The following is a 57,671-nucleotide window of genomic DNA, read 5'->3' as shown; positions in this document are numbered from 1 at the left end:
AGAGCTACTGCTGATCCACATCACGAGATTCGGTATGTGTTTCATCTTTCTTGCAATCAAATAAAGGATGCAGAAGATGAAGAAGGTGTACAGCACAATATCAAACCTCTTGGAAGAAACGACTGAATAAATACGATTAAGGCGCATTAATAGGGGAATAGCCCCAGTGATGAGTGCTCCTGCAATCAGGTAGTATTTGTATTTGTTCAAAAAGTTGATGAACGTATCAATGTGTTTCCCTGCATAATAAGCGACCGTAAAGTAAAAGATCCAGCCAGTGAACGGAAGTTTATAGTAATCTCTCAAGCCATAAACGAAGGCATTTTCATAAAACCATCCAAAGTTGTAGATGCCCAGGTAAAAGAGATTGACAAACAGGGAAAGGCTAATCATCAGCCAGGCTGGATAACGGTCGAAGAACTTTTTCAGTAAGAAATGCAGCGCATAGAACTGGAAAATGATCAGCACGAAGTACCCGTGCCAGAGCCCTAAGAACGTCCGGTCAAAAAAACGCTCCAGGAAGTATTCCCAAGTCAAGCCTCCTCCTGTCCACAGAGGTACAGCAGAATAGAGACCTGCGATCAATACATAAGGAACAAGGATATAGAGAATTCTCTTTTTCCAAAAGCCTCTCGGGAGCTTGTCCGGATAGGAGTAGGAAAGTAGAAATTCAGAAATCATAATGAACAAAGGTGTTGCAAACATAAGCGTCAATTTAAATAGATATAGCAGATCGTCGGTAGATTCTGCCAGCGTGTAATTATGCTGGGTCATCGTCATCGCATGGATGAAGACGACACATAAACAGGCGATAGTACGAATAAGGAAAATTTCTTGGATCATCGTTCTTTTCATGGAAGGATCCCCTTTCTATTACCTTCTAAAGTTTAATAGGAGAAGGATGATATGGAAAGGAGAAAATTCACCCAGTTTTCCTTTTCATTACAGAACTTTGTCAGCTGTGGTAAAATCAGGCTAGTTGTTTTATAGTTGGAATCATTGAAATGGAATGAAAGAGGTATAGACATTGAAATCCAAGTTAGGTTTAGCAAGTATTTTATTCATCGGGGCGACGCTGCTGCTGAAAGTGTCTGGATTGATCCGCGATATGGTCATCGCCTATTACTTCGGCGACAGCTATGTAGCGGATGCGTATCTTGCTGCATTCATCATTCCGAACATGTTGATTTTGTTCATGACGAACGGAATGAAAAATGCCCTCGTGCCGAGTTATATTGAATCTGTAGAAGAGAATAAAGGGAAGAGATACTTAGGACAGGTGTTCAAAGGAACGCTCGTACTTGCATTCATTTTATCCGTGATCGGTATGTTGATTGCTCCTGTGCTCATGCCGCTGCTTTACCCGAACTTTAGTGAAGAAGCGACACAGATTGCGACATGGGTGACGATCATCTTCTTTGCCTGCATCTCATTTGTGGGGATGAACAGTGTGTTAGAAGCGTTTTTTGATGCAGAGAGCAAGTTCTCATTGTCGATCGTTTCCCAAATCATCGTCATCTTAAGCTCGATCGGAGCGGCCTTTTTATTCGCCAATCAAATCGGTGCCTATTCGCTTGCACTCGGGTACTTGGCAGGTACGATCTTATCATTGATCTTCAAGTTGTTCCTCGTCGTCCCGAGAAAAGTGATGGATGTGAAACAAAAAATCGACTGGCCGGAGGTTAAACAGTTCTATTGGATCTTCTTACCTGTAGGACTCACCGTTGCCGTCGGACAAGTGAACTTGATGGTCGGGACGATTTTTGCCGGATATCAAGGCGAAGGTGCTGTCACGTACATCAACTACGCGAAAAACCTTGTGCATATGCCACAGGCGATTTTTGGTGTGACGATTGCAACGATTATTTTCCCGTTGTTATCGAAAGCGGTCACGGCGAATGACAACGATCAATTCAAAAAAGGGATTGAAAAGGGACTGACGACAATGTATCTCGTCCTGCTCCCGTCGGTCATCGGAATGATGCTGTTGATGCCGAACTTGATCGAGCTTTTCTACGAACGCGGAGCATTTTCTAATGAAGCAACGACCTCTACGACGCAGGTGGCGTACTTTTACTTCGGATCGGTCGTTTTCTTCAGTTTAAATAACGTCATCAACAAAGGCTTCTATACGATGAAAAAAGGCCACCTGATCTTAATGATCAGCATCGGATCGATTGCACTTAACGTATTGTTCAACTTCTTGTTCGCTGAATGGCTCGGGTATTTAGGAATTCCACTCGCAGCATCAGTTATGGCTTTGTTTTACACAGGGGCCTGTTTGATTGTTTTTGTTAAATTGGTAGGCGGACTGGATTTCAAGTATTTGACGATCGATTACTTGAAAATCACACTTTCGGTTGCTGCGATGAGTGGAGCCGTGATCGGTATACAACAGCTGATTACGGATTGGCCGAATATCGTGCAGATCATAACCGTCGCTGTCATCGGTGGCGTCGTGTTTGCCTCCGCTGCATTTATTTTGAAAACACATGCCTTCTTGTTTTTGTTAAGAAATGTCACGAAACGTAAGGGGTAAGGATCATGAGTAAAAAAGAAATGTTAATGAACCTGGCGAGGCCGGTCAATCGACCAGTGACACGCCGGATATTGAAAAGACATTACAGTGCAGACTTGGACCTGACGTCTGTCGAAGAGGAGAAGAAGGTGCTTGTCCTTGCACCACATATGGACGATGAAACGATCGGTCCTGGAGCGACACTCCGTAAACATGCGGAACATGGTGCAGAGGTCCATTGCCTTTTCATCACAGATGGAGGCGGAAGTGTCAGTGATTTGAGTGAAGAGGAACTGAAACGAAGTCGGAAAGAGGAAATACATCAAGTGATGGACATTCTGAAACTATCAGAAGTCTCTTATATGGATCTTCCGGATGGGGGCGTGTCGAGCAGTCAGGAGAATATTCAATTCTTAAAACAGAAAATTGAGGAAGTTTCACCTGATGTCATTTATACGACACCTTATGTCGATGCCCACACCGACCACACAGCAACGGCTCAGCTTCTTACTGACACTCTGAAACAAATGGACGACTTCAATGGAATTGTCCGCATGTATGAAATCAACTGTGCGTTTCCACCAGATTTCATTAACTGTTTGATCGACACATCCGATCAGTACGGGAAAAAGGTGCAGGCGACGGAAGTGTTTGCCTCCCAGGCGATTGCTTTCGATGGTTTCCTGGAATTGAACCAGTTGAAAGGAAATCTCGCCAAATCACCCGTCCAATCGGCAGAAGGGTTCATCCAACTGGATAAGGATGCGTTCATCAAGCATTGCGAAACCCTAAAGGAGAAGGGAATCAACTTTCCGAAAACCTTCAAACAAGTGAACCGCACGGATACACTGCTGTGGGCGATTTTCAAAAACTATGATCAGAAAAAAGATTTCTATCGTCACACGATCCAGTAGTGGACGGGGAGGATTCATCTATGAGTAAACGTGTACTAGTCATCAGCAACATGTATCCAAGTCGGAAGACCCCGACCTACGGTATATTTGTAAGAAACCAAGTCGAAGCTTTGAAGCAGAAGGGGCTGAACATCGACATCGCCGTCAACCGCGACAACCGTGGCGGGAAGGTCAACCTTTTGAAAAAGTACGGGCTTTGGTTCCTGAAAACCATCAGTAAGCTTCCATCCGGTAAAAACTTTGATGTCGTCCATGCCCACTACATCTTCCCGAGCGGGCTCCTTGCTCTTTTGTTCAAGAAGCTGTTCGGAACCAAACTGGTCGTGACCTCCCACGGTGGAGACCTCGATCAAATGGCGAAAAAGAACAAGTGGATCCGGAAGATGACGGGGTACATTTTGAAAGAAGCGGATTATGTCATTGTTGTCGGAGAAGCACTGAAAGAAGAAGTTATTCAAGGTTTCGGTATTGCAGCGTCGAAGGTTTCGGTCATCAACATGGGGGTGAATCGGAACGTGTTTGCTCCAAGGTCAAAAGAGGAGACGAAGCAGGAACTGGGCCTTTCCACGAATGACTGTCACATTCTTTTTGTCGGAAACTTGATTGAAGCGAAGGGGTTACGTGAATTATTGGAGGCTTTCCAGTCCTTGAATGAGAAGCAGGGGAATCTCCATCTCCATGTTGTAGGAAGCAAGAAGAGTGAGAGCTTCTTACAAGAATTAAAGTCTTCGGTTCAATCGGATCGAAAGGACCGTATCCATTTCCACGGTACAAAAGATCAGGCGACCGTCGGGAAGTGGATGGCAGCGGCTGACCTTTTTGTTCTGCCTTCCCACATCGAAGGGTTCGGACTTGTGGCTCTTGAAGCAATGTCGGCTCATACACCTGTCGTTGCGTCTGACGTCGGAGGTTTATCGTATCTTTTGAAAGACGGAGCGGGGGAGCTTGTGCAGCCGAAAGACGCGGTGGCGCTTGAAGAAGGCATGGCGAAAGTGCTGAATGATTCTTCCGTAAGAGAGTCTAGAATCGAAAAAGGGGAAGGGCTTGCTCAGGAGAATGATGAAGAAGTCATGCTGGAGCGGATCATAAATATATACAATAAATGAAGATAGAAAAAGCCTTGGAATCACTTGTATCCCAAGGCTTTTGTTTATTCTTCTTCCTCTGAAGAAGTTTCCTCATTTACTTGTTCAAACACAGCTGTCACATATTTATTTCGATTCATTTGGATGGACGTACTCGCCGATCCACCTGATCCATCTCCTTCCCAGCGGACGAACGTCCAACCCTCGGACGGAACCGCTTGAAGGGAAATACTTTCTCCAGCTTCCACTGTCTGATTAGAGACTTGAATGGAACCTTGACCTTTGGTTGATGTCGTTAAGGTGTACATTTCAGGTTCCAGTTCTGGTTCAGGATCGGGCTCAGGCTCCGGTTCCTGGGTGATCTCTTCAAACAAGGCTTTCAAGTTATAATCACTATTCACTTTAATCGTTACCGTTCGGGAAGAGTGGGTGACATCCCCTCTCCAACCGGCGAATGTATAACCGTCTGAAGGGGTAGCCGTCAATGTCACAAACGTTCCATCTGGAAAGCTTGTGCCGGATTGACTCTTACTGATTGTCCCTTTTCCGGTTTTGCTTACATTCAGTTCGTATTCCGGTGTTTCCGTTTTTTCTTCTTCATTTTCACCTTCATCTTCTTCACTTTCTTCATCTGCTTGTTCTTTTTCCGTGAAAACCGCGCGAATCTGTTTATCATCATCAAATGTTAAACGAGCGTTGGTTGTCGCTCCCGTCAAATCGCCTTCCCAGCCTTCAAATGTCCACCCGGGCGCCGGTTTTGCTCGCAGGGAAATGGTCTCACCATGACTGTATGTGTTGGAGAGCGAGTCACGGAAGACCTCACCTTCACCTTCAATGGAAAGGTTCAATTGATGAGCGTTGGATTCAAAGATTGCTGTCACATTCAGATGACCATCTACCGTATGCTCGATCGTGTCTTCAATTCCTTGGAGATCACCAGCCCAACGGACAAATGTCCACCCGGGTTCTCCGACTGCTTGAAGTTGGATCACATCTCCTTGTTCATAACTCTCTTGAGCTGGTGTTATAACAACACGTCCTTGGCCATCTACATTGGTTTGAACGTAGCTTTCGCTTTCTCCCTCTACCATCAATGGAATTGCTTTTTGGAAGTCTTTATAGGTAAGGGTCAACACATCCAACCCTGACTCCTCAGCTGAAAGAGTAAGGGCTTTCTCTTCTGAATCGAGATTGAATTTTTCTTCCTTTAATGTCCATTCAGGGTCAAAAATCATCTCTTCATCGGCAGCATCGGTTCCTGATACTTCATATGTACGGGACTCTCCAATCGTGAAAACTTCCATTTCCTCAGGGGTCAGGTTGACTTCTTCCAACACATGCTCCTCGACAACCATTTCGATGGTCTGAGTAAAATCATTCCAAGTGATCAGAAGTTCGGTAGATCCAGTTTTCACCCCTTTGAACTTAACGGAAGGCTCTTCTTCCACAGGTTCTATTTCTCCGACGACAGGGTTTTCTACCTTCCACTCAGCTTCTAGTGGATACAGGCTCCCATCTTCCGCGGTCCAAACAAGCCTGTACTCCCTTTCATAACCTTGTTGGACCAATCTTCTATCACCATCGATTTTTATATGAGAAAGCAGTTGATCGTATGACTCTTTGACAGAGGGATCTTTACTATAACGGGTTCCTTTTTTTAATGTCCGGTACGCCTTCTCAATCTCACCTTCTGTTATATACACTTCAGATAAGAGTGTGTATAAAGGCCCGTATTCCGGATTTTCATAAATTCCTTCACTCAGAGTTGTAGCAGCTTCCTCCATTTGATTTAGATGTATGTATGATTGCGCAAGTTTTACCCTTGCATCTCTATGGGAAGCCTCCATTTCAAGAACTTCGGAGTATAGATCCACACTCTTTTCATAATTTTCAGCTTTGAAGGCTTCGTCTGCAAGTTCGTACCGTTCTTCAAGCGTATTGGCTTGGACGGAATTTACTGTGAAAATCGTTGCTGCAGCAGCCAGACCCAGCAAAGCGATGGAAAATAGCACACGTTTGACGTTCATCACATCACATTCCTTTCTCAATAAATAGATATCATTTATATTATTGTACACACAAAATATCAAAATCGGAATACTAGGATATTTGTCGTGTTTTCCCCTTTTATATCGGTTTTCCCTACAATATGTCGAAGGGATAACCGATAATTAACCTTAGAAAGTTTAGTATTCTATGTAAAAAAATAGTTAAATATTCTAGATTTTGAGGTCGATAGATAGATATCTTATGCTATAATGCTGATATCTGTTTATTCGACAAACAACAGGAGGTTTATTAATGGAAGAGACAATTTCCTTGAAAGAAATTTTCGAGGTCCTTAAGAAAAGAATCATCATGATCCTCAGCTTAGCTCTTGGTGCGGCTGCAATCAGTGCCGCTATTACTTTTTTTGTGATTACTCCGACCTATGAAGCGTCTTCCCAGTTCATTGTCAGTCAATCACAAACGCAGCAACAGGACACACCCTACGACATTAATGATATTCGTACGAACGTTGAACTTATAAATACATATAATGTCATCATTCAAAGTCCTAGAATCTTGGACGAAGTCATCAATGAATTAGGATTGGACATGTCTGCTTCTCAGCTTTCCAGCAAATTGCAGGTCTCGAATGCGGAACAGTCCCAGGTCGTTAATGTCACGGCTCAAGATGAAAATGCCATGCTGGCAGCAGATTTAGCTAATACAACGGTAACGGTATTTAAAGAAGAAGTTCCGCAGTTGATGAGCGTTGATAACGTCAATGTATTATCAAGTGCAACTGTAGGACCGAATGTGTCTCCTGTGAGCCCGAATCCGATGCTTAACATAGCGATTGCGCTTGTCGTCGGTTTGATGATCGGGGTAGGGATTGCGTTCTTGCTTGAATACTTGGATAACACCGTCAAGTCTGAAGATGATATTGAAGAAACGCTAGGATTACCCGTACTTGGAGTGGTTTCCACAATTACAGCAGACGATCTACCGAGTCCTGCTGACCGCGCCAGAAGAAGAACGAATAACATCTCAGAAATAAGAGGTGAGTCTGTTGGTACGTAAAAAGAATAAGAACGTTTCAAACCTGAGAGGGAGACAGCTGATCGCCCATGAAAACCCAAAATCACCTATCGCGGAGCAGTTTCGAACGATCCGTACAAATCTACAGTTTACATCTGTTGATACGGACTTGGAAACGATGCTTGTCACATCGGCTTCTCCATCCGAAGGAAAATCAATTACAACAGCGAATACTGCCGTCGTGTTTGCGCAGCAGGGAAAGAAAACTCTCCTTGTAGATGCCGATATGCGTAAGCCGACGATTCATTACACGTTCCGAGTGGATAATACAAAAGGGTTGAGTAATTACCTTGTCAAAAGTCATTTGGTTACGGAGTTGGCTAGTAAGACGGATGTTGAGCACTTGGATGTCATTCCTTGTGGTCCGATTCCACCTAACCCTTCCGAATTGTTAGGTTCGGATAAGATGAAGAGTTTTATTAAGGAAGCGAAAAAGACGTATGATGTAGTCATCTTTGATATGCCTCCCGTCCTTGCTGTAGCTGATGCGCAGGTATTATCAAATGCTGTGGATGGAGTGCTTCTTGTTGTTAGAAGTAAACAGACAGAGAAAGAAGCGATTCAGAAGGCCAAAGAGCAGCTGGATCAGACAAAAGCGAATATTCTTGGTGTCGTGTTGAACGATCAGGACATTAAATCCAGTAACTATTACTACTATTATGGCCAATAATTCAAGGAGAAGAGTTGATGAGACTCTTCTCTTTTTTATTTTCCTTTAAACTATGAAACCCCCACTATAAATGATATTATCAATAAGTAATAACATCTAATAGAATGTACGTTTATTATTACGATAAATATAAAATTCACAAAAAATGAGAGGGGTTTATCTAATGATAGATCTTCACAGTCATATTTTACCCGGCGTCGATGATGGAGCTCAGACCGTGGAAGAAAGTATCCAAATGGCTGAAGCAGCAGTAAAAGATGGGATCACAAAGATCGTGGCGACCCCACACCATAGAAATGGAGCCTTTGATAATTTTAAGAACGACATTCTTATCCAGGTCACTGAACTTAATCGCACCTTCCGGGAGCGGGGAATAGAGCTTGAGGTATTGCCGGGCCAAGAAAGTCGTATTCATGGCGAAATGATCGACGGTCTTGATGCAGATGAGATTCTTCCTGTTAACCACGAAACGACTTACGTGTTCGTTGAGTTTCCGTCAAGTTCCGTACCTAAATATGCGAATCAGCTGCTCTTTGATTTGCAAGTCGCTGGTTACAAACCCATCATCGTACATCCGGAGAGAAACAAACAAATCATGGAAAACCCGGATCTTCTTTATTCTTTCGTGAAGAAAGGTGCCTTCGTGCAGGTGACAGCTGCGAGTGTTTGCGGGAAGTTCGGGAAGAAGATAAAGAAGTTCTCTCATCAGTTGATTAAAGCGAACCTTGCTCATTTGATTGCTTCCGATGCCCATAATACGACAAGTCGTGGCTTTTGTATGAAAGATGCGTATAGTGAGGTAAGAGAGAGTTTCGGTTTGGATATGGTTTATTTGATGTCTGAGAATGCAGAGAATGTTATCGCGGGAAATATCCTTCAGGCTGAGCCTCCGGAACATATTAAGAAGAAGGGACTTTTCTCTCTATTCAAATAAGATATTCATGGGTATACAGAAAGGGGCAGCGACGTTGTAAAACGTCACTGCCCCCTTCTATTTAATTTAGATATTATAGAGGCACATTATTAGTAAAAATAGGAGTATAGTAAGGTTGTTCGAAACTCCGGTTTCAATGACTGCGGAAAATTGTTAAAATGTGAATATTGAAACTTTTGTAAATCTATAAAGAGTTTTTAGCTGAAGTGAGTGTTTTTGCCGAAATATGCTGATATCACATTTCTATTAAAAAGGGACAATCAGTGAAAACGCTTTATAAAAATCTGTTTACAAAATATATAAAATATATGTAAAAATCCACAAAATTCCCCTTTAAAGGTTACTAGGTTATTGATACAATACATTATGTTACAAAATAGTTACAAAAATTCTTAGTACATCCAAAGGTCGTAGGTATAAGGTTGTTATAGATTGAAACCTAGTAGACATCCTAAACTATCGCTACCAATGACACAATGTTTCTTTCTCTAAGCTAGGTGCCTTACGGTGTTTACGTAAGAATTACTTTTAACAACGTTTAGGTATTACGTATACTGCACATCGTTGGAGTGTGCTTCGCCTGAAAGTTTTTAAACTAAATACTACGTTGAAAAGTTATGTTACAGAGTGCTGGGCTGCCTTAGAATGCAAGAAACCAGAAACTTAACTGAAAACCACCATATTAACCATATCGTCATTGTCTTGACGTCTGTTAAGTATAAAGCAATAAAAGATTTATAAAAAATAGCAATTTAAGCTATTAAATCTTGCTTATGATGGAGGATAACATGTTAGGTAGTAAATTCACCCATCAAATATCAAATTGGTGATATACATATTTAAGGTTTTTTAGAGTGAACCTGTAAAATTCAACAATAATTTTATTGCTACCTAGGTTCCCTCATGTTGCTAGGTTATGGAGAGAGGCCCATATTAGAATACGAGATTGGTTTAGAAATTGTGACTATCATTCTGATGTTCATTCTCGGGACCTTAACCACTCAGAAGCTTGATGCACATGCGGTTGATGTAAGCTAACCCTGGTGAAGGGACTTTAACATATTAAGTAAACAAAAAACATATATACTAATTTTTCACAATATTAAAAGAGGTGTTATTTATGGGGAAAGTAAAAAAAGCTATTATTCCAGCTGCTGGATTAGGAACACGTTTCCTACCAGCCACGAAAGCAATGCCTAAAGAAATGTTGCCGATTGTTGATAAACCGACAATTCAATACATAGTAGAAGAAGCAATCGCGTCAGGTATAGAAGACATCATTATTGTAACTGGTAAAGGGAAACGTGCAATAGAAGATCATTTTGATAATAACTTTGAGCTCGAAGATAACTTATTAAAAAAAGAGAAATACGAACTACTTGATAAAGTAAAAGAAACATCCAACGTGGATATCCATTACATAAGACAAAAAGAACCAAAAGGACTTGGGCATGCCGTTTGGTCCGCAAGAAACTTTATTGGAAACGATCCTTTTGCGGTTCTTTTAGGGGATGACATTGTAGAAGGCCACACGCCTTGTTTGAAACAATTGATAGACCAATATGAGGAAACTGGTTCATCTGTAATTGGAGTTCAACAAGTAGGAGAAGATCAGACACACCGTTATGGAATTGTAGATCCAAGTGGGAATGAAGGTCGTCGATACCAAGTTAGTGATTTTGTGGAAAAACCAAAACAGGGAACAGCTCCTTCAAACTTAGCTATTATGGGTCGTTATGTGCTAAATCCAGAAATTTTCGGTTTTCTTGATCAACAGAAAACAGGGGCTGGCGGAGAAATCCAATTAACAGATGCCATTCAAGAGTTGAATGAATTACAAAAAGTGTTTGCTTATGACTTTGATGGTAAGAGATATGATGTAGGCGAAAAATTCGGTTTCATTAAAACTACAATCGAATTTGCATTGAAAAATGAAGAAATAGGTCCAGATGTAGAAGAGCTGATCCAAACATTAATGCGCCAAAAAGTTAAGAACTGAGTAAGAGGAGGTAATCAATTGAAGATAGCTGTAGTTGGAACAGGATACGTCGGTTTAGTTACCGGCGTGAGTCTTTCTGAGATAGGTCATACCGTTACTTGTATAGATATTGATATGAAGAAAATAGAGATGATGCAAAAAGGAATATCTCCAATTTATGAGCCTGGTCTTAGTGATATGATGGCAAAAAATATAGATGAGGAACGCCTATATTTCACAGCAAGTCATACAGAAGGTTTTAATAATGCGGATGTTATTTACATAGCTGTTGGGACTCCTGAGAATGAAGATGGTTCAGCTGATTTGAATTCTGTGTACAAGGTTGCCTTGGATATTGCAACAAATATAAAGAAGGATACTATTTTAGTTACTAAAAGTACAGTCCCTGTAGGAACAAATAACAAAATAAAAGAAATTCTACAGAAAAACTTAGAAAAAGGTCTCACGGTTAGTGTGGTTTCCAATCCTGAGTTTTTAAAAGAAGGATCTGCAATTTATGACTCTTTCAATGGAGATCGTATTGTTATAGGAACGGAAAGTGAAGATGCTGGAGATATCCTCGAAGAGATTAATAAACCATTTGGTGTACCTGTATTCAGAACTGATGTAAAGAGTGCTGAGATGATCAAGTATGCATCTAATGCCTTTCTTGCAACGAAAATAAGCTTTATAAACGAAATTTCAAACATATGTGATCGATTGAATGCAAATGTAGAAGATGTTGCTAAGGGTATGGGTATGGATAAAAGAATTGGTTCCCAATTCTTAAATGCTGGTATTGGATATGGAGGATCTTGCTTTCCTAAGGACACAAAAGCACTTATTCAGATTGCGGGTAACGTACATTATGACTTTGAACTCCTCAAAGGAGTTGTAAATGTAAATCGTAAGCAACAAAACGTACTTATAGAAAAACTTTTAGAAAGATTGTCAGATTTAAAAGGGAGAAGAATCGCAGTATTAGGGCTGGCTTTTAAACCAAACACAGATGACATGCGTGAAGCAGCTTCAATTGTTGTGACGAATCGTTTAGTAGAAAAAGGTGCAGAGGTAATTGCTTTTGATCCTATAGCTACTGAAAATGCAAAAAATATTCTCAGGCCGGAAGTGAATTATTCAGAAAGTATAAATGAAGCTTTACTTGGAAGTGATGCTGCTCTGATTTTAACAGAATGGGACGATATAAAGAATGTTGATTTAAGTTTATTTTCAACTATGAAATATCCATTGGTGTTAGATGGTAGAAACTGCTTCGATTTAGAAGAAATGCGTAATTATAGGGTGGAATATCATTCTGTCGGCCGTCCATCTGTTTCAGGAATCCTGAGTGAGGTTTTAAGCTAATTTCAATAAAGGTAGGTGATTCGGATGACGCAATTAAATACAAAGCAAAGCACCAGCATGGCATATAATGAGGTCGAAAGTAATGACAGTGTTAAGTACCTAGTAATAAAGAGGTTATTGGACATAATTGGCGCTACACTAGGTATAATTATGTTATCTCCCTTATTCTTATTAGTTAGTGTGTTTATAAAAGTTGAAGATGTTAAAGGTCCAATACTATTTGATCAGATTCGAATAGGTAAGGATGGCAAAAAATTTAGAATGTATAAATTTCGTTCTATGGTATCAAACGCAGAAGAATTGAAAGCAGCACTTATGGCAAAAAATGAAGCAAAGGGTCCAGTTTTTAAGATAAGAGAAGATCCTAGAATCACTAAAGTAGGAAAATTCATAAGGAGAACCAGTATAGATGAATTACCTCAACTAATTAATGTATTAAAAGGGGACATGAGCTTGGTAGGCCCAAGACCACCTCTACCTAATGAAGTTGTCCAATATAGCAAGCGTCAAAGGCAAAGATTAAGTGTAACACCTGGCCTAACATGTTACTGGCAAGTTAGTGGCAGAAGTAATATTGGATTTGATGAGTGGGTAGAGATGGACTTAGAATACATTAAAAATAGATCTCTTACCATAGATATAAAATTAATACTTAAAACATGTATAGTAATTATCGGAGCTAAAGATGCTTATTAAAAAATACTAAACATTTTTACATCAAGGGAATTTATTTTAGAAGGAAAGATAAACTTGCATAATGATTTAGTAAGAATAGCAAAATCATCATCAATAGTATTTGTGGGAAGAATCGTAGGTTTGTTCCTAGGATTAGTACTAAACTTATTTGCTGCTCGTTACTTAGGAGCAGAAGCTTATGGTAGGTTCATGCTTGTCTATACTATTGTAAGTTTTATATCAATATTTATGAAACTTGGTTTAGATCAAGGGATAATTGCTTTTATTCCTAAAGAAAAAGATCAAAAGAAATCCAATAGTATTATTATTTTTGCTTTTGGGGCTTCCTTATTAATTAGCACAATAATGACTTTGCTGCTTTTAGGTTTTAGTAAAATTATTGCAGTTGAACTACTAAATGATGCAGAAATATTCTCAATATTAATATATATGAGCCCATTTATTATTTTATTATCTTTGATAGATCTTTTTAGAGGCGTGTATCGTAGTAAAAGCGACATTACAAATTTCGTACTAATGCAGAATTACTTCATACCTAGTTTTAAAATATTGATATTTATTTGTCTATACTTCCTTGGCTATACAATTAATGGCTTAATTGTTGCATTCTATATTAGTACTTTGCTAGCAATAGGTTATTTTATAAATTCTATACTTAAAAATATCAAAATTCGATACATATTCACTAAGGAAAATGTATCGAACTTTAAAGAAGTATTGAAATTCTCTGCACCTTTAATCTTAATTGGAGGCATGAATTTTGTAATTACTAAGTCTGATGTTCTAATGATTGGTTATTACTTAAATAGCCAAGATGTTGGAGTGTATAGTATTGCTGTGAAAATTGGCACTTTAAGTAGCTTTATATTAGTAGCTTTTAATACAATGTTTGCACCAGTTATAACACGTTTATATTCGAACAAAGAAATAAAGGAAATAAAAGGACTTTACACTACTATAACTAAATGGTCTTTATTAGGTAATTTAATTATATTTTCAATTATAATTTCGTTTAGTCAAGAAATTATGATTTTATTTGGTGATGAATTCCTTATAGGTTCAACAGCATTAATATTAGTAGCCATTGGACAATTGGTTAACTCCGCAGTAGGTCCCGCAAGCTATATTAATACCATGACGGGAAAGCCCTTGTTTGAACTTTATATTAGTATTGTTACAGCTTGTTTAAACATTCTTTTAAATGTTACTTTAATACCGATATATGGTATAGAAGGAGCTGCTATAGCATCATTGTTAGCTATAGCTTTAAGTAACTTAATTAAGTTAATTCTCGTTTATGGTAGACTTAAAATCCACCCATATAACGTAGAATATATTAAAGTTATTTTAGCTTTTGTAATATCGACGTGTCTAGTGATCGCTCTAAAAAATAGTTTCCATGAAGTTGCTATACTACAATTAATAATGCTACTTTCCATATATTTTGTTTCATTCATTTTAATTTATGGGATAAATGGAATTTCCTCAGAAGATAAAATGATTTTAAGTTCATTATTAAAAAAAATAAAAAGGAAATAATAATTCCATTTTCATTACTAACGAGGTGAAATTCAACATGAATGAAGAGCCAATTTTTTTACTAGGAGCTCATAAGTCTGGGACTAGTTTAGTAAGAAGTTTGTTAGAGGGTCATACAGATTTATTTGTAGTACCTATTGAAGCACACTTCTTTGAACATCTAGGAATGTGGATAGATTATAAAATAAGAAGGAAGTATCCGGAAAGCTTTAGTCAAAAGCAGATTATTGATAATTTCTCATTTTGGATAAAGAGTTCAAATAGTGAATATACAGAATTTTCAGATAGTGACACGAGAGGTTATTGGAATTTAGATATTTTTACTAACACACTAAAAAATTCATTAAATAGTAAAACTGTACTAAATGAGAAGTCTTATATTGATTCCTATGTACATGCTATGTATAAGTCACTTTATATGGAAGATTTACCACACGATAAAAGAGTTGTTGAAAAATCTGTGGAGAATGCAGAGTTTGCCATTTACTTAAAAAAATTATACCCTAAAGCGAAATTTATACATATTATTCGTAATCCTTATTCAAATATAGTCTCTATAAGAAAATTTAAAGAACAACAAAGAGGAGAATATCCCGTATTAAAACACATTGTTGGAAGTCTATATAATTCATATTATTATTTAATGAAAAACCAAAGAATAATTGATCAAAGAGACTACCTAACAATAACTTATGAAGAGTTGGTAAGTAATCCTAACATTGAAATTAAAAAAATATCGAAGTTCTTGAACATTGAAAATCAAGATATCTTATACAAGCCATCAACTATTAATGGTTCGGATTGGAAAGGGAATAGCACTTCGTCAGAGAAATTTGATGGAATTACTAACGATAGAATTAATAAGTGGAAAGGTGAGATTAATCCTTTAGAAGTTAACGTAATAAATAAACTATTTCCTTTTATACTAAAAGAATTCAATTATGAATCATTCTATAAGGATATTGGTTTAAGGCCTGTAAAGGGTGAAACTCTAAAAACATTTTTCGGCAATAGAATATATTTCCATGGCTTCTTGTGAATTTAATGGATAAAAAAAGGTGGACTATTTATTAATATATACATGTGCGTTGCACAATTCCCTAAACTATCAGAAACTTTCATACTTTCTCAAATTAAGTATTTATTGGAAAATAATCACGACGTAAAAATCGTTGCAAAGAAATCTGCTAATGAAGGTAAAGTTCAACCTATTGTAAAAGAATTAAATATGCTCGAAAAAACTATTTATATTAATGGTAAAATTAACCTTGTAAACATATTGAAAGAACTGCCTCTAAAAGGCCTTATAAAAGTATTATTTGATCTGGAAATTATATCTTTTAAAAGTAAATTGAAAACTATTCATAGATTAGTGAAATTAAAAAACAAACTTGAAGAAATCGATGTAATGCACTGTCACTTTGGTGATATAGCAAATGATTTTATTCAATTGAAAAAAATTTATAAATTCCCACTTATAGTATCATTTCATGGAAATGATGTATTACAAGCTCTAAAAAAGAATAAAAGCATCTATAGAAATGTATTCAAGTACGCTACAGTAATTACAGCTAATAGTAATTATACAGCTAGTGTGTTAAAGAAATATGGATGTCCTGAAAATAAAATTGAAATTTTACCTATGGGCATAGAAACTAAAAATTTCGAATTTAAACCGAGAAAATTAAAAGGTACTCAAATAAATATTACTAGTGTTGGAAGAATGGTTGAGAAAAAAGGCTATGAATACGGTATTAAAGCAATGAAGCAAGTTGTAAAACAATTTCCTGAAGTACACTATACTATTGCTGGTGATGGACCATTAAGAGCTGAGTTAGAAGAATTAATTACTGAAAATAATTTAGATGAAAATATAACTCTTCTAGGGAATGTCACTCACGAAAATATAAAAGCTATTTTGAATGATACTCATATTTTTCTTTTCCCTAGTGTTACTGCTGGTAACGGAGATGAAGAAGGACAAGGGGTAGTTTTATTAGAAGCTCAAGCTTCAGGTATACCAATAATTTCAACATTTCATGATGGAATTCCTGAAAGTGTGATAGAAGGTGAAAGTGCTTTTCTCGCTCCAGAAAGAGATGAATTTTATTTAGCAAATAAAATAGAAAAATGTATAGATTTAAATGAAAGTTGGATTCGAATGGGGGAAGCCGGAAGAAAGCACGTTGAAAATAAATTCGAGATGAATAAATTAGGGAGTGAGCTGTCGGAGGTTTATAAGAAATCAATTATGCTTAATGATAATGAGGTGTAAAACATCTATTACACAAATGAAAAAGTTTTCCTAATAATTTTACAGATATCTCTATTTATTTTCTCAATTTATGGAACTATAGCAATTTTTATAGATGATATATTTATTAGATCGATAAAGGATTTTTTATTACTTGGTTTAGTTTTATTCTCTTTAAAAAGGTTAATATTAATTAAAAAAATAGATAGAACAGTTTTCATTGTTTTTTTATTAATTATTTTCTTTATTTTTATAGGTTTATTCAGTAGTTTTACAAAGGGTGATTTTACAAGCTTATTATATGGGATAAAAATAACTGTCATACCGATGATGGGGATTTTCATAGGTATTGTTGCAATGTACAAAAGGTTTTCCTTTTTTAAGATTTTGATGTTAATTTACATACTATGTTTAATAGGTTGGATTGTACAGTATGTACTTGGGGCTCAAAACTTACTTTTATTAGGATATAAGTATGGCACTAATTTTGAACATTTTAATTCTCTGTTAAGGCTACCATCAATAGTAGGTACTCCTGGTAATTTTTCTATTCTATTAGCTTTACTAGGATTCATACTAGAGAAATGTATTCCTAATGAAAAGAAACATTACAAATGGATACTTAATTTGACCACTTTATTGTTTTTAATTTTATCTACAAAAAGATTCGCTTTGCTTTTTTGGGTTATAGCTCAATTGGTGTACTTTTTAGTTTCAACATTTAGAAAGAGCAGCAAGAGAACAGTATTATTTAATAATTCAATGATATTTTTATTTCTCCCCATTTTAACCTACACATTTTATTTTATTTTAGATAGATTTAATTACTTTGCATCTAATTCACTGTTTGCTAGGTTTAAGTTATGGGGTGAATACCTTTATTCTCCATTCTCTTTGGAAGGTATTATTGGGCTAGGTTTAGGTAAAGTGGGAGCAGCTAGCAGAAGAATGGAGGAGCTAAATTATAACTCATTGAATTATTCTGTTGACAATCAATACTTAGCAATATACCAGCAAGTGGGGATAATTGGATTGTTAATTACTTTTGCTCTCATACTAATTATAGGAAAGAAATTGTTATTCACATATGTTCATAATGGTGAAAAAAACAATCTTACTGCTTTATCGTTATTCTCTGGATTGATAATCGTATCGTTTTTCACAAACATATTAGAATTGTATCCGTTTAATGTATTTTTATGGATGTTTGTTGGATACAATTTGTTGAATGAAAAAACTATAAATAAGGGAGTGGAATAGATGGAAAGTTTAGTAAACGTTTTTCTAATAGGTGCTCAAAAATCAGGAACTACTACATTAGCTTATTTGTTAGATCAACACTCCAAAATTGAAGTATGTAGACCAAAGGAACCTCATTACTTTACTCACCACTTTAAAAAGGGCACTAAATGGTATCATAGTTTATTCCCAAATCATCCAAAAAGTGAAATTTTTATTGATGCATCAACCAGTTACACAATGGCTGATACAGGAAATCTCAAATTTGAGGGAGTGCCTGAGAAAATATATAAATACAATCCTAATGCTAAATTTATTTATATCTTAAGGGAACCAGTAGAAAGGGCCTATTCTGGTTACTGGCATGCGCATAGGAATGGAAGAATTAATAAGTCATTTAGCGAATCCATTCTTGATAAAGATTTTCAGCATTTAGTACTTAGTGATTATAACAGTCAATTAAACAAATACAAACCATACTTTGAACCTAGTAATATCTTGCTCATTACCTTTGAAGAACTTAAAGAAAATTACCAAGATGTAGTGAATAAGTGCTGTGTTTTTTTAGACCTAGATGTAGAATATGTTAAATTGAATAGTGTGAAAAATAAATCTCATTCAGCAAATAAATTCGCAAGAGAAATTAGAAAAATAAATAATAGATTCCCTCTTTTAACAAAAATTAGGAATTTTTTACCTCGCAAAGTTGTTAAGTCAATAAGAAAGTTGGGGCTTAATAAATCAATCCCTTCTATGAAGGATAGTGACAGAGAATATTTAAAAAATTATTTTCGTAGTAGAAATGATGAATTAAATAAACATTACGATATTAATATAGATCAATGGGGAGATTACTAAAATAATGAAGTAGGTGGTATCATGAAAAAAAAAGTTTGCATTATACATAGCTTTTACTATCCAGATATAATTGGTGGAGCTGAAATATCTACTAAAATCCTCTCAGAGCAGCTTAATAATATTATAGAAGTAGAAGTACTAACGGTAGGAGGATCTAAAGAAAAGCTAACATATAATGAAATTTATCAAGTACCTGTATATAGACTCCCTTATAACAACTTGTATTGGCTTAAAGATGCTGGAAGAAAGAATAGTAGGGAAAAAGTATTGTGGCATATAATAAATTCATACAACATAGTTCAATATGAAAGAGTAAAAGAACTATTAACTCAAAATAAACCTGAAATTGTTCATACACAGAACCTTTCTGGATTGAGTGTTTCAGTCTGGAAAGCTGCATCAGAATTAAATATTCCTATTGTTCATACTCTTAGAGATTATTCATTATTGAGACCTGTGAATTCTAGATTGTTTTCATATTTCTCTTCATCCATTGCAAAATACTTTAGTAAATATGTATCTGCGGTTATAGGAATATCACAATACATATTAGATGAACATATTAATGGAGGTTTTTTTAAAGAGGCTAATAAATATGTTATTCCAAATGTGGTTGAAAATAAAAGTATAAGTAAAAAGAAAGTATCAACTAGAGATAGTCTGAAGTTGGGGTATTTTGGTCAATTAACCTCTAATAAAGGAGTAGATAGTTTGTTGAAAGCTTTATCTACAATCCCTGAACATATTGTGTCAGATCTTTATATTTGTGGTGAAGGACCAGAAGAAAATAATTTAAAAGAGATTAGTAAGGATAATAGAATTAAATACCTAGGTAAGCTTCCTTATGATAAGGTGATTGATATAATGCAACAGGTAGACCTAACAGTAGTTCCATCAACTTGGGAGGAACCTTTTGGTAGAGTAATAATAGAATCTTATCAAGCTGGGACTCCAGTTATTGCTTCAAAAGTGGGCGGAATCCCAGAAATTTTAATAGATTCTTCTAAGTATAGTTTTACCCCTAACTCTCCTAAAGAAATTACTGAAAGTATTATTGATTATTATAATTATTCTTATAATGATAAGAAGGACATACAAGATGTCTGTATAAAAAAAAGTGAAGAATTTAATGTAGAGAATATGATTGATAAACATTTGAATGTTTACGAGAAATTATGATTTAATTAGTGAATTATTTTACTAAGTTAATGGTAGGTGAATACTTTGAGAGAAAAAAAACAAAAACCTATATTAGTAACAGGTTCTCCTAGAGGAGGAACAACTTTTGTAGGGAAAATTTTATCCCTGAATTCTAACATAGGTTATATACAAGAGCCATTTAATAGAGAATATGGTCTTAATACTGTAAACCAGAACTTTCTTTTTACAAAAAAAGGAGCTGCAAACGAAAATTTAGTATCAGATTCAATACGAGATTTGATGAAAGGGCAAGCAGTGTTCAAAAGGTTTCCTTATCATTATTTAAAAAGAGGAAAAAAGACTAAAATTGAAAAAGTAAGAAATTTGATAGGATGGGCAACCATAAAAAGCAGACCAAACTTTTATTACCAGAAAATTAAAATAGATCCTTTTATTAATCGATTACTTATCAAGGATCCAATGGCCTACAATTTAACTGAATATATGCATCAAGAGTATAATTGTAAAGTTGTAATAGTAATAAGACACCCTGCTGCATTTGTAAGTAGTATGAAAAGGTTAGAGTGGCAATTTGGTTTCGATAATTTACTTAAGCAAGAAGAATTAATTATGGAACATCCTTATTTAATAGAATATATTAATAGAGTAAATTCTGAAGAGGAAAATCTGGTATTAAAATCTGCAGTCTGGTGGAATTGTATATATTCAGTTCTTTCAACATATGCAAAAAGAAACCCAAATATGATAATTGTAAAACATGAAGATTTATCTCTTGATCCAGTATCTGAATTTCATAAGTTATATAATAAATTGGGGATTAATTTTAATAATCATATAGAAAAAAAGATTAAGGAATATACTGGAGACAAAAACCCAGTTAAGGCTGAATCCAACAGAGTACATGTACTAAAACGAAACAGCAAGGATATGATAAAAAGCTGGAAGAAAAACTTAACAGAATCAGAAATATCTCTTATTAAAGAAACAACCAAAGACTTAGCAAACCATTATTATAATGAAGATCATTGGTAGAAGAAGGATGGGTCTAATTTGATAATCGGAGTAGATGGTAGAAAATTAACAAGTAATAAAACAGGAATTGGAATCTACTTAGAGAATATGTTGAAATACATAATAAAAAACGATGATAATAACTTTTATTATGTGTTTTCAGATAATGAAATAAATATTAACTTTAATAATGATAAAAAAAATATTGTATTTATTAAAGTAAATGACCTAAATAAAATCTTCCCAAATAACCAAATATATCAGCCAATTTGGTTGAATTTAATTTTACCAAAGTACTTAAAAAAATATAAAGTTGATGTTTTTTGGGGACCTAATTTTCTAAAGCCTATCACTTTCCCAGCAAAAAAAAGTATTGTTACAGTACATGATTTAGCATTTATAAATGCTAAGGAATATCATTCTAAATTTCATGCGATGTATTTAAAATTTTTCTTAAATTTAATATTTAATAAAGATATAAATATATTTACAGTATCCAATTATTCAAAACAATCAATAATGGGAAATTTCAAATATATTGAGAGTGACCAAATAGCTATAACATATTGTTCTTATGATCGTAATTTATTCACTGGTAATTATGATAGTGAAATAAGAAATAATATCCACACTAAATACAATTTACCTGAAAAGTATTTATTATTTGTAGGAACTACTACTGCTCGAAAGAATCTAGTGAACTTATTGTACTCGTATGAGGAATCAATAAAAAAGAAAAGGGCAATCTGCAAACTTGTTGTAGTTGGCGCCAAAGGTAATGGTCTAGAAAATGTAAAAGAAATTGTAAAGCATTTTAACCTTGAAGAATACGTTATCTTTTTAGGATATGTAGAGACTGAGGACTTACCTTATATTTACAATATGGCAGAGGTATTTGTATTTCCGTCTTTCTATGAAGGATTCGGCATACCTTTACTAGAAGCGATGGCTAGTGGAACACCAGTAATTAGTGCAAATGTTACATCTTTACCTGAAGTAGCAGGTGATGCAGCAGTTTATATTAATCCTAGTTCACCAGAAAATATTTCAAAGGGAATAGATAGTTTGTTATCTGATGAATTAAAGCAAAATGAATTAAAAAATAATGGAATAAACCGTGTGGAACTATTCCATTGGGAACTTAGTGCAAATGTTTTTATTAATAAGCTAAAAGATATACAGTTAATGGAGGATGTTAATGAAAATTCTGATAATTAGCACCCAATTTCCATATCCAAAAGATAATGGAAAAAAAGTAATTCTATCAAGTATTTATGAGTATTTCATAGAAAAACATGGTGAAAACTCAATAGAATACATAGTGGTCGGGGATAATGATTTAAAAAAGTCATTAAATTCTAATGTCATATATATTGATAAGCCTAAAGTATTAAATCAGTTGAAAAATGTATTTTTCAATACTTTAATTTTTCGAAACAAATCTTTACAAGAATCGTTTTTATTTAGTAATGATATAAAGAAAACTTTAGTGAATTATATTGATGAAAAGGATATAGATCTTGTTATATACGATACTTTAAGAATATCTCAATATTTCGAAGATGAAGCATTGGATGTTGAAGAATTTGTTTATATGGATGACTTATTTTCTATACGTTACGAAAAAATGTTACATAATATGAAAAAATTCAAAGATGTAGATTTTAATGTACTAGGTAATTTCTCCTCTCACCTTCCTAAATTCGCCAAGAGAATATCCTCTATACAATCGATTAGTAAATTATTGCTAAAGTATGAAAAGGGTTTACTAAAAAAACGTGAATTGGTTACAGCAGAAAAAATTACAAACAAATTATTAATTAGTGAACTAGAGGTAGGAGTATTAAAGGCTAATTCGAAACAAGAAAACATTCGCTCTATTAGACCGAAGGTATTAAATCATAAAAACAATATAACAAAAAGAGACTATAAGGGAGTACCAACTTTCATTTTCTTAGGATCATTAAATATCCCTCATAATAACGTTTCGATAGTAAATTTCATCAAGGTGAATATGAAGAATCTAATTTCAGAAAATCCAAATGTAAAGCTGAAAATTATAGGTAAAAACCCAAGTAATGAAGTTCTTAAGTTAACAGCAGAGTACCCAAAAAATATTGAACTATCAGGGTATGTAGAAAATTTAGATAAATTGTTTAACGAGTCTTGTGCAATGATAATTCCTTTATTATTCGGGAGCGGTGTTAAATTAAAAACTTTAGAAGCTATGTCTAGAGCACTGCCAGTCATAACAACTAACTTTGGTGCTGAGGGTATCAACTTACCAATGAAAGGTGAGTGTATTGTGGAAAATGATATTTCAAAGTTCCCAGTACACATGAGTAATTTGACAAACATCTCAACAAACAGAAAAATGTCCAATTTAGCGCATCGCTTTTTCTATGAATACTATTCAAAAGAGGCCGTTTATAGACAATATGATAATATATTTTCAATGTATCATTAAAATAAAGAAAGTGGGGTTGAAATGAAATTAGTTTTATTATCTGGTGGCTCTGGTAAACGTCTATGGCCATTATCAAACGACTCAAGGTCAAAACAATTTTTAAAAGTTTTAAAGAATCCTGAAGGTGAAGATGTTTCCATGGTACAAAGAGTTTGGGAACAATTAGAAAGAAATAATTTGAGTGAAGATTCTATAATTGCTACAAGCAAATCTCAGGTAGATATGATTACTAGTCAACTAGGATATAATATACCAATTGTGACAGAACCAGAAAGAAGAGATACTTTCCCAGCCATAGCTTTAGCTGCAGTTTATTTATTCTCTGTAGAAGGCTGCGATAGGGATGAAGTGGTAGGAATGCTTCCAGTAGATCCATATGTAGATAGTTCTTTTTTTAATACAGTTAAAGAATTAGAAGATATATTAATAGATTCGGATGCGGACTTAGCTTTGATGGGAGTTAAACCTACATATCCCTCCGAAAAATATGGATACATTATTCCCAAAGTAGAGCAGAATAGTGTTCATAGTATAATGGTTGAAAGATTTACTGAAAAGCCTAACGAAAAATTAGCGAGAGAGTTTATTGAGAAGGATGCATTATGGAATTGTGGGGTTTTCTCATTTAAATTAAGTTATATTTTAAACATATTAGAAAAAAAGGGGTTCTCCCTTGACTATAGTGAATTAGTGAAACAATACTCCCAACTCCCAAAAACAAGTTTTGATTATGAAGTGGTAGAAAATGCAGAACATATAGTGGCAACTTCATATGACGGAAATTGGAAAGATCTTGGAACATGGAATACTCTAACAGAGGAAATGTCAACCAGCATCCTAGGTAAAGGAATCATGAGTAAAGATATTAGTAATTCGCATATCATCAATGAATTAGATATTCCTGTTACATTATTAGGTTTAGACAATACTGTGGTTGCAGTCAGTCCTGATGGTATTTTAGTTACAAATAAAGACTCCAGCCCAAAGGTTAAGGAATATGTTAATAATATAGGCGGTCGCCCTATGTATGAAGAGCGAAGGTGGGGGTGGTATAGAGTACTAGACTATACAAAATTTGATGAAGGTAATGAAGTATTAACTAAGCGAATTGGCATTATGGCTGGTAAGAACCTGAGCTATCAATTACATTATCAGCGAAGTGAGGTGTGGACGGTAGTTAAAGGTGAGGGTGTATTTATTCTAAATGATGAATTTAAACATGTCAGGGCAGGTGATGTACTTCAAATTCCGCTAGCTTCCAAACACTCTATTAGAGCAACTTCCGAAATGGAAATTATTGAAGTTCAAACTGGTAGTGAATTGGTAGAAGAGGACATAATTCGTATATCAACAAATTGGGATAATATAATAAAAGAAGTTCAAACCCTTATATAATCTTAATACTCCTTAGTGTTTATTAAATTCCCATTTAATAGCTCAGTATTATTTGAAACATTATTTCATAGTATTTGAACTTGCTTTTGTAAATTAAGTATTAAATATAAAAGTGCATACTGATTTATAATTGGGATGAAAATTAACCAAAGGAAGGCTTTTTATGACATTTGAAATGATTTTCGTTGTAACAGCGATTATCTTAATGCTAGTCGGTTTATACTTGGAGATTGCCCGTGCAGATTTGATTGTATTTGCTACATTGTTTTTGTTTTTATTACTAGATTTTGTAACACCTGAACAAGCTCTTGTTGGTTTTTCCAATCAAGGCATGTTAACTGTCGCTCTGTTATTTATAGTTGCTCGAGTTTTTGAAAAAAGTGGTCTAGTAGAACGGCTGATGTCTGCTTTTTTAGCAAAAGCCAATACCCATACTGGGGCGCTTAGTAGACTTGTTATTCCAGTTGCGGGATTCTCAGCTTTTTTAAATAATACACCGATTGTTGTGACTTTGACCCCTATTATTAGAAGATGGTCTTCCGATCATAATATTTCTCCATCTAAGTTTTTGCTTCCATTATCGTATGCATCTATTTTAGGTGGTACAATTACATTAATGGGTACCTCAACAAACCTGGTTATTCATGGTTTGTTACTAGATTTTAACACCGATGGATTCTCTTTTTTTCAGCTAGCTATAGTTGGAATTCCTATCACGATTGTAGGTTTGGTTTACTTAATCTTCTTTGGTCCTAAGGTTTTACCAGACCATCGAAGTTTGATTGAAAGAGTGAACGAAAATACTAAAGATTACTTAAGTGAAATGGTAGTTTTAGAAGGTTTTCCTTACAAAAATCAATCCGTAGAAGCAGCTTCATTAAGAAACCTAAAAGGTTTGTATCTCATTGAGATTATTAGAGGAACGGAGAAAATTTCTCCAGTAACAAGAGATACAAAAGTTCAAGTTGGAGACCGTTTAATTTTTACCGGGATGATGTCTACCATTGCTGATCTCCAAAAGCGAAAAGGGTTGCAGTTGGATACAGGAACTGACTTATCTCTAGATGATTTAAAGAACGGAAATACAAAATTACAAGAAGTTGTCGTATCCTACCAGTCTAGTTTGTTAGGACAAACGATTAAGCAAAGTGGATTTCGTGAAACCTATGATGCTGCTGTTATGGCTGTACATAGAAACGATGAAAGAGTTGAGGGGAAAATTGGGGATATAGTTCCAAAAGCAGGAGATTTACTATTAATAGTTTCTGGGTTAAGTTTTGAAGAAAAGAGTAAAGAACAGCGTGATTTTTATGTAACTTCTCCAGTAGGTAATTCAACTTTTTATGAGAATGAGTCTAAAGGATGGTTTGCTTTAATCTTGTTAATGAGCATGATTGTTCTAGTAACCTTCCAATTGTTATCTATATTTAAAGCCATGGTTATTACTGTCGGTGTGCTGATAGTAACGAAAATAATCTCACCAAAGCAGGCAAAAGCGGCGGTGCAGTTCCAAGTGCTGTTATTGATTGCCAGTGCACTTGGCATAGGAAATGTTATTATTCAGACAGGAACAGCAGAATGGCTTGCGGATCATCTCGTTCAAAATTTGCAACCATTCGGAATTTTAGCTATTTTAGTTTCTATTTTTATACTGACAAATTTATTTACAGAGTTCATTACTAACAATGCCGCAGCTGTAATCATGTTTCCGATAGCTTATGAAGTAGCGGTCGAATCTGGTATCGATCCTATGGGAATGGCAATCCTTGTAGCTATTGCAGCATCTGCTAGTTTCTTATCACCAATTGGGTATCAAACCAACCTAATAGTTTATGGACCGGGTGGTTATCATTTTAAAGATTATATACGTACTGGATTACCGTTATCAATTATTGTTATGGTCATCACAGTTTTTGTTATATATATACAATTTGTATAGAAGGAGTTTTTTATTATGAAATCAACAAATATTACATGGCACGACTCGAAAGTTGAAAAGGTCGAACGTCAACAATTGAAGAAGCACCAAAGTCCTGTTCTTTGGTTTACTGGTTTATCTGGATCCGGAAAGTCTACACTTTCTGTTGAAGTCGAAAAAGCATTATTTGAGTTAGGTGTACACTCTTATCGTCTGGATGGAGATAACGTGCGTCATGGTTTAAATAAAAACCTTGGATTCAGTCCTGAAGATCGCACAGAAAACATACGTCGTATCGGCGAAGTAGCGAAATTAATGAATGATGCGGGTCTAGTTACATTAACAGCATTTATCTCCCCTTACCGTGAAGACCGTGACAGTGCGCGTGAACTGTTTGAAGACGGAGAATTTATTGAAGTGTACACGAAATGTTCTTTAGAAGAAGCAGAGAACCGTGACCCTAAAGGTTTATATAAGAAAGCTCGATCTGGAGAAATTAAAGGGTTCACAGGTATAGATGCTCCGTACGAAGAGCCAAGTGCTCCAGAACTCGTTGTTGAAACAGATAAGAATACGTTAGAAGATTCTGTGAAACAGGTTATTACTTTTTTACAGGAAAAGAAATATATCTAAAATTTAATCGTCATGCTTACGATTTCATTACCCCGTAAATTATTAGGAGGAAGAGCATGCAACAACAAGTAGTTCAAGCTGCAGTCGAAGCTGGAAAAGAAATCATGAAGATTTATGAAACAGATTTTGAAGTAGAGTATAAAGAAGATGAATCTCCACTAACCGTCGCAGACCAGCGTTCTCATGAAATCATTAAAGAAGCTCTGCAAAAAAACTTCCCTGAGATTCCTATCCTAAGTGAAGAAGGATCCCACCTTTCTTATGAAGAGCGTAAAGCATGGAAAGAATTCTGGTTAGTCGATCCTATTGATGGAACAAAGGAATTTATAAAAAAGAACGGTGAATTTACCGTAAATATCGCTTTAATTAGAGAAGGTAAGCCTGTTTTTGGGGTGGTTTATGCACCTGCTCTTGATGATCTTTATGTAGCTAATGAAGAACAAGGTGCTTATAAAGTGAAGGGGTTACTATCAAGTGATGATGTTCAAGCTTACAAAACAAAGCTTCCTTTAGAAAAATCAAGCGACAAAGTGGCAAGAGTGATAGCCAGTCGATCTCATATGTCTGAAGAAACAGAAGCCTTTATTAATCAATTAAAAGAGACATATGATGAAGTGGAAACAATCTCTGCAGGTAGCTCTTTGAAACTATGTTTAGTAGCGGAAGGAAAAGCGGACTACTATCCACGTTACGCACCAACAATGGAATGGGATACTGGAGCTGGACAAGCTATTGTAGAATTATCGGGTGGGAAAGTTGATATTGCTAATGAAAACTCCCCACTCACATATAACAAAAAGAACTTAAGAAATCCATGGTTCTTAGCTCGTAGAGCTTAAATATATCTTTAAACTAATTATTAATTTTGTATTAAAGTATAAAAAAGATATACTACGGTTACAAGAGCGCTCAATTAAGTGTAAGATTAGAAAAGACATCTAAAATATCTAGAATTACATTGGAGGTTTTATTTTATGACTGTTGAAGTACATGGTGGAACATTAGTTAATCGTGAATTAAAAGGAAATGATAGAGAAGAGGCACTTAATCATGCCAAATCTCTACAAACTCTAGAAATCTCTAAATGGACAATATCTGACCTTGAGTTAATCGGGATTGGAGGATTTAGCCCATTAAACGGTTTCATGTGTAAAGCGGATTATGAGAGAGTTGTAGAAGAAATGCGCTTGAAAGATGGTACTATCTGGAGTATTCCTATTACTCTTCCTGTAACAGAAGAACAAGCTAATCAGTATCAGGTAGGAGAAGAAATTGCCCTTAATGGTGAAGATGGTATTACATACGGTACCCTTCTTATTGAAGAGAAGTATTCTTACGATGAAACTCGTGAAGCAGAAAATGTTTATGGTACTAAAGACGAAGCACACCCTGGGGTTAACAAAGTATATCAAAAAGGAAATGTCTACTTAGGCGGACCAATTATGCTTCTTAATCGTCCGGATCACGGTGAATTTGAAGACTTCTACTTAGATCCATCGGAAACACGCCAACTTTTCTCTGATCTAGGTTGGAAAACAATTGTTGGATTCCAAACACGTAACCCTGTTCATCGTGCTCACGAGCATATTCAAAAGACAGCTCTAGAAGCTGTAGATGGTCTATTGCTGAACCCTCTTGTTGGTGAAACGAAGTCAGATGATATTCCTGCGGACGTTCGTATGGAAAGCTACCAAACCATTCTTAAAAATTACTACCCTGAAGACCGCGTCCGACTAGTGATTTACCCAGCAGCTATGCGTTATGCAGGACCTCGCGAAGCGATCCTACACGCAACTGTGCGTAAAAACTATGGCTGTACACATTTCATTGTCGGCCGTGACCACGCTGGAGTAGGCGATTATTATGGAACGTATGATGCGCAGGATTTAATTGCTAGTGTAGAAGACGAGCTAGGGATTGGTATCTTTAAATTTGAACATGCTTTCTATTGTGATGTATGTGAAAACATGGCTTCAGCGAAGACATGCCCACATGGAAAAGAACACCATATTCATTTAAGTGGTACAAAAGTACGCGAACTTCTACGTAATGGGGAGCGTCCTCCTAAAGAATTCTCTCGACCGGAAGTAGCGGATGTATTAATTAAAGGTATGAAGCAAATTTAATTATTCAATAAATTTGAACTACTACCTAGTGAAGCCTTGCAGACAAACTCTGGAAGGCTTCACTTTTACATATGGACTTTAAATCAAGAAGGAGATTATATAATGAATATTTTGGTTTGTGGTGGAGCTGGATACATAGGTAGTCATGCGGTGGCAGAACTAACTAAGGCTGATCACCAAGTAGTCGTACTTGATAATTTTGAAACCGGTCATGAAGAGTCATTAATAGAAGGTGTACCATTACTTCGTGGAGACCTCAGGAGAATAGAGGATGTTAGAAAAGTCTTTAAAAGCCATAAAATAGATGCAGTTATGCAGTTTGCGGCTAATTCATTAGTCGGTGAAAGTGTTGAAGATCCATTAAAATATTATGGTAACAATGTTTTTGGTACTATGACTTTGTTAAAGGTTATGGAAGAACATGGTGTTGATAAAATTGTATTTTCTTCTACGGCTGCTACATACGGAGAACCTGAACAAGTTCCAATTGTAGAAGAATCACCTACCAATCCTACAAATACATATGGTCAAACTAAGCTTGCTGTTGAGAAAATGTTGCACTGGACCGAACACGCCCATGGTATTAAATATGTATCCTTACGCTATTTCAACGTAGCAGGAGCTCATGAAAATTACAATATTGGTGAAGACCATAAGCCAGAAACTCACCTTGTACCGCTCATCCTACAAGTAGCGCTAGGACAGAGAGACCATATATCGATATTTGGTGATGACTACCCAACTGAAGACGGTACATGTATTCGTGATTACATACATGTAGTAGATTTGGTGAGGGCACATATACTTGCATTAGATTATCTCAATGAAGATAAGCCTTCAAGCATCTTTAACCTAGGAAACGGACAAGGCTTCTCTGTTAAAGAAATGATAAATGCAGCTAGAGAGGTCACAGGTCATGAAATCCCCGCAATAGTAGCACCTAGAAGACTGGGAGATCCAGCTCAATTAGTAGCATCCGCTGAAAAGGCTAAGAGGGAACTGGGCTGGTTACCACGATATACTTCTATGGTAGATATTATAAGAACGGCTTGGGCATGGCATGAGAGACATCCTAATGGTTATAGAGATTAGAAATTAGTTAAGGGACTTATTACTCAGTTAAAGGTTCCTTTTTTAATTTTCACTGATTCAACAAGAACCTTGGTACCCAAGATTCTTGCCTGCCCTAAGAGTGTGTTAGGTGTTTTAGAAGTAACTTCATTTAATCATGTATTTTTACACTATGAAAGGCTTGTTATTAAATTTCCGTAAAAGCTCATTGAAAAATGAGAACCTAACAATCGGAGGAGAATGAAATGAAATACACTGGCCAGATTTAATGGTTAAAGTATTAGCGGAACACGGGTAAGTGATTACGACTCATTATTAGGAAGGAGTGAAGGAAGGGATGGGACAGGCAAATATATTAAAGAAAAAGGCTGGACTTTGGTGGAAGATTCCACTCTTTGTACTCCTGATACTACTTGTAGTTACAGGCATTTATGTTTACAACCTGTATGCTGGAGCAAAGAATACTGTGGATAAGAAAATGAATCAGGAAGTAAGTTCAATTAATCATGAATTAACTAATAAGAAAGTTGAACAGAAAGAACCTCTCAGTATTTTATTATTAGGTGTTGATGAACGTTCAGGAGATCGTGGTCGATCTGATGCTCTTATGGTTCTTTCAGTAGATCCAGAAAATAATCGAAGTCAATTAATAAGTATCCCTCGAGATACCCGAACAGAAATGGTAGGGGACTCCCAGCAGGCGGGGAAATTGGATAAAATAAATCATGCATATGCCTTTGGTGGTACTGAAATGGCCATTCAAACCGTTGAAAGTCTATTAGAAATTCAGTTAGATTATTACATAAGAATGAATATGGAAGGCTTGTCCGAAATGGTGGATGCTGTTGGCGGAATTACAGTTCAAAATGAATTACAGTGGAAAGATAGAGGATATTATAAAAAAGGTTATGAGTATTCTAAAGGAAATATAACGATGAATGGCCCACAAACTATGGGTTTTGTACGGATGAGGTATAAGGATCCTAATGGAGATTTCGGTCGAAATGAACGTCAACGGAAAGTTATACAAGGAATCATTAAGAAGGGAGCGAGTATCAAATCTGTTAATAAAATTGGCGAAGTTATGAATGTCTTAGGGAACAACGTAAAGACAAATATGGATTCAAATATAATGCAGGAATTACTTCTTAACTATCGTAGTGCACGAGAGAATATGACAACGTATCAGATGAAAGGTAAAGGAACAAAGATAGATGGGATTTATTATTTAAGAGTAACCGAACAAGAACTTCAAGAAGTTCATGATATGGTCAAAGAATATAGTTCTTAAACCAACAGAGTTACTTTTAAATCGTTAATATATGACAACATCTATCAGCACACTCCCCTGTTTTTTCTACAACATTTTAGGGTATGTAGTGTTAACATTATTAATGAAAACGCTTTTTTAACATTGTGTTATCTGAATAGAGAGGGGAGTTTTGCTGATGTACTTTAAAGAAAATAACTTTCTAGTAGGTTTTTTTAACGGTACAATATTATCTATCCCCGTTTGGTGTGTATTACTATTTTTTATATTAGTTTGAAGAAGTAAGTCGATCTAGTTATGTGATATTACTAACACTTGAAAACAAACAAAAGGAACATCCATCTGGATGTTCCTTTTTGTATTTGTTCATAATTTTTATTTTGCAAAGTAGGTGTTCAGTGGTGGTACAATTTGTTTCTTTCGTGAAACTACATTCTTTAATAGAACTTGATTGCCATCCAAAGTAACACCAAATGCTTCTTCTACTCCAGTAGAATCTTCTCCTACAGTAACCACTAATGAGTTACTCTCAAGAATGTCTGTAACTACTAGCAAAAATAAGTCTAGTCCTTTTTCTGATACATTCTGTTCCATTGCATCTTTGAGTTCGTTCTTTCTTGAAAGTACATCATTTGTATCTACTGTATTCACCTGTGCGATTTCAACTTTCTTCTCGCCCATATTAAATTCTTTGGCATCCAGAGATATTAGGTCACTGGCGGTCTTATCACTAATATCTGCTCCTGCTTTCAACATTTGCAAGCCATACTCCCTTGGATCAACATCAGCGATGGATGCAAGCTCTTCCGCGGCTTGCCGATCTTCTTCCGTACAAGTTGGGGATTTGAAAAGCAGGGAGTCCGAAATGATGGCAGATAGCATCAAGCCGGCCATAGGCTTAGAAACTTCTTTACCTTTTTCTTTAAACAACTTGTTTAGAATAGTTGCCGTACATCCGACTGGTTCAGCACGGTAGTAAAGTGGACCTTTTGTTTCGAAATTTGCGATACGGTGGTGATCAATTACTTCAAGCACCTGTACTTTCTCAATATCGCCAGCACTTTGCTGGAACTCATTGTGGTCCACAAGAATGACTTGCTCCACCTCATCAGAAACACGCTCGACTAGACGAGGTGCTTCTACGTTAAAATGATTGAGAGCATACTGTGTTTCGCCATTTATTTCACCAAGACGAACTGGCTCTACATCTTCTCCAAGTTCTTTTTTGAGTTCTGCGTACACAATGGCTGAGCATATTGTATCCGTATCAGGGTTCTTATGACCGAATATTAATGTTTTAGACAAGAAAATCTTCCTTTCTATTGTTCGTTATGTATAAATGTACTTTATAAGTATAAAGTAGTATGGGATTTGAGTCTATGACATCACTAAAATTTTAAATTCCTCTTTTGTATAATTATTCTTACAAAAATAATCCTTGAATAATACATATATTTTCTCGTTTAATTGTTACGATTCTAGGCAAACAATAGGGATATGCAATCTTGAAAGGAAGGGAAAAGTATGAATGATGAAGAGGGGAAATTTATTAAAGGGTGTAGGAATGGCTTGTTATTTTCAATTCCAGTTTGGCTTGTGATTTACATCTTATTGAAATTTGTATTCAAATGGTAGATACTATAAGTTCTTGAATAATACCGTTTAGGTAGAGAAGTGATTTATTTAGTCAAATTAGGTACTTTACAATGCCTTCTATTTGAGGAGGCCCATTTATCAATCTAGGTCCATGTAATAGATGATGGACTGTTTAGGGCTTAAGACAAATAAAATTAAGAGTAATTACTTTGATTCTTATATTAAAGATAGCCAATTATAGAAGGGCAAGTGAAAACTTGGCCACCTATCAAATGACAGGGAATGGAAAAAGTTTGACAGAATTTATTACTTGCAGATGAGCAGCAGGTCAATGAGGTTCACGATATGATACAAGAATATAGCTCTTAAATAAGGAACCGGCTGAGTAATAGCCGGTTCCTTATTTTTGGAAAGCTTTCCATGTGAACTTTTTGATCCCCCATAAAAATACAGTTATTTATTTGAGTGAGAGGCAATCAAGGTTGCTTTTCCTTTCAAGTCGTAGTTTGCAACGGTTGCTGGTAGGAGGAAGTGCTCCCCTTTACCGAACACATAACCTTTCCCATCTACAATTACTTCCCCATTCCCTTCAAGTACACTGACGAGCTTATAAGAGTGGTCGGAAAGTCCGTTCACTTCACCATCCAGCTCCCAGCGCTCGACGGTGAAATAATTCTCTTCCACCAACTGTTCGCGCACCAGTCCGTTTTCAATGGATTTTTTTCGATTGAGAGCAGGATTTTCGTGCGGCACGGTCGTCACTTCTTTCGATTTTTCCAAATGAAGTTCGCGTTTCTCTCCGTCCTGACCGACACGATCATAGTCATACACACGATACGTAATATCTGAACTCTGCTGGGTCTCAAGAATTTGGATGCCGGCGCCGATGGCATGGATCGTTCCGCTCGGTACATAGAAGAAGTCGCCCGGCTTCACTTTCACTGTGCGGAGCAGGTCGTCCCATTCTCCAGCGTCAATCATCTGCTCAAGCTCTCTCCGTGTCGACGCATGATGACCGAAAATGATTTCCGCTCCTTCTTCGCAGTCGATCACATACCAACATTCCGTTTTTCCGTAATTTTCACCTTCAATTTCACGTGCATACGTATCATCAGGGTGCACCTGCACAGACAGGTATTTTCTCGCATCAAGAATCTTCACGAGCAACGGAAATTCATCGCCCTCTTCGCCTCCAAACAATTCGCGGTTCGTTGCCCATGCTTCTGCGAGCGTTTTCCCTTTTAATGGGCCATTCTTAATGACAGACGGACCATTGGCATGACCGGAAATTCCCCAGCATTCTCCCGTGTAATCCGAAGGGAGCTCGTAACCGAACAATTCATTCAGTTTCGTTCCACCCCATAGTCGCTCTTTGAATTCAGGTGCTAAAAATATTGGTTCGTTATACATTGTCTATTCCTCTTTCCCTTCTTCCGCTACTATTTTCAATATGTATTCAAAAATCAGATCACACAGCATGACGAGCGTTGATCTTGCCGATAAATCGTATCCGGCATAGGTCATTTTCTGGACTGGTGCACTCACTGCATAATCCGTCAGCTCATGCAGTGGACTGTCGGGATTATTTGTGACTGCGACACTCGGTACATTCAAATGGGCAAGCTTATCCGCAGCTTTCAACAGTGTACTAGTCTCGCCGCTTGAAGAAATGAAAATGACGAGGTCATTTCGGTTGATCCAGTTACTGATCAGATCAATCATATGCGATTCATAAATATACGTGGATGTTTGATTCAGCTGCATCAGGCGCTTGCTCAAGTATTCGCCTGCCATTTTTGTCAAACCTACAGAAAGTACCACAAGCCGGTTCGCTTTGTTCATTTCACCAGCAATCCGCTCAAGGTCTTCATGCTTAATGGCTCCAAGACTCTGTGTAATGTCCCCCACGTACCGTTTAATGGGATCCTGGTTGGTGGGCAGTGTGGTAGCAGCAATCGTCTTCAGTATATATTTCAACTCAGCGAAGCCATCAAGGCCCAGTTTATGGCACATCCGGACGATGGTTGTTGTACTGACACTGTTCGCCTCAGCCATTTTCGTCAGCGCCATCGTCTTCGCCTCATCCAGATGATCTTCAATGTAATATAACACATGCTTTTCCGAATGTGTTAATGCCGTTAAATGTTCGGAGAACCGTTCTAGAACTTTACCCATAAAGTCAATCTCCTTCTGATATCAATACATTGTTGAGTATACTCCTTCATGCAACAATGTACAAATGTACATTTCCTGTACATCCATGTGAACCAATCTTATGTTACAAATGTATTAGGAGTTATGTAAGCACTTACGATTACAACAAGGCGGTGACTAACGATGGAATTGAAGCAAATGACACAACCGTCTCTTATCCGTTTCGGTATGAGCGAGACTACGAAAGAAGACGTCATTTGGAAATTGACAGAAACATTATACGAACAAGGATGCCTTTCTTCTAAAGAGGCTTATTATGAAACCGTTTTAGAACGGGAAAAGGTTTCACCGACAGGGCTTGAAGCAGGCCTTGCCATTCCGCACGGGAAATCGAATGCAGTGAAAAAAGCATCGTTCGCTGTGGCACGTCTGGAAAAACCGATTACCGACTGGGAAAGCATTGACCCTGCCAATCAAGTGGAACTCGTTTTCCTATTAGCGATTCCTGAAGGGGAATCAGGTTCGACTCACTTGAATCTGCTATCAGAGCTCAGCACACGGTTGATGGACAAGACGTATTATCAAAACTTGATGAACGCAGAGAATCCGGATCAATTCTTGGCAGCGCTCGATGCAACAAATGAAGAAGTGGCTGAAGAACCAGGCGAATATTCGAAAACCGTCCTTGCAATCACTGCATGTGCCGCCGGTATCGCACACACGTATATGGCTGCGGAAGCTTTGGAACAGGCTGGGAAAAAACGAGGTGTCCGTGTCCTTTCCGAAAAACAAGGGGCAAATGGGCTCGAGGATGAACATTCGCCAGACATAATTGACCAGGCAGATGCTGTCATTTTTGCAACGGATATCTCTCCAAAAGGAAAAGAGCGTTTCCAAGGACTTCCTTATGTACAAGTCCGTGTCGCGGAACCTCTGGCGAAAGGGGAAGAATTGATCGACCGTGCGTTGAATGACCCGGACGGAATCGTGGAAGCAGGAGATGAAGAGGAATCTTCTTCGTCCTCAAATGGTAACGGTTCCAACAAAAAGAACGGGTTCCTCGCAGAAATGGCACAAGCAATCCTGACAGGTATCTCCTACATGATTCCGGTCATCGTCGCTGCCGGTTTGATGATGGGGATCGCCAAGTTAGGTGCCATTCCATTCGGACTTGTAAATGAAATCAATGATATTTCCTATGCAACGCATGACAATGAACTTTTCGTCATTCTGCACCACTTGGACAAATTCGGATTTATGATATTCCAGTTCATGTATCCGATCTTCGCAGCGTTCACAGCATACGCGCTCGCTGATCGTGTCGGTATTGTCGCTGGTTTCATCGGTGGTCTGTTCGCAGCCGGTATTCACTACCGCTTCTGGGGAATTGAAGATGGAATTCCATCTGGTTTCTTCGGGGCGTTGATCCTTGGTCTTGCTGCAGGTTACATTGCACGATTCCTGAATCAAAAAATTAAGCTCGGTAAGAACTTCCAGGCAATGAAACCGATGCTGATCATCCCGGCAATCAGTGTGCTGTCGATTTTCTTCCTGAACTTTTACATCGTCGATCCAGTATTCGGCGGTTTGAACGAATTATTACGTAATACCATTGAAGCTTCACAAGAATCCGGAGACATCATTCTCTCTACAATCATTGCTGCCGCTACGGCATTCGACCTTGGTGGCCCAATCAACAAAGCAGCCGGTGCAATTGCAATCGGACTAGCTGCCGATCAGATATTCCCATTGACGGCACGTGTACTTGCCATTGTGATTCCACCAATCGGACTTGGTCTTGCAACCGTACTTGACCGTTTCCTTGTTGGCCGCCGTGTGTTCGATGCGAACCTTCGTGTAACGGGTAATACTTCGATTTTGCTTGGACTAATTGCTATCAGTGAGGGAGCGATTCCGTTCATGCTTCGTAACCCACTGATCACAATCCCGATCAACATTCTCGGAGCGATTATAGGTGCCGTGACAGCCGTATTGCTCGGTGCCGTCCAATGGTATCCGTTGCCTGCCTTCTGGGGCTGGCCGCTTGTAGATAACATTTTTGCTTACTTGATCGGTTTGATTGCCGGTGCAATGTTCATTGCACTTGCGAACATTTTCATACGCTATGCACTCATTAAACGAGGACGAATCAAAATCTAATCGCAGAAGCGCAAACAGAAATTTATAGAAAACAAAACATCAGCATTCCTGCTTGGATTCGTCCAACAGGGGTGCTGATCATTATTGGAGGATTTCATCATGAGTAAGAAACGTGTATATGTCGTCCCTCACTCGCACTGGGACAGAGAATGGTATTTTACAATTGAAGACTCCAACCTATTGTTGGCTGAAAATATGGACCACCTGATCCATCTGTTAGAAAGCAACAAGGAATACCACGGCTATGTATTTGATGCCCAGATGTCAATCGTTGATGAGTATTTGAAAGTACGCCCGGAAAACCATGATCGGCTGAAAGGCATGATCGAACAGAAGCGTATTTTCGTCGGACCTTGGTACACGCAGGCAGATTCAATGCTTGTCCATAAAGAATCGTTAGTTCGTAATTTGCTTTACGGGGTTAAAGGAACGGAAAAAATGGGCCATTCGATGGGAATCGGCTACCTGCCGGATATTTTCGGTCAAAATCAGTACCTTCCTTCCCTTTTCAAAGGCTTCGGTATTGACTATGCCATTCTGCAGCGTGGAATTTACACGGATCAGCTTGATGGGAATTTGAATTTTACTTGGCAATCTCCGGATGGGGAAGCGGTGAAAGCGAATATGCAGGCGCTTGGATATGGTCCAGGAAAATTCCTTACTGCCGATGAAGATTTTGTAGAAGAGCGTCTCGAGCCCATGTTGGAAAAGCTTGCTGCGATGAACCGTGACAGTGATCACCTGTTGCTTCCTTCCGGTGGTGACCAGGTGCTTGTTCGTGAAGGTTTCCCGGAAACGGTTAAGAAATTGAATGAAAAAAATGGGGATTACGAATATGTACTATCCGACTACGAACAATTCATGGAAGATACGTGGAGGGATAAGGACTTCCCAAACACGATCCAAGGTGAATTGATAGGTACCGAGCGTTCCCGTATTCACAACACGATTCGCTCACAGCGTTACGATATCAAGAAACTGAACGCCATTGTCGAGCATAAGATCATCAACCAGCTTGAGCCGCTTGCCGTCATCGGGCAGGCCCTCGGTTTGCGTTACCCGCAGGCGCGTTTGGATGAGATGTGGAAGCACCTGTTCGACGTGCATGCGCATGATAGCATCGGTGGCTGCAACTCTGATGATACGAATAGTGATATCATGCACCGTCTAGAGAAAATCGACCACCAGGCAGATGGGTTGATGAACTTGATCAAGCGTCAGCTGACACATGCGATTGCTGAACAGCTTGGTAAGGACAACATCTTTGTCATTTTCCATACCGATGCGAAAAATTATGTAGGTACAGTGGAAACCGTATTGTTCACGAAGGATTCGCATTTTGCGGTGAAGACGCTGGATAGGGAAATGGTCGATTTTTCAATTACAAATCAGGAATATCTGAGTGGTGGTAAGAAAATCGTCGTTACGGCGGAAGGTGATAAGGAAGTCGAAATTCCAGGGTATTACCGGACGGAACTTGTATTGAACAACGTTTCAGCACCAGCCCTCGGCTACACGACCTTCCAAATAGAAGAAGGCGTGGATCATGTCGATCAAGTGGAATCCTTGGATCATTCTTTCATTGAGAACGAGTCCTATGCTCTTGCTTATGATGCAAATATGCTGACACTGACTGAAAAAGCGAAGAACGTTAGCGTCAGAGACTTCCTGCAATTTGAAGATACAGCGGATGCAGGTGATTCTTATGACTATTCACCGTTACCAGGTGACGAAGCGTTGACTTTGGCGGATGCGGAACTAGTCAATGTTGAAAAAACAGTCGGTGTCGAGCGAATGACCGTCCGTCATACGAAACTTGTTCCAGCTGATCTTAATTATCGGTTAGATCCTAAAGCAGAAAAGCAGCTGACGATTGAGACGACATTCGAACTACGGCGTAACGAAGATTTTGTACGTGTGAATCACCATGTAGATAACCAGGTGAAAGATCACCGTGTCCGTGCACTTATTCAGACACCTGTCACACAACCAGAGCAGACATTCGGCGATCAAGGGTACAGCATGATAACAAGACAGACTGAAAACCCGCGGATGGAAACATGGAAGGAAAACGGCTACAAAGAAGCTCCGGTTCCCATTTACACGGTCGAACAATTTGCCGGTGTAGAAAATGAAGATGCTCATTTTTCTGTGTTAACAAAAGGTCTGAAAGAATACGAAGTGCTTAAGGATAGCGGACAGATCGCATTGACCTTGTTCCGCAGTGTCGGACTGCTTGGACGGGATGATTTAGCATGGCGTCCGGGACGCGCTTCTGGCATCAACAACAAAGTTGTCGTCACTCCTGACGCACAGATGATTGGGGAAATGATGTTCGATTATGCGCTTCATATGAAAGGCGGCCGCGTGGAAACTGCGAACCTTTTCGAACTTGCGGACACCTACAACAACCGCTATGTCACGTATCAAAACCAGAGCCTGAATACGTTTGAAGAGCGTCTCGATCGCTTCGAAATCCCTTATCCGATTGCGACGCTTCCTGGTGAATTTTCTTTGTTGAACGTTGAAGGTGGCTTTATTAGTTCAATCAAAAAAGCGCATGAAGGACAAGATGTCATTGTGCGCCTGTTCAACCCGACAGTTGAAGAAACACATGCGGGTGTTTCCAGTGAGACGCTGACAAGCATCATGCTGACAAACCTCGCTGAAGAAGACGAGGGTGCAGTTGATGCTATCCCACTTCCACCGTACAGCTATCAAACGATCCGACTTAAAGGAGAATCATCATGAACCATGAAGCATTGTTATCCAAAATTGAAGAGCATTTAAAAGACATCTACCAGGATACGTATTCTCATTCTTATCTTGAACAATTTCAGACGTTCATCGAGGAATGGTCCAGCAAAAGCTGGACTACTCCTCAACCGTTGACGGAAGAGAATGTTTACCTGATCACTTACGGTGACAGCATTTTTCAAGATGGAAAAGAGTCGCTTCCAATTTTGCACCGCTTTTTAAAAGAAGAGGTCGGTCAGATGATAACAGACGTTCACCTGCTTCCGATGTTCCCTTACACGTCCGATGACGGCTTTTCAGTGAAGGATTACCGTGAAATCGATCCAGTTCTTGGGACGTGGGAGCACATCCGAACGTTTTCTAATGACTATCGGATGATGTTTGATTTCGTTGCCAACCATATTTCTCAGTCGAGCGACTGGTTCCAGCGATATTTGAAAGAAGATCCAAAGTTCCGTGAATTTTTCACACCGAAAGAAGAAGGTTTTGATACGGGCAACGTCGTACGTCCACGTACATCCCCGCTTTTTCATGAGTATGATGGGCAAAATGGCACGAAAACGGCTTGGACAACGTTCAGTAAAGACCAGGTCGACATTAATTTCAAACATTTCCCTGCCCTGCTTGAAATGACGGAGATTCTTATGGAATATGCGTATCAGGGAGGGACGAGCATCCGTCTTGATGCGATCGGATTCATATGGAAAGAGTCAGGTACAACGTGTATCCACCTGCCGCAAGCGCACGCAATCATTCAGCTATGGCAGACGTTGATGAGCCACTTCAAGCCGAACGCACAAATCATTACCGAAACGAATGTGCCGCATAAGGAAAACATCAGCTACTTCGGTAACGGCACGAATGAAGCGAACATGGTCTACCAGTTTACGCTGCCTCCATTAGTGTTGCACAGCTTCACTACACATGATGCGACGAAATTGACAGCATGGGCGAAGTCCATCGGTAAAGTTTCCGATTCTGCCACATACTTTAATTTTCTTGCAAGTCATGATGGCATCGGAATGCGACCGACAGAAGGAATATTGACCGAAGAAGAAAAGCAGGTGCTCGTCAATAAAGTGAAAGAGAACGGCGGCGAAGTTTCCTATAAGAGTAATCCGGATGGCAGCAAGTCTGTATATGAGCTGAACATTAATTACTCCGAAGCACTGGTGAATAAGGGCGAAGATAAAACCGAAGAAGATACCGTTGCGAAAATGCTTGCCGCACATTCAATTCTTCTTTCTGTCATCGGCGTGCCGGCCATCTATTATCATTCCTTACTCGGCTCCGGCAATGACTATGAAGGGCTTGAGGCATCCGGCATTCCTCGTCGGATCAACCGTGAAAAGCTTGAGTATGATGCGATTAAACAGGCACTTCAGAACGATTCCCGCCGCAAAGGAATTTTTGAAGGCATGCAGACCATGATTGAACGTCGTCAGCAGGAAAGTGCATTTTCTCCTTATGCAGAACAGCAGGTAGTTGATGTCGATCCTCGCGCGTTTGCACTGACACGATTGAATGAAAGAACAGGTGAGAAAGTATTCTTCGCAGTTAACACGTCTCGTGAAACTGTCGAAGTTGACCTCCCATATGCAGGTGTGAACCTTGTGGATGGCGGAAACGTTTCAGGAGCGGTGACGCTTGGAGCGTATGAGTTCATCTGGGTCCACGAATCGTAAAAGGAGGAGTAGGAGATGAACATTTTAATCGCACCTGATTCATTTAAAGGATCACTATCGGCTGAAGCTGTGGGAAAAGCTGCTGCTGTAGGCGTGAAAAAAGTGATGGATTCTGCCGAAGTTGTTATCGTTCCTATGGCGGACGGTGGCGAGGGATCGATCGATGCCTTACGTCCGTTTTTGCAGAAAGAGGTTGCTGTTGGGGTCGAAGGACCATCCGGTAGCCCGGTTGAAACAAGCTACGGGGTGATAGAATTTGAAGGAAGATACACGGCCCTTGTGGAATGTGCGCGTAGTACGGGATTGACACTAGTTGATGATGAAGAGCGCCATCCGTATCAGCTGACATCGTATGGTTTGGGAGAGCAGATAAAAGATGCGGTTGAGCGTGGATATAGAGATATCATCGTCTCGCTTGGAGGCAGTGCGACTACCGATGGCGGTACCGGAATGCTTAGGGCATTGGGTTATACATTTATTGATTTCGATGGAAAGCCAATTAGACAAGGTGAGAATCCCCTTGGTAATATCCGTTCGATTGATGATTCTGGAAGGCTCTCGGATCTCGATGACTGTCGGATAACAATCGCTAGTGACGTTACGAATCCATTTTTCGGAATCGATGGCGCGGCACATGTGTATGGACCGCAAAAAGGTGCAACTCCTGAACATGTGATGGAGCTTGACGAAGGATTGAAGGATCTTGCTGCTATTGTAGAAGCGAAATATGGTGTGGATCTACAAGAGATTCCAGGTGCTGGCGCCGCCGGGGGGTTAGGCGGTGCGTTAGCAGGGGTGCTTGGCGCTCAAATGAAGCCTGGCTTTGACATTATTGCTGAACTGACTGGGCTGGAGGGAAAAATAAAAGATGCTGATGTTGTGTTAACCGGTGAAGGCAGCCTTGATGCACAATCAGCGCACGGGAAGGTTCCGGTAAGTGTCGGAGTGATGGCGAAGCGATTTGATAAGCCGGTAATTGCTATGGCAGGAAAAGTCGATCCCACCGATTTCCGGCCAGCCATTGATGCTGTCTACTCAATCCAGCGATGCCCGGTCTCATTAGAAGAAGCAGTGGATGGAGAAGCAGCATCTACCAACATTACGTTCACCGTCGAAAACATCATGCGCACCATCATTCTGTCCCCTCTCTAATTTTGAAAACCTCAAAAGGTTAACGTGCACGCCCTTCTGTTCAATGGCTGTTGCTATAGAGAGGATACTTTAGGCTTGAAGAACATTTTCAGTATTTTCAACTGTAAGACGGAGAATGAGAGTGCTTATATATTGTGAGATCTTCTTTAGAATTAGCTAGGAGGAGGAAAGGGATTCCTTTCCTCCTCCTAGCACTTTCACCACTTGTACTCAGTTATTGGTTCTGAACTTATTGACTTTTACTTTCCGACAAGGAAAACAGCCTATTAGTCTGAACACTCTGAGTCGATTCTCTTTTAATCAACGTAACCGGCAGCAGAATTTCTTGGTGAGGCGCGTCGCGATTATCCATTCGCCAGAACAACTTCTCTGCGGCATTTTGTCCAAAAGCCTTAAAGTCAATATCCATTGTTGTAATCGAAGGAGTTGAAAGCTGAGACAGCTGGCCATTGTCAAAACTACAAACGGAAGCATCGTCCGGCACCTTAAATCCTTTCGCTTGAAGACCGGAAGTCACGAGATAGCCTAATCCATCGTTCACACAAAACCAGGAGGTCGGTTGTTCTTCCAGTTGATCTATAAAATGATTAATAACAGGTCCTTCTTCTAAAGCATCGGTGAATTGAACGTCTTTCTTCGGCTTTACTCCGTAATCTTTATGCGCTAAATGGTAGCCTTCCCAACGTTCCTGGTAGCTAGGGGAAAAATCGATGTTCCCTACAAAAGCAATATCTCTGTGGCCGAGCTCGAGCAAGTGTTTAGTCGCTGTATAAGCGCCGAATCGATTATTGGTCAGTACTGCATCCGCTTCAATATCTGGATGGTGATGATCGATTAAAACAGTTGGAATACCTGTTTCCAAAATTTTGTTCGTGTACTCATTGCTAATATGAGATAAGATCAAAACGCCATCCACCTGTCTTTTTTCAATAAAAGGAGGAAGGATGAGTTGGTCTCTCGATTGATTATTGATCGATTGAATCAACAGGTTTTTATTACGTTTTGTAACTTCTTCCTCTACACTTAGGTAAATTTCTCCGAAGAAACTCTTCATTGAGAATGCGAACTCAGAAGCAATCAGGGCAATATTCCCTGTCCTCTTTGAGTCATGATCGGTTCCACCATTTGCTGGAGTATATTGATAACCAATTTCTTTCGCTTTTTTTAACACGAGCTGCCTCGTGCTCTCGCTAACTCCTGGCTTTCCGGATAATGCTTGAGAAACAGAGTTCTTCGATATATTTAATTCATTCGCAATGTCTTGCATTGTAACTTTCTTTCCCATATATAAGTCAACCTTTCTTCATCAGTAATCCGAATGGTTTTTTGTAACGTTACTTACAATATACTCAATAACCCTTGTTAGTTCAATGGTATTCCTGCTATTTATGTAAATAAAAAGTTTGTTGACATAATGGTCATCTGTAGTATAATCGTTTGTAAGGTAATTAAGTAACGTTACTTTAGGTTTAATAATTCGATTGATTTGCATTACAGATTTTTTATTTAATAACTTATGTAAGGGTTTTCAAAAAGAATGGGGGATCAGAATGACATGATTGTAAAACGTCTTGAAAAGAATCCAATAGTAAAACCAGAAGATGTACCAGCCTATCATGAGGATCACGAAGTTATCGGAGTGTTCAATGCAGGAGTAGCGGAGTGCGATGGAGAAACGTTAATGCTTTTAAGAGTAGCAGAACGTCCGATTCCAACCAGCTCAAATGAAGTGAGAACGACGCTGGTCGATTTCTCGAACAATCATCCGCAGGTTCGAGTGTTATCTCTGAAAAAGGATGATGATCGATTCGACTTTTCTGACCCGAGAACGATTCTCTTTAATGAAAAGCAAAGAAAAACCGCTTACTTAACTTCCTTATCTTATATAAGAATTGCAAGAAGCACAGATGGCAAGAACTTCACCGTTGATCCAGAGCCTTTTATTTACCCGGGTACAGTTGCAGAGTCATGGGGAGTTGAAGACCCGCGGGTGACTCAAATTGATGATACATATTACATCCAATATAGCGCAATTTCAGAAAAAGGAGTAGCGGTAGGGCTTATATCTACAAAAGATTTCGTAAGTTATCAACGCTTAGGATTGATCTTCCCACCGGAGAATAAAGATGTCGCTATTTTTCCTGAGCGGATCAACGGGAAATATTACGCTCTTCATCGCCCGGTCCCGAAAGGTATTGGCCAACCGGAGATCTGGATCGCCGAATCTGACAATCTCCTTTATTGGGGAAATCATAAGCACTTATTAGGGCTCAGTGAAGATGGTTGGGATAACGGAAGGATTGGCGGGGGCGCGGTTCCTTTTAAAACGGAGCAGGGATGGCTTGAGATTTACCATGCAGCGGACAAGGATGACCGTTATTGTTTAGGCGCTGTCTTACTCGACTTAGATGATCCTTCAAAGGTCCTTGCAAAAACGGAGAAGCCAATATTATCTCCAGAAGCGGATTACGAAACGAATGGATTCTTTGGAAAAGTTGTTTTCACCTGTGGTGTCACGTTACAAGATGATGTTGTTCGGATTTACTATGGTGTTTCTGATACCTCGATGGCCATTTGTGAAATGCAACTGGATGACATATTATCACGACTATCCTATGTGTAAGGGAGGAACTTCTTGTGGCGGATACGATAAAGGAAATGTTGGAGCAATACAAAAAAAAGTCGTTGCGTAACCAAGGAGAAAAACTTCATTTTACCTCTGTTGGCGAGCGAGATGTGTACAACATTACGGCTCCATTTAAAGATTACAATGAAGAAGTGATTGCAGGCCGAGTAGAGCCTCGTGATTCAGAGTATTCCGAAGTGAAGTTCTTTAAGAAAGATGGAGGGCATTGGATTCCAAGGGAAGGATCCCCAACGTTTGAACTTCAAGATCCGTTTTTAACGAACATTCACGACCAACTGGTTTTTGGAGGAGTGGAAGTTTCGCCACATCCAAATAAGCAAAGCGCTCTCATTTGGAAGACAGTGTTTTATAAAGGGGGAAGTATTAACGAATTACAGCGGTTTGCTGAAGGTCCTCAAGGAATGAAGGACATTCGATTAGTTGAATTATCTGACCAGCGAATCGGAATTTGTACGCGTCCACAAGGAGATAAGGGCGGCCGCGGGAAAATCGGTTATACCGAGATTGATTCGCTTGATCAATTGACGGCTGATGTCATTGAAGAGGCACCTTTATTACAGGAACACTTCATTGATGAAGAATGGGGGGGAGCGAATGAACTCTACCTTTTAGACAACGGACAGATTGGAATGCTCGGACACATTGCCAGATTCGATGAGACGGGCAACCGCCATTATTATCCGATCACTTGTGTGCTTGATCGTGAAGGTATGAGACTAAAAGATATGAAGATCATCGCCACGCGAAACGACTTTCCTGATGGCGAAGCCAAACGTAACGATTTAGTGGATGTATTATTTAGCGGTGGACTTTTACAGTTAGGTAATGGAGAAGTTGAGCTTTATGTCGGTGTCAGTGATGCAGAGGCACATAGAATCAGAATTCCAGATCCATTTCAAATTAAAGGAGGAGAATGAAGATGAAAAAATTTCGCAATTATCGTTTTTTAGTTCTTCTATTTGTCGTTACTCTGATCGCTTCAGGCTGTCAATCGGATAGCTCCAGTGGAGAAGCGAACGGGCAGGTGGAGTTTGATTTTTGGGCAGCTCCAAACCCATCTCAACAAGTGTTCTGGGAGGATATGGCCACACAGTATATGGAAGAAAATGAAGACGTAAAAATCAATGTCTCCCCAATGCCGGAGAGTCCCTCCTCAGAAGCTGGAATTCAGTCAGCGATTGCAGCAGGGAATGCTCCAGCTATTTCAGAAAACATTTCCCGGGGATTTGCTGCGCAGCTTGCTGGAAGCAGTGCAATCGTTCCGTTGAATGAATTTGAAGATTATGACGAGCTGATTAAAGAACGGAAAATGGAAGAAACGATTTCTACGTGGAAATTCTCGGACGATCAACAGTATGTCCTTCCGATTTATTCCAATGCAATGCTTTTCGGATGGAGAACGGATATCCTGAACGAACTCGGGTTTGATGGACCGCCAAAAACATACGACGAAGTATTAGAAGTTGGTAAAAAGCTGAAAGAAGAGTATCCGGACAAGTTTTTATGGTCCCGTGCGGATTTAGTGAAGCCGACATGGTGGGCGCGCTGGTTTGACTTCTTTATGCTTTACAACGGTGCTTCAGAAGGAAACAACTTTGTAGAAGGAAGTGAACTGGTTGCTAATGAAGAAGCAGGCGTCGCTACTCTACAGCTGCTGAAAGACTTAAGTGAGAATGATCTGCTCTTGACTCGTGAAGCGACCGATCCTTTTGAAACGGGCCAATCAATCATGATGGATATTGGACCTTGGACGTTCTCTTACTGGGCTGAAAAATTCCCGGAAATGAAGCTTGGCGAAACGTATGATCTTGCGATGCCACCGGTTCCTGAATCTGTAGACTACGAAAACACGAAGACATTTGCGGATACAAAGGGTCTTTCGATTTATGCTTCCGCAACGAAAGAACAGCAGCAAGCAGCATTTGACTTCATGAAGTGGGTCTATTCAAGTCCAGAGCATGATCTTGAATGGTTCAAACAGACAAATCTCCCGCCAGCACGTGATGATTTGGCTACGAACGAAGCATTTACATCCTTCTTAGATGAACATCCTGAACTTCAGAAATATGCAACGAACATTCCGAATGCTGTGCCTCCAATTGATAGCGAAGTAACAGTTGATGTGCAAAAGTTAATCGGTACCGAAGCGGTTAATCCAGTCGTCAAAGGAGAAAAATCTCCAGAACAAGCATGGAGTGATATGACCGACGCTATCAATAAGGTGTTGAAGTAATATGGAACGAAGTAATGCGAGGTTAGGCTGGCTGTTTGCCAGCCCTTACCTTATTTATTCGCTTATATTTTTTCTCTTCCCGTTATTATGGGCCACATATTTGGCATTTACAAATTGGGACCTAATCGCACCGGACTATGAATTTGTCGGAATACAGAACTTTATTCAAGCCTTTTTCAGTGAAAGTGTACGAGCGGCGTTCTTTGTTACATATAAGTTTTTGGCGATGTTCGTTCCGATTGTTGTCGGGGGAGCTTTGTTATTAGCCGTCATTATTCATTCTTTGCCGAGATTCAAGGGACTTTTCTCCGTCGCTTTCTTCCTGCCATATTTAGCATCAGGTGTTGCGTCTGCAATCGTTGTAAATGGAGTTTTGTCCTACAATAGCCCATTTAATATTTGGTTGAGGAATTCATTTGGTTTGGATATCGACTGGCTTGGGTCTTCCATTCTTGCACCTCTGATTATCGCTCTGATGATGGCATGGAAGTTTGCAGGCTACTACGCGTTGTTGTTTGTAGCCGGGCTTGAAAGCATTCCAAAAGATGTGTATGAGGCAGCGGAAATTGACGGAGCCGTAGGTTGGAAAAGATTTTGGTATGTAACGATTCCAATGCTCTACCCATCTTTTTATACGGTAACCATCTTGGCTGTCGGATTGATGTTTGGTATCTTTACTGAACCCTATGTACTGACAGGTGGAGGGCCGGATCTAGCGACACACACATGGCAGCTTGAAATTTATACCCAGGCGTTTGAGCGCTTGAATGCTGGTTATGGCACAGCCATTGCTGTCATCAACTCGTTGGTGACGTTCGGATCGATTCTAGTGTTCAGAAAAATTCTTGAGAAGTGGGGGGCTAAGCATGGCTGGTAAACGCAATTACAAAGTGACCTTGTTATACATCATTGCTTTCACTATTATGATTGTGATGGTCGCCCCTTATATATACATGGTTCTCGGATCGTTTGCTGTTTGGGACCAGGTCGATCGTACAATTATTCCAACAGAGTTTACGCTTCGCTCATATGAATGGCTTTTTAATGGTGGAGAGGGTGTCAATGCTCGTCCGTGGCTAAGAGCGTTCTTTAATAGTGTGTTTGTGACGACCACATCTTCTATACTCATGTTAGCAACGGCTATTCTTGTCGGATATTCCCTTGCGAAGCTGAAATTTAAAGGAAATCGCTTGATCAATAACATTATCTTGTTTCAGATGTTCTATCCTGCCGTCATCCTCTTGATTCCCCTTTTCTTGATCATCCGTTACTTTGGGATGTATGACACGTATTGGGCGATGATTCTGCCAAAAGCGGTCAACCTTTGGGCGATCTTTATGTATACGAACTACTTCAGAGGCTTGCCTGACGAATTGATTGAAGCGGCCAAAATGGACGGGGCTAGTCAATTAAAGATCGTATGGAAAATTGTCTTACCTATGTCCAAGTCGATCACAACAATCGTATTCCTGTTTGTTTTCATGGAACGCTGGGTCGAGCTCTTGTGGGATATGCTTGTTGTAAACAGTGAAAATATGCTGACGTTGAATGTGCTACTAGCACAAATGTTTGGTCCGTACGGAGGGTATCCAGGTCCGATGTATGCGGCTGCAGTGTTATTAACCTTACCGATTCTCATTCTATTTATCATCTTCAGTAAAAACTTCAAAGACGGAATGCAGTTTGTATTAAAATGAATCGGCACCTCCCAACAGTTTTGTTGCGGAGGTTTTACTATAATTTCTGTTATACATTAGATATAACCCTCCTGAACCTGAAGAATCAGTATCGAGACGTGATGTGACGTTAAGGTCAGGATTAAGGGAGGCAGGAAAAGCAGCTTGACCTGCTGCAACCTGCACCGCCCAGACTCTTGCATTATAACTTAGAACACCGAAAGGAATGTAAATATATCTTCCTTACGGTGTTCTGATTATGCCAACGAATGGGATGAAACATTAGAAGAAAATATTGAGTACATTGATTTACAGATCTTCACTATTAAAAAGGAGTGTCATGACTGATGATCGGTTTACAACTTTATTCATTGAAGGAACTGGCAGAAAAAGATTTTCTAGGGACATTAGAAAAAGTGGGTAAAGTGGGTTATGACGGTGTTGAATTCGCAGGTTATTTCGGAACCTCCAGCAAAGAATTGAAGAAAGCGTTAGAAAACTACGGACTGAAAGCAGCCGGCAGTCATATCGGCATCGAGGATTTAGAAAAGGATTTGAATAAAGTCATTGATTATTCGTTGGAAATAGAGAATCCCACCATGATTTGCCCAGGGTTGCCAGAAGAGTACCGCGATAGTGCTGATGCCTACAAACGTACGGCTGAACTTTTTAACCAAGTGGGTGAACGATGTAAACAAAGTGGAATATTGTTTGGATACCATAATCATGATTTCGAATTCCAAACTTTTGAAGGGAAAACGGGGCTGCAGTATTTGATTGACGAAACAGAAAGTAAGCATGTCTCCTTTGAACTGGATACGTATTGGGCGGAGGTATGCGGAAACCCTTCTGTCGAGCTTATGCATCAGCTGAAAGATCGATGTAAATGGCTTCACTTGAAGGATATGAACAACTGGAACGAGAAAAGAAATGTAGAAGTAGGAAGTGGTGTCCTTGGTTTTAAGGAGATTGTTTCCAAAGGGAAGGCGCAAGGAGTTGATTGGTATACGGTCGAACAAGAAGCGTTCGATATCGACCAAATGGAAAGTATTGAAATCAGCCTTCGTTATTTACGAGGGATCTTATAGGAGGAACGTTTTATGTCAAAATTAAAGATTGCTATTATTGGTTGCGGCGGTATTGCGAACGAAAAGCAAATGCCTAGCCTGGCAAAACTGGATACGGTGGAAATGGTCGCTTTTTGTGACCTGGTGAAAGAACGAGCGGTAAAAGCTGCGGCTGGATACGGGATAAGTGAAGCCAATGTTTATACAAGTTACCAAGAGTTACTGGAAAAAGAGAAGTTGGATGTTGTCCATGTTTGCACACCGAATAAAAGCCACGCTGAAATATCCATTGCTGCTCTTGAAGCTGGAAACCACGTCATGTGTGAAAAGCCTATGGCGAAAACAGCGAGTGAGGCTAGAGAAATGGTCGATGTATCGAAGAGGACAGGCAAGAAGCTTACCATTGGATATAACAACCGTTTTCGTGACGACTCTTTATATATGAAGGATGTCTGTGAGAGTGGGGAGCTCGGGGACGTGTATTTTGCCAAAGCTCATGCGATCCGTCGTCGTGCTGTTCCTACATGGGGCGTGTTTTTGAACGAAGAGGAGCAGGGAGGCGGCCCATTGATTGATATTGGTACCCATGCTCTGGACTTAACTCTTTGGATGATGGATAACTACGAAGTAAAAAGTGTTGTTGGAAACGTATTTCATAAGCTCTCTGATCAAGAAAGTAGAGCCAATGCTTTCGGTCCATGGGATGCAAAGGAATTCAGCGTTGAAGATTCAGCCTTCGGTATGATTACGATGAAAAACGGAGCGACGGTGATTCTCGAATCAAGCTGGGTTCTCAACACGCTGGATGTCGGTGAAGCCCAAACTACACTTTGTGGAACCAATGGGGGAGCCGATATGAAAGACGGTCTCCGAATAAATGGCGAAAAACACGGCAAGCTCCATACAATTAAACCAGATTTGGATGCTGGGGGTGTAGCCTTTTTCGACGGAGCAGTTGAAAGTGATGCGGATCGTGAAGCAAGACTATGGATTGAATGTATTTTAAATGATACGGAACCGATAGTGAAGCCGGAACAGGCTCTTGTAGTAAGTGATATCCTTGAGGCTATCTATGAATCTGCGAAAACCGGTAAGGCTGTGTATTTTGATTGAAGAAGAAAGAGACTGTGAAGCGTCACGGCTATAAAAAGAAGGGGCTTGCCGTATGAGTGAACATAAAACGATCGGTGTAGATTTAGGGGGAACGAATTTGCGTGCAGGCATCGTAAGTTCTTCTGTTCACATATTGTATGAAAAAAGTATCCGTACCGAGGCAGAAAAAGGGGCGGATTATGTAATTGATAATATGGCAAGGTTGATTCAAGAGATAAAAGGGGGCAATTCTATCACTTCAGTTGGGATTGGGTCACCAGGTCCGCTTGATCCTCATAAAGGCTTGATTTTAAGTCCGCCTAACCTGCCTGGCTGGGACCGGATACCGTTAATAGAAAGATTACGTAAGTCAATAGATTTGCCGGTATTTTTGGATAACGATGCAAACGCAGCGGCTTTAGCGGAGTCAAGGTTTGGTGCTGGAAAAGGTTATTCATCTGTTTACTATATTACAGTCAGTACCGGGATTGGTGGTGGCTATGTGCTTAATAATAAAATTGTTCAGGGAGCACATGGATATGCTGGTGAAATTGGAAATATGATTATTCAGCCCAATGGTCCAAGTTGGTCCAACTTAAACGCAGGTTCACTTGAAGCATTGGCCTCTGGGACAGCCATTGGCCGAAAAGGAAAAGCTCGTCTCGCCATAGAAGGTGGAGCGGAAGAAGTGTTTTCCTTGGCTAAAGAAGGTAACCAGGAAGCTCAACAAATCGTGGAAGAGACGGTTACATACTTGGCAATGGGGATTGCAAATATAGCCCATATTACTGATCCATCAATTTTTGTTCTCGGCGGAGGAGTTATGCAGGCAAAAGATCAAATTTTGGTTCCGTTAAGGGACAGAATAAAGGATTTCCTATATCCAGAGATGGAAGAAACCATCAATATCCAACCTGCTAGTCTTGGAACCAAAGCAGGATTGATCGGGGCAGCACTTTTGAAGGGTTGAAGCTTATTAACCTCGAATGAGTTGAAATCTAACTTTTGTATTGGTGCTTGAATCTGCATTAATGTTTTTCCCTGATGTCATGGACACAGAAGACGACTATCTGGATAAAGCGATTGAAGGCATTGTTCGCCTAAACCAAGGGGAAGTTTATACGTGTCCTTCACGAGCACTAATTCATGAATAGATCTATGAGGAGTTCATGGAGCGTGTACTTGAGCGTGTGAAAGCAATCAAAGTAGGTACCCACTGGATACGGAAGTGATGATGGGTGCTCAAGCTTCTAAACAACAATTTCTATCTGGGCAGCCGATATGAAAAAATAAGGAAAGTTGCAGGTACTTCGTACTACATGCACAAATCTAATTTCTCTTATGGGTAGCATCTGCAGATTATGATTGATGTAACAGATGGAATGGGGAACTCCTTTTCATTAGTATTAAAGAGTTACTAAGTGATGAATAATGAACACTCGCGAAAAGCAGGAAGCTGATCATTCGGCCTCCTGCTTTTTATTTAATCGTTAGATACATCGAATTCTTCACCTCCTTCATATTAAAATGAGTTGTGATCCAACGGGGCAATATAAAAGTCAAAATTTTTCATTCGGTTACCGTCTTTTTTCCTGATAGAATCGTCTAATTGTTAGAGGGGGGGGGAGGCTCTTTAATTTCATTGAATTGGATACATTGGAGCTATACATAAGGTTGGGGAAATGAGTACGAATCATAGAATGTACTTACTAGGACGGTTATAGAAAATATTTTATTGGTATTTTTAGTGATCCTGCCACAACAAGAGGAATTGGAATGAAGAAATGCATGCAGGAAAGGACTGCTTTTTTTAAGCAACCGTGAAGAATTCGTATTTGAAAAGAGCTCTGTTTAATTAGAAGCAAAAAAGTTGGATTAACGTGCTGGTTAAGTGATGAACGATCATCCGGCATGCATGATTGTCGAATTGAAAAATCAACATGTACACAATGTCGAATAACTTATTTAAGTTTCCACAATAGAAATATACACATAAGGAGATGGGGAACTATATGTTGGATAAAATTCTAAAATGGTCATTGTATTCATTGGGGGCATTATCTTTTATAGTAATTGGGGCGATAGTTTGGGTTGTTTTTTCAGGATTTCAAACAGAAAGTGATTCCATGACGAAGATGAAGGAAGTCAACGAACCAACGGAACAAAAAGAAATAAAAGCAATTGAAGAAGACGGTATTCCTTCAGAACGTTCTTTTAGGCAGGAAATACACGAAATGACGCACCAAAAGGTTCGAGCAAACGAAAAGCGCGGAAGTCAACAAATGACAGCGGACCAAATTGACCGTATGCTTGGAATATTGAAATCAGTGGAAGGAACCGAAGACCATTACGAACATTTTGATTTTTATAAGAAGTCGTTGGAAGCATGGGACAAAGGTGACTTCTCCAACGCCGTGACTGTTCACAATACCATTTGGGAATGGCAAAACGGAACGATCGGAAGGGCGACGGGACTTACGAACGAAGAAGAGGAACGTGAATATATTAAGCGAAACTTCTAACAATCACCTCTTTAGAAAAAATCTGCTTTCCAGATAAAAACCGCTCCAAAGCATTGTAGCTTTGGAGCGGTTTTGTAGGACGTTTAATACAGCAGCAATCCTTCTTCCCCTTGAGACTGAATGTCGTAAATCTTCCATGTTCCATCTTCCTTATAGAAGCGATAGGTTCCAACTTCAGAGATAGAGGAAGTCCATACATTACTTCCATTTCGTTCATAAGGGAAAATCACCGTTCTTTCCACTTCCCCCTGGGTAACTTTCACATCAGCGAATCGATTGGCAATATGAACGGCATGTCCTTGTTTCGGAGTAGTCCCTTCATATTCCACTGAATTTCCATCTTCCATTCCTTTGATGTCGTATGAATTACTGATTGATTGCATCGCTTCATAATATCCAGTAGTCCGATCTTGTGTTGCTCTTAATTTTTCATAATTCTTCGTTTCAAGAGCAGAAGTCCATTCTTCAGATAATTGGTGAATGAGGTTCACCAGATATTCTTCCGTAGGAGCATCACTTTGTTCTTTGTCTAACGCACGCTTGATCATAACAATGGATTCTGCACGGTTAGCGTTTCGGTTGGGTTTGAATTCTGTTGTGGATACACCTTGAATAATGCCGACTTTACTCGCTTGATTAATCGCTTCTAATGCCCAGTGCTGAGATACGTCTTCAAACGTTTTGACAGATCCTTTAGAAAAGTCTACACTGTCTTCCATCGCTCGAATAATGATGGTCGCTATTTCTGCTCGTGTAATGTCACGGTTTGGTGCGAAATTATTTTGTCCGACTCCATTAACCAGTCCGTGGGAAGAAGCAATACGGACGCTCTCTTCATACCACTTACCCTTAATATCTTGGAAATCCGTTTCACCATCTACTTTTTTAAGTTCTAAGGCACGATTCAAAATAGTTACGAATTCTGCGCGCGTGATCGACTGGTCTGGTCGAAGTTCTCTTTTACCATCCGACAATTCATACCCCTGAACAAGAGAAGCTTTCGCAAACTGATCAAGTTCTTCATAGGCCCAGTGTCCTTCAATATCGACCGGTTCAAATGGATAAGCATGAATTTGGAGGTTAGGAATCATTAAGGAAGCCATAACAACAGACGTCATAAACAATAATTTTTTCAAAACATTCATCCTTTATAATATTTTTAAGAGGGATCTGACTCGCAAACAACTGATATGTCCGGGATTCAAGGGTGGTTACATGAAGATAATACATAGGCGCTTTTATATGAAACTGAGATAAATACTCTTCCAAATTCACTCATGCTGGATCATCGATTGCTCTAAGCATTATAAAATAAGTTTGCAATCCCCATGTTTTCTTCTGCTCTTCTGTCTCTTTTCCTGCAATAGTCTATTCAAATTAATAACCCTGCTTTTTAGACGTAGCCAGGAATGTCGCTTGATAATAATTTGCTATGTAAAGTGTTTTAAAATCGCTAACAAATGACAAGAAGAGCCATACACCTTTGGATTAGCAACCACACTAATCCCTGAAAGGAGTGACTCTTTATGAGAAAGATTATCACAGTCATTGCTCTTTTACAATGTTGTCTATATGAGCATTATATTGTTAAGTAGGGTCTGAGTCTTCTCATAGATATAGAGAATCCATGCAAGAGCATTCATTGTAAGGAGTGGCTAGGACATCTATAGACAATGATTGAAGGAACGGGATTATCTCCTAAATAGGATAGTCCACATAAGAAGATATACAAATAGGAGCTGTTATCGTTTGGGGAAAGGTAGAGTCTGAAGGAGAGAGTAGTATCACTGTTTCAATGGATACTACTCTTTTTTGTGCATTATATATGAGTGTATGTTCATGTTAGCATGTTTTGTTGGTTCTGAATCGCATTGAAAACATAGCTGAAAGCGTATTTTAGCTTCCAACGTAATTAGGTGAAAAACAGAGGATCTGTTACATAAATGTAAAATACTGTCGAAATATAATGTGCTACGATTGTAGAGGAGAATAAACAATTCATTCATACATAATAGGGAGGTACAATTTTTTGGGGAAGAGAATTTTCAGTGTCGTGTTAGCAAGTCTTATGGTATTGGTCCTATTCGTACCGCATACTCAGGCCGCATCGAGCTCAGGCAATGAAGTGATCAAACTTGCAAAAGAACATCTTGGAACGCCATATCAGTGGAGTGGAGAAACTCCTGCAGGGTTTGATTGTTCCGGATTTACATATTACATAATGGATAAAGTAGGAGTCAATCTTTCAAGAGGTTCCTATGATCAATATAAACAGGGGACCTATGTAGCGAAATCAAATCTACAAAAAGGTGACTTGGTTTTCTTTTCAGGTACACATAAACAAGGGATTTCACATGTAGGGTTCTATATGGGAGATGGGAATATGATTTCTGCTACTAAAAGTAGAGGAATTGCTATTGACCCAGTCTTTTCGGGTTATTGGGGAGATAAGTACACGGGTGCCAAAAGGTTTTTAAATAACAATTTTTTCAGTGATGTATATAGTGGATACTGGGCCTATGATGAAATTAAACAATTACATAACGAAGGGATCATCAATGGTTATTCTGATGGAAGTTTCGGACCTACAGATCGTGTATCCAGAGCACAAGTAGCTAAGATGGTGGGCAAGTCATTGGATCTTAACCCTTCTTCCTCCGCCCAATTCAAAGATGTTTCTTCTTCACACTGGGCATATGGTTACATCAATGCGGCAGCGAATGCTGGTCTGATCACTGGTTATG

Annotated in this window: 46 protein-coding genes and 1 pseudogene (2 of these 47 only partly in view); 40 read left to right on the top strand and 7 right to left on the bottom strand. The window is 38.9% G+C overall.

Features of this window, described 5'->3' with window-relative positions:
- Positions 1-855 carry the 5' portion of an acyltransferase family protein gene (locus tag ACJA3J_RS18610; protein WP_406944945.1) on the bottom strand. 237 nt of this gene lie to the left of the window's left edge, so 855 of the gene's 1,092 nt are visible here — the first part of the coding sequence; the start codon lies at positions 853-855; the stop codon falls past the left edge of the window.
- Positions 856-1,027: 172 nt separating this feature from the next.
- Here ACJA3J_RS18610 and murJ point away from each other — a divergent pair, with 172 nt between their 5' ends.
- The 3 genes from murJ to ACJA3J_RS18595 are packed head-to-tail and all read left to right on the top strand — an operon-like array spanning position 1,028 to position 4,538.
- Positions 1,028-2,539 carry a murein biosynthesis integral membrane protein MurJ gene (gene murJ / locus ACJA3J_RS18605; RefSeq protein WP_406944944.1) on the top strand — a complete coding sequence of 504 codons (1,512 nt, stop codon included), beginning with the start codon at positions 1,028-1,030 and terminating at the stop codon, positions 2,537-2,539.
- A 5-nt stretch (positions 2,540-2,544) separates the two neighbouring features.
- Positions 2,545-3,432: a PIG-L deacetylase family protein gene (locus ACJA3J_RS18600; RefSeq protein WP_406944943.1), complete on the top strand. Its 888-nt coding sequence runs from the start codon at positions 2,545-2,547 to the stop codon at positions 3,430-3,432.
- Between the two features lie 20 nt (positions 3,433-3,452).
- Entirely contained in the window at positions 3,453-4,538 is a 1,086-nt protein-coding gene (locus tag ACJA3J_RS18595; protein WP_406944942.1) for a glycosyltransferase, read from the top strand.
- A 44-nt stretch (positions 4,539-4,582) separates the two neighbouring features.
- On the opposite strand, the gene ACJA3J_RS18590 is transcribed toward ACJA3J_RS18595, so the two are convergent.
- Positions 4,583-6,544, bottom strand: a complete 1,962-nt coding sequence (locus tag ACJA3J_RS18590; RefSeq protein WP_406944941.1) for a tetratricopeptide repeat protein — start codon at positions 6,542-6,544, stop codon at positions 4,583-4,585.
- Between the two features lie 274 nt (positions 6,545-6,818).
- Between ACJA3J_RS18590 and ACJA3J_RS18585 the strand changes: the two genes are divergently transcribed.
- From ACJA3J_RS18585 to ACJA3J_RS18480, 22 genes are all read left to right on the top strand, one after another.
- A complete protein-coding gene (locus ACJA3J_RS18585; RefSeq protein WP_406944940.1) occupies positions 6,819-7,583 on the top strand; it encodes a YveK family protein in 765 nt (254 codons plus the stop codon).
- Positions 7,573-8,271 carry a CpsD/CapB family tyrosine-protein kinase gene (locus ACJA3J_RS18580; protein WP_406944939.1) on the top strand — a complete coding sequence of 233 codons (699 nt, stop codon included), beginning with the start codon at positions 7,573-7,575 and terminating at the stop codon, positions 8,269-8,271. Before ACJA3J_RS18585 ends, ACJA3J_RS18580 begins: the two co-directional genes overlap by 11 nt.
- Positions 8,272-8,434: 163 nt before the next feature.
- Positions 8,435-9,205, top strand: a complete 771-nt coding sequence (locus tag ACJA3J_RS18575) for a tyrosine-protein phosphatase (protein ID WP_406944938.1) — start codon at positions 8,435-8,437, stop codon at positions 9,203-9,205.
- Between the two features lie 1,120 nt (positions 9,206-10,325).
- The gene (gene galU, locus ACJA3J_RS18570) at positions 10,326-11,204 is read left to right on the top strand and encodes a UTP--glucose-1-phosphate uridylyltransferase GalU (RefSeq protein WP_406944937.1); all 879 of its coding nucleotides are present in this window, start codon (positions 10,326-10,328) and stop codon (positions 11,202-11,204) included.
- An 18-nt stretch (positions 11,205-11,222) separates the two neighbouring features.
- Positions 11,223-12,548 (top strand): UDP-glucose dehydrogenase family protein, encoded by a 1,326-nt coding sequence (locus ACJA3J_RS18565; RefSeq protein ID WP_406944936.1) that lies wholly within the window; start codon positions 11,223-11,225, stop codon positions 12,546-12,548.
- Positions 12,549-12,572: 24 nt separating this feature from the next.
- Entirely contained in the window at positions 12,573-13,244 is a 672-nt protein-coding gene (locus tag ACJA3J_RS18560) for a sugar transferase (protein WP_406944935.1), read from the top strand.
- Between the two features lie 54 nt (positions 13,245-13,298).
- Positions 13,299-14,783: an oligosaccharide flippase family protein gene (locus tag ACJA3J_RS18555; protein ID WP_406944934.1), complete on the top strand. Its 1,485-nt coding sequence runs from the start codon at positions 13,299-13,301 to the stop codon at positions 14,781-14,783.
- A gap of 37 nt (positions 14,784-14,820) precedes the next feature.
- Positions 14,821-15,822 (top strand): sulfotransferase family protein, encoded by a 1,002-nt coding sequence (locus tag ACJA3J_RS18550; protein WP_406944933.1) that lies wholly within the window; start codon positions 14,821-14,823, stop codon positions 15,820-15,822.
- A gap of 42 nt (positions 15,823-15,864) precedes the next feature.
- Positions 15,865-17,058, top strand: a complete 1,194-nt coding sequence (locus ACJA3J_RS18545; RefSeq protein ID WP_406944932.1) for a glycosyltransferase — start codon at positions 15,865-15,867, stop codon at positions 17,056-17,058.
- A 336-nt stretch (positions 17,059-17,394) separates the two neighbouring features.
- Positions 17,395-18,297, top strand: coding sequence for an O-antigen ligase family protein (locus ACJA3J_RS18540; RefSeq protein WP_406944931.1), 903 nt, complete (start codon positions 17,395-17,397; stop codon positions 18,295-18,297).
- Entirely contained in the window at positions 18,298-19,134 is an 837-nt protein-coding gene (locus ACJA3J_RS18535) for a sulfotransferase family protein (protein WP_406944930.1), read from the top strand. It begins immediately after the preceding gene.
- Between the two features lie 21 nt (positions 19,135-19,155).
- Positions 19,156-20,313 carry a glycosyltransferase family 4 protein gene (locus tag ACJA3J_RS18530; protein WP_406944929.1) on the top strand — a complete coding sequence of 386 codons (1,158 nt, stop codon included), beginning with the start codon at positions 19,156-19,158 and terminating at the stop codon, positions 20,311-20,313.
- A 45-nt stretch (positions 20,314-20,358) separates the two neighbouring features.
- A complete protein-coding gene (locus ACJA3J_RS18525) occupies positions 20,359-21,327 on the top strand; it encodes a sulfotransferase domain-containing protein (protein ID WP_406944928.1) in 969 nt (322 codons plus the stop codon).
- A gap of 18 nt (positions 21,328-21,345) precedes the next feature.
- On the top strand, positions 21,346-22,524 hold the full coding sequence (locus tag ACJA3J_RS18520) for a glycosyltransferase family 4 protein (protein WP_406944927.1): 1,179 nt from the start codon (positions 21,346-21,348) through the stop codon (positions 22,522-22,524).
- Positions 22,505-23,773, top strand: a complete 1,269-nt coding sequence (locus ACJA3J_RS18515; protein WP_406944926.1) for a glycosyltransferase — start codon at positions 22,505-22,507, stop codon at positions 23,771-23,773. Before ACJA3J_RS18520 ends, ACJA3J_RS18515 begins: the two co-directional genes overlap by 20 nt.
- A gap of 21 nt (positions 23,774-23,794) precedes the next feature.
- Positions 23,795-25,168: a sugar phosphate nucleotidyltransferase gene (locus ACJA3J_RS18510; protein WP_406944925.1), complete on the top strand. Its 1,374-nt coding sequence runs from the start codon at positions 23,795-23,797 to the stop codon at positions 25,166-25,168.
- Positions 25,169-25,331: 163 nt separating this feature from the next.
- On the top strand, positions 25,332-27,107 hold the full coding sequence (locus tag ACJA3J_RS18505; RefSeq protein WP_406944924.1) for an SLC13 family permease: 1,776 nt from the start codon (positions 25,332-25,334) through the stop codon (positions 27,105-27,107).
- 12 nt (positions 27,108-27,119) lie between these two features.
- Positions 27,120-27,719, top strand: a complete 600-nt coding sequence (gene cysC / locus ACJA3J_RS18500; protein ID WP_406946327.1) for an adenylyl-sulfate kinase — start codon at positions 27,120-27,122, stop codon at positions 27,717-27,719.
- Positions 27,720-27,775: 56 nt separating this feature from the next.
- Complete coding sequence (gene cysQ / locus ACJA3J_RS18495) at positions 27,776-28,558, top strand: 3'(2'),5'-bisphosphate nucleotidase CysQ (RefSeq protein ID WP_406944923.1); 783 nt, start codon at positions 27,776-27,778, stop codon at positions 28,556-28,558.
- Positions 28,559-28,693: 135 nt separating this feature from the next.
- Positions 28,694-29,845 carry a sulfate adenylyltransferase gene (sat, locus tag ACJA3J_RS18490; protein WP_406944922.1) on the top strand — a complete coding sequence of 384 codons (1,152 nt, stop codon included), beginning with the start codon at positions 28,694-28,696 and terminating at the stop codon, positions 29,843-29,845.
- Positions 29,846-29,947: 102 nt separating this feature from the next.
- On the top strand, positions 29,948-30,937 hold the full coding sequence (galE, locus tag ACJA3J_RS18485; RefSeq protein ID WP_406944921.1) for a UDP-glucose 4-epimerase GalE: 990 nt from the start codon (positions 29,948-29,950) through the stop codon (positions 30,935-30,937).
- 316 nt (positions 30,938-31,253) lie between these two features.
- Positions 31,254-32,207, top strand: coding sequence for an LCP family protein (locus ACJA3J_RS18480; RefSeq protein ID WP_406944920.1), 954 nt, complete (start codon positions 31,254-31,256; stop codon positions 32,205-32,207).
- A gap of 354 nt (positions 32,208-32,561) precedes the next feature.
- On the opposite strand, the gene ACJA3J_RS18475 is transcribed toward ACJA3J_RS18480, so the two are convergent.
- The 3 genes from ACJA3J_RS18475 to ACJA3J_RS18465 all read right to left on the bottom strand — a co-directional run bounded on the left by ACJA3J_RS18475 (position 32,562) and on the right by ACJA3J_RS18465 (position 35,957).
- Positions 32,562-33,491: a manganese-dependent inorganic pyrophosphatase gene (locus ACJA3J_RS18475; RefSeq protein WP_406944919.1), complete on the bottom strand. Its 930-nt coding sequence runs from the start codon at positions 33,489-33,491 to the stop codon at positions 32,562-32,564.
- 744 nt (positions 33,492-34,235) lie between these two features.
- Entirely contained in the window at positions 34,236-35,192 is a 957-nt protein-coding gene (gene manA / locus ACJA3J_RS18470; protein ID WP_406944918.1) for a mannose-6-phosphate isomerase, class I, read from the bottom strand.
- A gap of 3 nt (positions 35,193-35,195) precedes the next feature.
- Positions 35,196-35,957, bottom strand: coding sequence for a MurR/RpiR family transcriptional regulator (locus tag ACJA3J_RS18465; RefSeq protein ID WP_406944917.1), 762 nt, complete (start codon positions 35,955-35,957; stop codon positions 35,196-35,198).
- Between the two features lie 162 nt (positions 35,958-36,119).
- On the opposite strand from ACJA3J_RS18465, the gene ACJA3J_RS18460 reads away from it, so the two are divergent.
- From ACJA3J_RS18460 to ACJA3J_RS18445, 4 genes are all read left to right on the top strand, one after another.
- Positions 36,120-38,096 carry a fructose-specific PTS transporter subunit EIIC gene (locus ACJA3J_RS18460; RefSeq protein WP_406944916.1) on the top strand — a complete coding sequence of 659 codons (1,977 nt, stop codon included), beginning with the start codon at positions 36,120-36,122 and terminating at the stop codon, positions 38,094-38,096.
- Positions 38,097-38,195: 99 nt separating this feature from the next.
- The gene (locus tag ACJA3J_RS18455) at positions 38,196-40,847 is read left to right on the top strand and encodes a glycoside hydrolase family 38 C-terminal domain-containing protein (RefSeq protein ID WP_406944915.1); all 2,652 of its coding nucleotides are present in this window, start codon (positions 38,196-38,198) and stop codon (positions 40,845-40,847) included.
- Positions 40,844-42,538 (top strand): alpha-amylase family glycosyl hydrolase, encoded by a 1,695-nt coding sequence (locus ACJA3J_RS18450; protein ID WP_406944914.1) that lies wholly within the window; start codon positions 40,844-40,846, stop codon positions 42,536-42,538. Before ACJA3J_RS18455 ends, ACJA3J_RS18450 begins: the two co-directional genes overlap by 4 nt.
- Positions 42,539-42,553: 15 nt before the next feature.
- Positions 42,554-43,690, top strand: a complete 1,137-nt coding sequence (locus ACJA3J_RS18445; RefSeq protein WP_406944913.1) for a glycerate kinase — start codon at positions 42,554-42,556, stop codon at positions 43,688-43,690.
- Positions 43,691-43,919: 229 nt separating this feature from the next.
- Here the strand turns inward: ACJA3J_RS18445 and ACJA3J_RS18440 are convergent, their stop codons facing one another.
- Positions 43,920-44,975 (bottom strand): LacI family DNA-binding transcriptional regulator, encoded by a 1,056-nt coding sequence (locus tag ACJA3J_RS18440; RefSeq protein ID WP_406944912.1) that lies wholly within the window; start codon positions 44,973-44,975, stop codon positions 43,920-43,922.
- Between the two features lie 270 nt (positions 44,976-45,245).
- Here ACJA3J_RS18440 and ACJA3J_RS18435 point away from each other — a divergent pair, with 270 nt between their 5' ends.
- From ACJA3J_RS18435 to ACJA3J_RS18390, 10 genes and pseudogenes are all read left to right on the top strand, one after another.
- The gene (locus ACJA3J_RS18435) at positions 45,246-46,313 is read left to right on the top strand and encodes a glycoside hydrolase family 130 protein (RefSeq protein ID WP_406944911.1); all 1,068 of its coding nucleotides are present in this window, start codon (positions 45,246-45,248) and stop codon (positions 46,311-46,313) included.
- A gap of 35 nt (positions 46,314-46,348) precedes the next feature.
- Positions 46,349-47,254 carry a DUF1861 family protein gene (locus ACJA3J_RS18430; RefSeq protein WP_406946326.1) on the top strand — a complete coding sequence of 302 codons (906 nt, stop codon included), beginning with the start codon at positions 46,349-46,351 and terminating at the stop codon, positions 47,252-47,254.
- A gap of 2 nt (positions 47,255-47,256) precedes the next feature.
- Positions 47,257-48,570: an ABC transporter substrate-binding protein gene (locus tag ACJA3J_RS18425; RefSeq protein ID WP_406944910.1), complete on the top strand. Its 1,314-nt coding sequence runs from the start codon at positions 47,257-47,259 to the stop codon at positions 48,568-48,570.
- Position 48,571: 1 nt separating this feature from the next.
- Positions 48,572-49,447 carry a carbohydrate ABC transporter permease gene (locus ACJA3J_RS18420; protein ID WP_406944909.1) on the top strand — a complete coding sequence of 292 codons (876 nt, stop codon included), beginning with the start codon at positions 48,572-48,574 and terminating at the stop codon, positions 49,445-49,447.
- Entirely contained in the window at positions 49,437-50,267 is an 831-nt protein-coding gene (locus ACJA3J_RS18415; RefSeq protein WP_406944908.1) for a carbohydrate ABC transporter permease, read from the top strand. The genes ACJA3J_RS18420 and ACJA3J_RS18415 overlap by 11 nt, the downstream gene beginning before the upstream one ends.
- Positions 50,268-50,593: 326 nt before the next feature.
- Positions 50,594-51,334, top strand: coding sequence for a sugar phosphate isomerase/epimerase family protein (locus ACJA3J_RS18410; protein ID WP_406944907.1), 741 nt, complete (start codon positions 50,594-50,596; stop codon positions 51,332-51,334).
- 12 nt (positions 51,335-51,346) lie between these two features.
- Positions 51,347-52,426, top strand: a complete 1,080-nt coding sequence (locus tag ACJA3J_RS18405; protein WP_406944906.1) for a Gfo/Idh/MocA family protein — start codon at positions 51,347-51,349, stop codon at positions 52,424-52,426.
- Between the two features lie 52 nt (positions 52,427-52,478).
- The gene (locus ACJA3J_RS18400; protein WP_406944905.1) at positions 52,479-53,375 is read left to right on the top strand and encodes an ROK family protein; all 897 of its coding nucleotides are present in this window, start codon (positions 52,479-52,481) and stop codon (positions 53,373-53,375) included.
- Positions 53,376-53,433: 58 nt separating this feature from the next.
- Positions 53,434-53,666, top strand: a pseudogene (locus ACJA3J_RS18395) (aldehyde dehydrogenase family protein); the annotation flags it as partial.
- Positions 53,667-54,531: 865 nt separating this feature from the next.
- Entirely contained in the window at positions 54,532-54,927 is a 396-nt protein-coding gene (locus ACJA3J_RS18390; RefSeq protein WP_406944904.1) for a DUF6241 domain-containing protein, read from the top strand.
- Positions 54,928-55,010: 83 nt separating this feature from the next.
- Here ACJA3J_RS18390 and ACJA3J_RS18385 read toward each other — a convergent pair whose 3' ends face one another.
- Positions 55,011-56,063, bottom strand: coding sequence for an S-layer homology domain-containing protein (locus tag ACJA3J_RS18385; RefSeq protein WP_406944903.1), 1,053 nt, complete (start codon positions 56,061-56,063; stop codon positions 55,011-55,013).
- 893 nt (positions 56,064-56,956) lie between these two features.
- On the opposite strand from ACJA3J_RS18385, the gene ACJA3J_RS18380 reads away from it, so the two are divergent.
- On the top strand, positions 56,957-57,671 hold the 5' portion of the coding sequence (locus tag ACJA3J_RS18380; RefSeq protein WP_406944902.1) for an S-layer homology domain-containing protein. The gene runs 257 nt beyond the window's last position; 715 of the gene's 972 nt are visible here — the first part of the coding sequence; it begins with the start codon at positions 56,957-56,959; its stop codon lies off the right edge, out of view.

It is taken from the genome of Halobacillus sp. SY10 (assembly GCF_045401165.1).
Taxonomy (GTDB): domain Bacteria; phylum Bacillota; class Bacilli; order Bacillales; family Halobacillaceae; genus Halobacillus; species Halobacillus aidingensis.
This window is presented reverse-complemented; position numbering and strand designations above follow the sequence as displayed.

Excerpts from the sequence above, each read along its gene's own strand:
- ACJA3J_RS18430 (WP_406946326.1), top strand. The coding sequence starts at position 46,349 with ATGTTGGAGCAATACAAAAAAAAGTCGTTGCGTAACCAAGGAGAAAAA.
- sat (WP_406944922.1), top strand. The coding sequence starts at position 28,694 with ATGACTGTTGAAGTACATGGTGGAACATTAGTTAATCGTGAATTAAAA.
- ACJA3J_RS18410 (WP_406944907.1), top strand. The coding sequence starts at position 50,594 with ATGATCGGTTTACAACTTTATTCATTGAAGGAACTGGCAGAAAAAGAT.
- ACJA3J_RS18390 (WP_406944904.1), top strand. The coding sequence starts at position 54,532 with ATGACGAAGATGAAGGAAGTCAACGAACCAACGGAACAAAAAGAAATA.
- ACJA3J_RS18560 (WP_406944935.1), top strand. The coding sequence starts at position 12,573 with ATGACGCAATTAAATACAAAGCAAAGCACCAGCATGGCATATAATGAG.
- ACJA3J_RS18505 (WP_406944924.1), top strand. The coding sequence starts at position 25,332 with ATGACATTTGAAATGATTTTCGTTGTAACAGCGATTATCTTAATGCTA.
- ACJA3J_RS18550 (WP_406944933.1), top strand. The coding sequence starts at position 14,821 with ATGAATGAAGAGCCAATTTTTTTACTAGGAGCTCATAAGTCTGGGACT.
- ACJA3J_RS18590 (WP_406944941.1), bottom strand. The coding sequence starts at position 6,544 with ATGAACGTCAAACGTGTGCTATTTTCCATCGCTTTGCTGGGTCTGGCT.
- ACJA3J_RS18510 (WP_406944925.1), top strand. The coding sequence starts at position 23,795 with ATGAAATTAGTTTTATTATCTGGTGGCTCTGGTAAACGTCTATGGCCA.
- manA (WP_406944918.1), bottom strand. The coding sequence starts at position 35,192 with ATGTATAACGAACCAATATTTTTAGCACCTGAATTCAAAGAGCGACTA.
- ACJA3J_RS18515 (WP_406944926.1), top strand. The coding sequence starts at position 22,505 with ATGAAAATTCTGATAATTAGCACCCAATTTCCATATCCAAAAGATAAT.
- ACJA3J_RS18535 (WP_406944930.1), top strand. The coding sequence starts at position 18,298 with ATGGAAAGTTTAGTAAACGTTTTTCTAATAGGTGCTCAAAAATCAGGA.
- ACJA3J_RS18435 (WP_406944911.1), top strand. The coding sequence starts at position 45,246 with ATGATTGTAAAACGTCTTGAAAAGAATCCAATAGTAAAACCAGAAGAT.
- ACJA3J_RS18425 (WP_406944910.1), top strand. The coding sequence starts at position 47,257 with ATGAAAAAATTTCGCAATTATCGTTTTTTAGTTCTTCTATTTGTCGTT.
- ACJA3J_RS18595 (WP_406944942.1), top strand. The coding sequence starts at position 3,453 with ATGAGTAAACGTGTACTAGTCATCAGCAACATGTATCCAAGTCGGAAG.
- galE (WP_406944921.1), top strand. The coding sequence starts at position 29,948 with ATGAATATTTTGGTTTGTGGTGGAGCTGGATACATAGGTAGTCATGCG.
- ACJA3J_RS18530 (WP_406944929.1), top strand. The coding sequence starts at position 19,156 with ATGAAAAAAAAAGTTTGCATTATACATAGCTTTTACTATCCAGATATA.
- cysQ (WP_406944923.1), top strand. The coding sequence starts at position 27,776 with ATGCAACAACAAGTAGTTCAAGCTGCAGTCGAAGCTGGAAAAGAAATC.
- ACJA3J_RS18480 (WP_406944920.1), top strand. The coding sequence starts at position 31,254 with ATGGGACAGGCAAATATATTAAAGAAAAAGGCTGGACTTTGGTGGAAG.
- ACJA3J_RS18460 (WP_406944916.1), top strand. The coding sequence starts at position 36,120 with ATGGAATTGAAGCAAATGACACAACCGTCTCTTATCCGTTTCGGTATG.
- ACJA3J_RS18585 (WP_406944940.1), top strand. The coding sequence starts at position 6,819 with ATGGAAGAGACAATTTCCTTGAAAGAAATTTTCGAGGTCCTTAAGAAA.
- ACJA3J_RS18445 (WP_406944913.1), top strand. The coding sequence starts at position 42,554 with ATGAACATTTTAATCGCACCTGATTCATTTAAAGGATCACTATCGGCT.
- ACJA3J_RS18415 (WP_406944908.1), top strand. The coding sequence starts at position 49,437 with ATGGCTGGTAAACGCAATTACAAAGTGACCTTGTTATACATCATTGCT.
- ACJA3J_RS18540 (WP_406944931.1), top strand. The coding sequence starts at position 17,395 with ATGTACAAAAGGTTTTCCTTTTTTAAGATTTTGATGTTAATTTACATA.
- ACJA3J_RS18545 (WP_406944932.1), top strand. The coding sequence starts at position 15,865 with ATGTGCGTTGCACAATTCCCTAAACTATCAGAAACTTTCATACTTTCT.
- ACJA3J_RS18420 (WP_406944909.1), top strand. The coding sequence starts at position 48,572 with ATGGAACGAAGTAATGCGAGGTTAGGCTGGCTGTTTGCCAGCCCTTAC.
- ACJA3J_RS18450 (WP_406944914.1), top strand. The coding sequence starts at position 40,844 with ATGAACCATGAAGCATTGTTATCCAAAATTGAAGAGCATTTAAAAGAC.
- ACJA3J_RS18465 (WP_406944917.1), bottom strand. The coding sequence starts at position 35,957 with ATGGGTAAAGTTCTAGAACGGTTCTCCGAACATTTAACGGCATTAACA.
- ACJA3J_RS18455 (WP_406944915.1), top strand. The coding sequence starts at position 38,196 with ATGAGTAAGAAACGTGTATATGTCGTCCCTCACTCGCACTGGGACAGA.
- ACJA3J_RS18575 (WP_406944938.1), top strand. The coding sequence starts at position 8,435 with ATGATAGATCTTCACAGTCATATTTTACCCGGCGTCGATGATGGAGCT.
- ACJA3J_RS18405 (WP_406944906.1), top strand. The coding sequence starts at position 51,347 with ATGTCAAAATTAAAGATTGCTATTATTGGTTGCGGCGGTATTGCGAAC.
- ACJA3J_RS18400 (WP_406944905.1), top strand. The coding sequence starts at position 52,479 with ATGAGTGAACATAAAACGATCGGTGTAGATTTAGGGGGAACGAATTTG.
- galU (WP_406944937.1), top strand. The coding sequence starts at position 10,326 with ATGGGGAAAGTAAAAAAAGCTATTATTCCAGCTGCTGGATTAGGAACA.
- ACJA3J_RS18440 (WP_406944912.1), bottom strand. The coding sequence starts at position 44,975 with ATGGGAAAGAAAGTTACAATGCAAGACATTGCGAATGAATTAAATATA.
- ACJA3J_RS18600 (WP_406944943.1), top strand. The coding sequence starts at position 2,545 with ATGAGTAAAAAAGAAATGTTAATGAACCTGGCGAGGCCGGTCAATCGA.